Below are 57,671 nucleotides of genomic sequence, written 5' to 3'. Positions count from 1 at the left end.
CACTTCTTTCCGCTCGTTTCATAGCAATGATGTCATTATACTTTAAAGCCACGCTTGCCGAATCTTCTGTTTTCAGAACCTTATCCCTATAAGTACTTGCCGTAGACTGTCCATCTGCCAAAACCGTCAAAATATCGTTCCGAACCTCTACTGTCAGTTCTTTGTGCGGCAACAAAGCTGCCATACCAAACTTTGTAGTAGAAGGGAAGATACTCTGCATACTACTGATAGAAACCTTACTTTGCGTTTCTCGCTGAAGCTGATCTGCCATCGTAGCTGCCACTTCATAACGCATGGCATCTGAGATAATTACAAATACTTTCGTATCCGAGGTTTGGATACGGGAACGGTAAAAATCCTCCTGTTGAGGTACTTCCAGAACTTTACCGTAAGTTGCCAGTTCATCCGCACATACATCCGACCAGTTGTTGCCCAACTCACCTAAGAACCAGTGAGTATAAAGTCCTTCCACCTTATCGACAACATGCTTGAACAAATCATCCAGCAGAATATTGGAAGTCTCCAAGCTCTTTTGAAAACTAAGATGGAACAAACGGTAATATGTGTCCATCTGATAGTAGCTCTCAGTATATTCTTTCCAGATACTTTTCGCTTCTGCGGTATGGAATCCGGCTGAATGTTCCTTAAAGAAACTTTGCATATTCGCCACTTGTAAGATACCGTCATAAAAATTTTCAAATGGCTCATACCATACACAAGTTCTCCGTTTTTCAACAGTATACGTAATGGTATCCACATCAATGATATGGTCACTGATTTCTGTCATTAGCTTTGTCAGAATCACTTCATTAATACACGGGAAGCATTCTGTTCCTACCAAATCCTCTACCGTCAGCTTTTCAAAGCGCTGATACAGACGGGCTTCATCCTCAACATAACGTGCCACATCATATAATTGCGGAATGTTGTCACTATGAAGCCATTCAGAAATAAAATCATAGCAATATGCCTGATGTGGCATGGAAATAAAGCCGTCCAGTCCGGCAAGATATTCCTGCCGCATGGTGCGGGTCGTTGCAGTTAAAAGCAGATGAATTGCTAACCGCCCAAGGTCTGGTTCTTCCTCCACAAATCCGCATCCCTGACGAACCATCGCCCAAAATGCTGCGTCTGCATGATATTTTACAAAATCCTGATAAACCGTATTATTATTCAAATCAAGTCCCGCCTGGAACACACTACGGAGAATCATATTAGGCTGTGCATCTTTCAATCCACAGATTGCCGCCATAACAGCCATGTGTAACTGTGCCGGTGTTTCCGGAACTTTATTCTGTGTACTAACTTTCAAACGACGGTCTTTCGCATTGAAGTAAGCACGATAATTTTTAACCTGTTTCCTCATTGCCGGATTTGATATAAGTCCCATCTCATCCATCCAGATAGAAATCAGATCTGCCCGAAACTCTTCGCTGTAAAGCTCCACGTCCAGAAGCCAGTTATCATCCGGGCGATTATAAACACACGGACTGTAAACCAGATAATTTGTGGTCAAATCATCTACTGAAAGCAGTTTTTTTACAGAAAACGAATTATTTCCAGTCAGCGCAATCACCTTTGCATTTTCCAAAACCACTTCATCCAGTTTATCCTCAAATTCCTTATCTTCATCGTACCAGAAAATGATACGACGCTGATAAAACTCATCCAGAGGTGCAGCAAATCTGCGATTTAAATCTTGTATTATTTTATCTGTATCCATGCTGTCCTCCTACCTTATAATTTTCCAATTTGCTTTTCGTTTTGTTCCGTCCTGTACCAATCTACCTTTTTCCTGTAAAGAAGCGAACATTCGAGAAACCGTTCTTTTCGATATACCCATTTTTTCCGCATAATATGCCTGTGTTGCAGACGGATTCTTCTCTATAATCTGCAACAATTTTTCTATCTGCGTCTGTTCCTTATTAAGCGGCACTTCAGCACTATTAGTGCCATCATCAACGCCACATTTAACGCCATTAGCGCCATTTTTAGTGCCATTGGCGTTAATCATGGCGTTATTGGTCGCAACCTGACCTCGATAAATATTAATACGCAAATCAACTTCGCCACCAATAAACTCCGGCTCCCGCAGTCCGGCAGCTTTTACTTTATCAATAATTCTCGGAATACCGCTTCCCCAATGCTCGATCAGGTTCATATACGCAAACGCATGGGCAAGGGCTTCATTTCTAATTTTGGAATAGCCCTCTTTCATACGATCCATCGTTTGTCCCATTGGCAGCTTTCCCGGAGAAGTGATTTCCAATCGGTTGTCATATACCGCAACCTGTATCGTACCATGATCCAGATAACTACGATGTACCATAGCATTGATAATCAACTCACGAATGGCATCTGGTGGAATCTCATAAACATCCTGGCGATAAATTCCCACAATTGTAGCACCCAGATGAATATTTCTCAAAACAAACTGAAATGCTTCGTCTATCTGTTCCCAAAGCGGACCGGTATATTCTCTACGGTCAACAAATACCGCTTTCGTTGTCCCTTTGAACACGCCACATTGCGTTGCAACATGAAGTCCACCGTTGCCTGTTAAAATAGCAAAAGCATTGGACGGATAATCTTTTCCATCACGCTCAATCAAAATCCCCCAGGAGCGCAACTGCTGTCTGCCTACATCTTTAATCGATGCTTTCTGTTCCTCTGTACGGGCATTTTTGACAGCCTGCTCTTTCATAGCTTTGCAAAGGGCATCAATATCTTCATCTGTAACATTTAACCCAGTACATAAAGCCTGATCGTAGTAACGATTACTGCCCTCAAACAACAATTCTTTTATCATATACTCGTCGGCAAGGCGGGTAGTTCCGGCAACACGGACATATACACCGCCATCTCTACCAAGGGCTTTGATATAATACGGGCGCTGTCTGCCCTCAGAAACCTCTACCACAATGACAGTCTTACCATCAACCGTCTGTAAAGTGATATCCGGGATAATTGCTGGTTCACAGCTGTCTGATACAGCATTGGCAATGGCATCCATTTTCTTGAACACATCTTCCTTGTCAAAGCCAATAACCTCTCTGGTTTTATCGGCAATTCCGAAAATGATTTTTCCTCCGGTTCCATTTGCAAAGGCAACCACAGACTTCATATATTTGATGCTTTTCTCCGGCAGGTTCTCTTTAAACTCTACATTTTTTGATTCCCCTGCAAGAATTTCTTCTATGGTCATCGTAACACCTCGCTCTCTTTAACAGTCCTAACCGCCATATTTTTACTTGATTGATGAAGAAATTGAGCTCAGTGCTTTGCTTAAAGCATCTTCATCAGCCTTTTTTCTTCTCTCACTTTCCCACATACCGAGTATCTGATAAATACATTCTTTCACAACAGGAAAATATTTTTTGCATTCTTCTTCGCTTAATTCATGAATACCTTTGCTTAGGATTCCGTAAATAGTTGTATTTTTGATGAGTATCTCAGGCAAATATCCCTGTAACATCTTAATTCGTTCAGCCACCCTTGCCTGTTCAAATTCCTCATCATTAACTTTATCTCCCGCAGTTGCTTTTGCTTGATAAATAAGTCTTTCAAGAATTCGTCTCAAATAAACATATGAACCTGCACCAATACCACTTGCAAATAACCCTATGGCAGTTCCAAGCTCTTTTCGATCTTGTTTAGAAATCACATGCTTATAAGCATCTAATTCTGGAAATGTCATATCTGCAATAGATGGATACTGCCCAATTTTCATCATTGAATTGTCTGTTGTCAAAATAATATAATCCAGATGATGCTTCTCATCCATTGAACAAATATATTCCAATTTCATTAATCTCGTCGTATCAGCTATTTGCCAATTTATCCATTTCCATTCTTCAGCAGAACTCTTTTCTTGTCTGGCTTTGGTGCTAAATATCATATTTTGAAGTGATTCTATTTCCTCGCCAAGAGATGCACACCTAATTTCTTCATCCCCCTCTGGACCCGTTTCAAAATAATACTCAATAGGTTTCATGTGAAAAACTCGCTCTTGCTTGCACTCTTTACAATAAGCGCTAATTTTAACATTTCCCTTAAGTAACTCAATCAAGTCAGCAATATTATCTTCACAAATTTCTTTAGAATCATATAATCCCGCAGTTTGTAAAAACGTAGCAAATATATTTTCCATTTACGCAAGCCCTCCTTACTTTATTTTAGCCAAAACATCCTGGAAAATTGCATAATTCTTCTTTACACCATCGTCCAGATCAATGGAGATCATCTGGTCAGCAAGGTGATGAATCTTTTCCTCGTAGGTTCTGATTTCAGTATCCTGTGCCTGCAAGGTGGTCAGCTTTTTGTTCAGCTTCACACGCTCGCCAGTAGAAGCATTGGCAATACGTTGTTCCAGATCGGCAATGGCAGTGCGATAACGAGCCTGCTGTTCATGCACATAATCGGTACGAATACGGGCAATGGTGTCCGGCTGATAGCGGTGCATATAAATCAGAGCCTTAAAACCGTTTTTCTTGCCGCTGTCAAACAGCCAGTAGATTGGGCGTTTCTGATAAATCTTGCAATGGTCGGAGTAGAAGTCGCTCAGGAAGTAATTCCGAATCACATCCTTCGGCTGACCCTTGCCGCCGAGGGCATCCGCAATAAATTTCAGGTTTTCGTCTAGCGTATCTGCGCCATAGACGGTTTTCACGAACTTCACGAACAGACCGACAATATCATCCTCGAAGTATTCATCGTCGCAAATCGGGATAATGTTATCCTTATCCGCAGCAAAAGAAGCATACTTGCTGGCATCCCATTCGCCGCCTGCATAGGCAAGTCCGTCTACATCCAGAGAGTAACGACCAAACATACAGCCAACCGCATAGGAAATGAATGAGCGAATCTCTCTGCCAAGGTCAGCCTTGCGAACAGTGATATCCTTATCCTCAACTTCCGGTGTCAGTTCTTCTTGCAAACCGTAAATGTCAATGAAGATACGATTCAGTTCTTCCTCGTTGGCTTTCAGCTGATTAAAACGCTCATCGCATTCAGCCTGCCACTGTTCAAAGGCTTCTGCAATAGTAGGAACCCTGCGAATCAGTGAATGATGTCTGAAATCCCATGATGTTTCAAAAGAATCCCAGTCTTTTTTGCTTATCGCTATTGAAGAATCAACATATTCTTCAACATTACTCTTCTCTTTTTCTATAAACCAAATCGGAACTTTTGCTACATCTCCAACATTCATATTCAATGTAGGATTAAGCATTTTAGTTATTTTTCCTACCACTTTACTGTTTAAAATTCCGCACAAATATTTAAGTATATGTTTTTCTGGAAAACACGATATTCCCGCCACATTAAAAGCAAAATTTTCGTCATAATATCTAACTGAAAATTCTCCACTTGTTATTAAGGACCAACTTAGTGCTGGCTTAAAATTGTATTCAAGATTTTGTGGTCGCGATTTTAGTTTTCCCTTGGTATCCTTAAAATTCTTTATCTCCTGTCCATCATTTTCCCATAAAAGAATATATTCTCTATTACCATACCAACGTCTAAATTCTCCACCTTTATTAAATGGATACCATTTTTTCTTGCTATGTACGAATGCCACATTATTTGCTGATACCTCAAACCATAATCTTAAAAATCTATTATTATCCCCTGTGATTAACCCTTGCTTTGGTTCGCTTATAGATGCCAATGATGGCGCTTCTTTGAATGCCTTTAACAATTTATCACTTACTCCATATGCCAAAATTGCTCCAGGTATTTCTTTTATATTATTTGTATTAATCCTATAAACATATTGGCACGCTTTATCACTTATTGCTTCTAAAACTTTTATACTTTGAATCTCTGCGCCATAGAATCTGCTTAAACTCATATAGGTACCTGTGTAGTTATAGAAATTTTTCAAAAACACAAAAGTACAAATCGGTACATATGCAGATTCAAAAAAAGCATGATATTCTGGTTGAATTAATGAATGTATCGAATTTTTCTCTAACCATTTCTTTCTCGCATTTTCAAATGAAGACAAAAACATCCATGTATATGATGTCATCAATCCAATTTTGGCATATTGAGTTCCGAGATTTATACATTTATCAATAAAAACAGCATATAAATCTTGCTTTGTTTCGCCATAGTGCTTTTTAATATAGCTTAATAATATATCACTCATGCCATTTGATGCCATATACGGCGGGTTCGTCACAACCACATCATATTTATGTGCCAGTGCTTCCGCCACCTGTACCAACGGTAGTAATTCTCTCAATACCGTATCACGGAACATATTTATATCTTCCGTAATCTCTGCAAAACGGTCATACAGAGCAGACCAGTCCTGCTGCGTTACTGTCAAAATCGAGCCATATTCCTTTGCATCATGCAGCTCACTGATAATGGTATCCATAGCCGCCTTCAGCTTGGCATCGCCATCACAAAAATACTCCAGCGCAAACGAATCTACATGATTGCTCTCCACAATAGCATATACATGGGGCTGAATGCCACGGCTGAAAAAGCGGCGGTCATACCGACGGGCTTTCATCATCACCGCAAAGTAAGCCAGCTGTGCCGCACGGTCATCAATATCCAGACCATAAAGATTGTTCTCCACAATACTTGCCACTGCTTCACGGGTAGTATAGCCGTAGGATTCATAAATCTTCATCAGCACATCAAACAGATATGCAAGAATATGACCAGAGCCGGAGCATGGGTCAATGACTTTCAGCTGATCCGGCGTCAGTGCGGCGTATTCCATACGAATTTCTTCAAGCTGTGCCTGCACTTCTGGCTCCTGCTCAGCTTCTTCCAGATAGTAGTGCCATTTGGTATCTTCAGGGTCACGGTTTCCGGCAGCATAAGCAGACTGTTCTTCCTCGGTAGGAAGAAGCTGACTCTTAACATCTGGGTGTCCCTCCAGCCACAAACGACCAAGGCTGTTCTCTACCATGTAACGAACAATCCAGTCAGGTGTGAAAAGCTGGGTTGCTGCAGGGATGTTTTCTTTTGTGATTTTCACATTCTTTTTCAGTGCTGCGAAGACATCGTCTTTTTTCTCGCTGTTATAATATTGATACAGCCATCCGATGATCTGGACAGCATCCTTCCAGTCATCCTCCGGTATCAGTTCAATCATCTGCTGAATCACACTGCCTTCACGAAGCAGGTTGTCTGGCAGAAGAAGCTCCGTGTAATCCGCAATCTTCTGGAACATTCCCGGCAGAATCTTATTCAGAGCGTTACACTGCACGATCAGCAGATATTTATACAGTTCTTCGGTCTTTTCTGCATCTTTCAGCTCATAGACCTTTTCCATATCGAGTCCATCCAAATCCAGATGAATGGCTTCGGCTATAATCTGCGGCTTAAAGTTGTTTTCCTCATCCGTGAATACACGCACATGGGAAGGAAGATAACCGTTTACTTCCATGAATCGCAGAGCAGAGAAGCGGTTGAACCAAGTGTAGGCAACCTCCTCCATGACCTGCTTATATCCTTTATCGTTAATCTCGGCAATCAGAGCCTGACGCTGTTTCTTTTCATCGGCAGTGAGGACTTTTCCACCAACGCTGTCCACATTAGCTTCCTCAATGTTGCCCTCTGTGATACCGTATTCCACACTTTTCAGGGAAACGCGGGCGATCAGCTCTGTTCTTGCCCAGACGGCAAATTTTTTAATCGCATTCTTATCCATAATTTTCTCCATCTTCTATTCGAACAGACAATTTCTTAATACCTTTATCAATATTCTCCATTGATTTTCTCAAATTATCAACACTATTCTTAAACTCATCCACTTCTGAAATATAGTTTAAAAATCCACTGTACTCTGAAAAATCGATTGCAATTTTTTCAATATAAGATTTGTTTTTCCCATACTTACAATATTCGTAACCAATCCTTACTGTTTTTTCTTCAAAATCGTTTATGATATTAAAAACATTTGTATCAAATGAAATAACCCATTTCTGATTTGGAAAAATCACAATACTCGTCGATTCTTTCTTTTTTAATCGTTCCTGCGTTTTCGTTTGCAACTGTTTGGTAAAAGTTTCATTAAACGTCAAACTTTTAACTTCCAATGGAACAGTGCCAACATTTCTCAAAACAATGCACGCCAACGTTGAGCGAACAAGTTCAAACGATATTTGCATATAAGGGCGATTTTTCTCACTTCGTTCCTTGAGCAAAAAGAAAATTGTAACCCATGAAGCAATTAGTGCTAATATTGAAATTACACTATCCCAAGGAAAAGCTGAATTTTGCTGTTCAACTGCAATAACCAGTCTTTCAAGTAATTCTTCCATAGGTACACTCCTTAATTCAGCTTAATTTCGTCGCAATTCTTCAGCAACTGTTTCAGCTGAGAACGAATCTTCTCTACATAATCATCAATATCCGCATCCGTCTGTAAGGTCTTTGCCTGGAATACAACCTGACGGTTATAGGCTCGGACAACCTTTTTCTTTGCAGTTGCTTGCTCTTTTCCTTGCTGTGTCGGCTGTACCTGTGGCTTCGGTGCAGGCGGTTCCAAAACAGATTCAATATTGCTGACTGTATCATCCTTGTACTGACACGTTGGCAGAAACATGGCATCCAGAAGGGCAAGGCTCTTTAATTCTGCGATTTTTTCCTTGCATTGGCTGAAATACCGATCTGATTTTTCAATCAGATGGGATACCTTGGAATCACCGTTTGCGGCAGTATGGGTCGCTTCCATGCACTGACGAACCGTTTCCAGAACCTCGGCACGTTTTTCTTCCAGCATCTTATCATGAGCGCTACGAACCGTATCTATTAACGGATTCAATTCACGAATCCGGGTATAGTTGAACTTGCTTCCATTCTGAACCATCGTAATCAGACGAATGGTATTCAGTGCCTTATGTGCTTCCTCATTTTCTGCAATTCGGTCAAGGTCGTCGTGCAGAGATTTTTCAAACTGCACTGCCTGGTCGAATACTGTTACCTGGGTTTTGAAGAAGTTTTCAATGCCATTGCTCATGGCTTCCTTGTTATTGAAAAGAGCATCCTCTTTTTTCAGCACACGCTCAATCAGAGCAATATTGTCTTTTTTCTGAGAAAGTACATCGTCCATCAGATGAATGGCTTCCTGCACCAATGCACGATCCGGGTATTTATGTCCGTCATAACGAGCATCCAGAGAAGCATAGTAATCACGCTGCTCGGTAAACTTCTCCGTCACAAAGCGAATCAAACCATCTTCATCGTCCGGTACATCCATGATGTCGAAATACTCTCGGAGCATCGCTTTTACATCACGCATCATCGTAGCAGAAATGGTTTTACGCTTGCTGATGGAAGTCTTGCCTATCTCACTCTTTTTGCGGAGCATATCAGGCAGTTTCGAATCATCCGGCTGAATGGTATTGCCTGCATACTTGATGGTTACTTTCTGGGAATAAATCAGTTGTGCCGCAACCGCAGCAATGTCGATTTCTTTCCAGCCATACGGAATCGCACTGTATTTGCTCTGCACATCTGCCATAGATGTCGGCAGCTTTTTCGCATCCTGCATTTCCAGATATTCTTCCATGGCAGAAGCTGCATCACGGTTCGGTTCCATACCCGGAAGTGCTGTTACCGCACCTGTCAGAATCGCAATAATATCTGCATCACTGCCTGCATGATCTGTAATCAAATCGAGCTTGCTATATACATGAGCAACCAGATATTCAAGAGACTGGTCAATCTTACTCTTGGCATTTCCAGCTTTGATTTCCAGATGCTCACCGTCTACATAGAACTGCGCCCCTTCAATAGCATTTTGCAATTCGGTCATGGCACTCAGCTCATATTTTCCGGCTTCGTCCTGCTGATCACTGATAATTTTCTGCACAGTTTTTGGAAGCTGGCTTACATTTCTCTGCTTTACGTACTTGCGAATCTTCATAGCAGATTCCAGAGATTCATAGTAAGGTGTGTCAGCCAGAACCACGATTGCTTCGTTACCTTTGGATTCTGCCATCAGACGATAATCTGTTTTTTCAATAGCATCGGTAGCAACGGTCAGGAAACGCAGACGCATACCGCCTGTTGCCACACCGACTGTAATGCCATCTACCATTTGGTCGAAAGCAAAATCATATTTTCCATAACGAAACTTCTTGGTCGTGAAAATATCGCCGTAAATCATCTGAGCGATACGCTCCACGATAGAAGCGGTATCCACATTGGTATCCCGGATTTCACGCTGAATGTCCTGTTCTTCGTCAGTCAGAAAGTTATAAGTGTCGCCGGTTCTGCCGATATAGTTCTGGCTCATCAGACGGTCAAGGCATCCACGGACAGCTTCGCGCATGATAATCTTATCTACACGAATATCGTCTGCCATAAGGATAACTATATTGTCCAGATTAGAAGGAATGTCATCAATATATCGAATCAAGTACAGAAGTTTCAGTACATCCACATCCTGCTGTTCAATGCCATCGCCGTTGTCGGCAGCTTTCTGGCAACGCTCGATTACCCTGCGGATAGAACCGTCCAAGAAAGTATGTACGGTATCATAAAAACGGAAGAACGGAACAAGTGCGTATTCATCCTTCTCCTGAATTTTCTGTGCAGCTTCCTGGAAACCGGACAGCATGGAACGCTCACCACCGGACAGGTGCTTACCGGAATTTCCATGTTTCCGGATTTCAGCAAATACCTTCTGCATGATGATGAACTGATATGGCACGAACGGGAAGTTCTCTGTAAATTCCCTCGGACCAGAATAGCCTTTAATGTCCAGAATAGAGCCGCTGAAGCTGAATAGATTACGAAGGACAGAATCATTCTGTTCATAAACACCTTCCAGGTCTTTGGCTGCTTCTGTTTTCTTTTTCAGAATACGCTTCTGGATGACTTCATCCACGGAGGAGGAAGATAAGCTCAGTCTTGTTTTGAAACGAGCCTGGATACGGGAGAACTCATCGGCACGAACTTTGATGATTTCATCAATGGCTTCCTGTCCGGTACAGATCACCCAAATCTTACCTTCGCACTCACTTCCGATTTTCTCGGTCAGAGACTGGAGGTTCAAAAGCATATCGGTATCCGTACCAACATACTGACCAACCTCGTCAATCATAAACAGCAGACGGAAGTTTGCAGGTTTAGTATCTACATAGGCTTTCATATCTTCCACAAGCTGTGCAATAGAAATCTCTGTTGCAGTTTTATCATTGAACCACGCCTTGGCATCGTCCTCACTCATATCTAAAACTTCCATTAGTGTTGGGATGATGAACTTTCCATTGAAAGCAAAGGCACGGCGCATTTCAAGCCAGGACTTGCCTTTCTTTTCTTCAAAAACTCTACGGAACTCCTCGGTTTTTCCCTGCTGGTCGATATAACGCTCCATCATGGCAACTTTCAGATTTTCACCGTAAAATCCCAGATGGTTGTAGAACATTTTGGCAAATACACGAAGAACCGCAGTCTTATCTTTATTGCTGAATCCCTCAATATCAATATTGAACAGAATTGTCTCGGTCTGTCCCTTTGTGGCACGATCAATCAGCATAAAAGTTGCCGGGTCATCCTCAAACTTTTTACGGAAACACTCCACACTGCGAATGCCTTTTACCTCTTTATTTTCCAAAAGATAGGAAAGCATTTTCAAAAAGTGAGATTTACCACTTCCAAAGAAACCAGAAATCCAAACACCCATATCAGCGGTCGGCTGGTCAAAAGCATCACCGTAATAATTGAAGAACGTAATGAAGTGTTTCTTCAATTCTCTGGTAATGACATATTCATTTAACTCCTGCTCGATTACATCATCAGCAGCCTGATCTACTTTAATTACACCATTGATTTTGCGGTTAATGTCATCCGCAAACATATCTCGAATCATCATGGCTTTATCCCCCTTAATCTATGACATTGAATGCCCGGTAATAATCATTTGGTGTCAAACGATTGAACAGTTTTACATGACGGCCATCAAACTCACCCGGATACATAACCAAAATCGGAATATCCGAAAAATACGGTTGCAAGGCTTCCAGTAACGTATGGATTCTCATAAACGGGAATACCTCGCCTACACCTGTCAGCATCAGCACATCACCCAGTTCGTGTGGCTCATACTGGATTTTTTCAATAAACTCTCCATTGCCGATTGCAGAATTAAGCTGCTCCAAAAGATAAGCACTTCCGTCAGCTTCTTCCATATCGGGAATTGCATCTGTGATGTCCATATCATCGCAGATAGAGAGAAATGTTTTATATAAATTACAAACGATCAAATGGCAATCTAAGGACTGATCGGTTTCCAGCTGATTCACAAAATGGCGGACAACCATTTCATTCTCCGGTTCATAACAGAAGATTCTGATATTCACCTCATTGCTGAGTCCCTTGCCTTCCAGGAACTCCGGCTCCTGAATCAATGCCCGAACTTTGTCCAGGCGCTCTTTTATTTCACTCATCGGGTTACCTCCTACACAAAGCAATTAAACGCCGGCAGTACCGCCGTGTCGCCATTGCTTCTGATGGCATTCTCTAAAATAGGATGCAGCCATACTGGATTCAAATGATCTGCCTTGAGGTTGTCGAGATATTCTGTTTCGACAAGCACTCTGGCAATAATCTGTTTTAACTTTGTTATCGTACTATCGCTCCAGGAAGCTACGGTATCATTTTGTTCCTGTAAACGTATAAAAAATGTATTCAAATCTATCTTACCAAAAGACGTGTCCCTTAATCTGTACTTCTCGCCAATGACGGTCAGCATAAATTCCCAAACCAGTCGGCTCTGCTTCATCAATGAATAAAGACAAATCTGTTTTGCTACATCCGTTGGCTGTGACGCAATCGCAGCAACCAGTGAATCATCTTCCAGTGCATGAAGCCGTTTGATACAGGCTTTCGCCATGCGTGTAATAGATTTTTCAGTTGGATACTGAAAAAGATTCTGCTCTACAATTTCTTTAACAATTGCATCATCAGAATTTCCTTCTACCATTAGCTTTGCGGTAGAACGCATTTCGTAGAAAAGGAACGGCTCTCTGGTCAAAGACGCAATATAAGGATAAGAATGATCCATGTTCCCGTACCTCCTTACTGTTCCTCTTTTTTATCGGGAACAAATTCCATGATGTCTCCAACATCACAATTCAAAGCAGAACATATCTTTGACAGAATCTCTGTACTTACATTTTCATCTTTTGATAATCGAGACATCGTTGTTGTACTAACTCCTGTCATTGCACGCAAATCTTTCTTCATCATTTCTTTATCAATCAACAATTTCCACAATTTCTTGTAACTAACTACCATTTTTTCACCTCAATCTTATTTGCTTGAAATATCTGTTCACATGGTATTTATCATCATATCACAAAAATGCGTTTCAAACAATCTAATCTATCAAAAATCATAATTCAATTCTGAAATATCGCATTTAAAATCACAAGAAACACATCTTAACAAGACAAGCTGAAAGTACAAATGCCACTATATATCCAATTACACAGAAAAATTTTATCTCGTTTATTTTCTCTGATTGCAATTTTATTCTTTTTTTCAGTTTTTGCACTTCCTTCTCAGCCATCTTTCTATTCTGTTCCGCCTGATGCTTTAATGACCGTAATTGTTTTTCTGCTTCTTTTTGTTTTCTATATGCCTCATCAACAGCTTGCACAGATGATTTATTCACCTGTATCTGCAATTTAGAGTTCTGGTCCTGAACGTCTTTTATTTCTTCTTCGAGCTGCTCTTGCTCTCTCCTGCTCTTCAATCCGTTTCTGTTCCTCAAATCGTCGTTGTTCTTCTGAAGCGATTGATTCAGCTTCTGCGTTTCGGACAGTTCGGTTGTCAAACGATGAATTTCGTCGTTTAATTTCCGAATTTCGTCTTGCATTTCGTGATTCTCGAAGAATAGATTCTGTTTTTCCATTTTCAGCTTGTGTGTCCTTTCCTGAAATTTCTGGATAAACTCGTTCATCTTCTGATTTCTCACCTGTAATTCGTCCTTCTCCACCGTCACTTTCTCCAGCATTTCTGCCTGCTCCTTCGCAAGCAACTTCCACTTGTCGGTAGTATACAGCGAGTTCTTCGTCTGATCCGTTTGTTCGTTCTGCTTCGGCTCGTATCCTTTCGTAATTTCCATTAAATTCATTTTCCAATCCCTCCTTGCTGATATCCAGATGAAATGTTTTTGACAAATTGCTGTCTCGCACCTTCTTCCCGTCCTGGTTCTGAAAAGTGATGTGCTTCCGTTTCTCTGACCAGTTTACATTCCATCCAAACTGTTTCATTTTTTCTATAAACTTTTCTTTGCTGATACAATTTTCCATTGCCTTTAATACTGCCATTGCACAGTCCGCTACAAAGCTGTCCTTTACCTGCTGTCGGAACAGGTTATATTTGTCTTTGCTCCATGCAATGACTTCCCCTTTTTCAATCTGACTTCCATCAAAATGTTTTCCTTTTTCAGCAACGGACAAGCCACGTTCTCGGCACATCTGATTGGTAAGCTGTTTCATACGTTCCAGATTCTTTTTGGTGTTATGCAGTTTTCTTCCATCTTCATAACTCACTGAATTAGTAACCAGATGGCAGTGGATATGATCTTTATCCTTATGCACAGCCACTAAGGTCTGGAATCCACTGAACCAATTTTCTGCAAACTCCTTTCCAAATTCTAATGCCTGCTCCGGAGTAATCTGCTCGTCCTTATGCCAAGAAATAATGTTGTGAGCGTACATTCTCCCAGAATCTTTATCCCATACCTTCTTTTCCTCTAAAAATGTTCTGTACACCAGATCATAATTGATCTCGTCATGACAGTACGGGCCTGTTACACAGGTAAATAATTCGTTGGTCTTGTCCTGTCGCAAAACATATTCGATGCAGTTTCTCATTGCTCCATGTGTATTTGTCCGCTTATTAATCGTCTTATTAATAGCCATATCTTTTCACTCTCCTTCCGGTACTTAAGAATATTTTTATTGAGGAAATACAACGTACTGTCATTTGGAACTTCTCCATCTGTATGCAGCTTTCTTGCAATCTGATTAATATTTGTAGTAGCTCCACGAAGCTGACTGAGAATATCTGCAAACAGCTGGTTCAATCTTTTCAGTTCTTCCACTTCCTCTGTAGAAGCTATCTTCAAATCTGCGATTGCTTTTATTACAACTTCCTGCTGTGTTCTTCCGGATTCCTTTACTTTGCTTTGAAGTAGCTCATATTCCTCTTTATTCATCCGTATAGTTACTGTATGATTTCGTTTTCTCATAGGCTTTCTGCTCCTTTCTCTACTCGATTTTCATTCTTTATTAACAGACACAGCGTTCTGGTGCATATTGGCAGGAGATTTATAAGAGAGTGCAACGCTCTCTTATACAGGTGCAGGACAGAGTCCTAGTCAATCAGTAAGTGTTCCGCAGGAATGTCCGGTGGACATTTCGCAGGAATACTTACGCCATTGACGTGCCAGGGTTCCAGGGGCAGAGCCCTCTGGCAAGTTTAGGAACAGCCCAAAGGCTGGCTCCGGTGCAGAGTGGCTTGCCACTTTGCGAAACTTGCCTGTCATCCCCCCACCACTGAACCGACACCCACCAAGCCATATTTTCCACCCTACGTTATCAGATCAAAATGGAGATGACAGTGGTTTTGTGGTGCAGGGACAGACTGTGGAAGAAATAGAAAAGCTCCCATTTCCATAGATTTTCTCTTTCTAAAACAGACTGTTCCTGCATCACTCCGATGCGAAGTATCGGACAATCATGTGCCGTATCCGGCACTCTATCTCTTTTCTTCGCCTTGCTTGTTCAATCACCCATCTGCCAACGCTTTTCTGTTATATTTTCCTGTTATTTCTGTCTTTCTTTTTCTGGATCTCTTTCCATTTCTGCTAAAAGACATCAAAATAGCAGTCATAAACATTTCTCCAATTCATAATATCTGAAATGTCACCACTGCCATTGTCTTTTTCTGCTATTCTGTTTTTGTAAAGCTATTCCTTACTGTCAGTCTGTTTTCCTGTTACTGCTATTTCATAACTATCTAAAAACTGTCTGCAAAATCCAATGCTGCATCCATATTAGCTTCTTTCTCCCAGTCCAGATTATCTTCGGTAATCTCTCCATCCTTTTTTTCCATTGTTAGTATTCTGTCCGACAGCTTACTTTCTCCTACCGATTCTTTTACAAACGGTACAAGCATTTCCATCAGATTCTTCGCTATAGCCATCGGGGCAGATTCTTTTACTCCATCCCGGACAGCTGTTTCCACTCTTTCCAGAAAAGCATCTTCCTTTTCTCTGGTTTCCAGATACGGATCTGCTTCATTCCTGTACTCTCTGGAAAAATAATCGTTTAAAGCAACTACAACTGCTCTGGTGTACGATTTATATTTTTCCCTGTCCATCGTCTGCAAATATTCCCATGCCTGCCTGTCCTGTTCATCACAAAGATTCAAACGGATATTTGTATTGATGATTTTCCGTTCTTTTCTCATACAAGCATTCCTCCGTTTCTCTGAATTTTCCTTACGCTCATTGCTTCATAGCCTTTCGCTGTGGCACAGATGTCCCGTACAATCGTTACACGGCTCTTGTCATATTCCCCAAAATTCTGGATCATACAACCGCCACCGCCGACCACATACAGACGCATCAGTTCTGGATTATATTCCCGTTCTCTCAGCTTATGGAAAATTTCTTTCGTATAATCTCCGGCAGCTTTACAAATGACTGTCAGATATTTCTCACTAATATCTGCTGTCCCGGTACGGATCACCTGCTCAATCACCAGATCGTCCCCCACTGTTCCCAGTTCTTTCAATAAGGATTCCCTGACTGCAAGCACACACTGATGCGTTCCATATTTCTCTGTAAAGCATTTCTTCTCTAATGGACGGGAATTATTGATATACATGATATTCATAGTTCCATTTCCAATATCCACAAGCATGTTGATTCCTTTGAAATCCTGTAAACGGTAAAAAGCTGCTGCAAATCCCTGTGGGTAAATATCAGCTCCTGCAAACTCCACATGATATTCTTTATTGCGGAATATAAAATCCACACATTCATTCTGGAGAAGATATTTCTGGAAATCTTCTTTCTGTGTAGCTACCCAGGTAAGCGGAAGTCCAGCTGCAATGTGTACCTTTGCTTGATTCATTTTTTTCCCATCAAGTTCCTTTGCTATAGCCGCCAGTGTCAACACATAATAGTCCTCGTCCTGCGTTTTCTCTGCACAGAACTCTTTGTGTTCCTCTCCGATCTGGTAATACATACCATTGTAAACAAGAAGATTATTCTGGAAGATTGGCTCCTTGTCATATCTGGCTACACCGGATGGAAAGCATCTGGTGGCAGTTTTCATGTTTCCATACCCATGATCAATCCCGACCACCATAATTGTTTCATTTCTACTATTTTTCATCATTCTCATAATCATACCTCATTCTTTCTTTTCTTATCCAATCCTATTAATACTTACGTGAATTGATAAGATGGATATTTTATTTATTGGTTCTTTAATAATTCATATTTAATAACATGGATTATTAATAGCAACGGTTTGTCCAGTATGGGATTTACCATATCTGGTTTTCCTATTTTCTGATGTCCGGAGATAGAAATTTCCTATGACCTGATTGTCCAAAATTGGACTATCCACCCTTAGGCACTTCTCTTCTCCACTTAATTATTTTCTTCTCCTAATGGAACTTCCCGGATAATATATTCGGTATCGCCATAAAAGCCATACTCATTACGCAATCTATGACGTTCCACATATCCATGATGCTCTAATTCCTTAATTGCAGAACGAACAGAATCAATCCCATCTCTACTCAATGTTGCCAGTCCTTGCATATTGTAATTCCAGTCATCTGGCAAACTTAACATCAGCGATAATAGACCTTTCGCTTTCAATGTCAGATTCTTATTCTTGAAATGATGATTACTCATTACCGTAAAATTCTTAGTTCTCTCTACACGAAAAATCTGTGCCATGCTCCCATCCTCCTTTCCAGTTCAAAAGAAAAAGACGCAAGCCATATCTTATGACTCACGTCTTACTTCGCTCACAATATTCTATTTTTATCAGTTACCTGCCAGATTAGTTACTGGCAATCCTTATACATAAATCAATTCTTTCAGGATAATCTCTTCTGCAATCGCTCTGTGCTGATTGGCAGCTCTTACCCATGCCATCTGATCTTTCTCCTTATCCGGCAGTGGTTCTTTTTCTTCCAACTGTTTCAGAATCACTTCTTCCCGTTCCCTGGCTGCCTTGTCCACTTCCAGAAGATGCTCTCCAATCGTATCCTGCAGAAGCATCACCTGATAGGTTGAATTTCGATGGTTTTTCAGATAATCTCTGCGAAGAAAACCATACTTGCCAAGTTGCTCCATCTGTTCACCGGATTTATAGGTGAGATTTGAGATCAAATATCCATTTACATTCGTATACGTTAATTTCATTTTATTAGCACTCTCCATTTCTCATCATTTTTTGACCACAAATTTACGACATTTACGACAAATCTGACACTGCTTTACAATACCAGACAAAATGACTGATGCCCCGGAAAGCCTGTAAAACAGGCACTTCCGGGATACACAAGACAGGACAAAAATCAACTTCCATTATCAAGAGTTGAGTGCTAATTTTTTTGTGAATTAATTGTGTATTTCATTGAAGCATTGTAACTTTTCAGGCGCATCGTAGAACGCATTCTATAGGTAGTCGCCAAGCATCTCTCCCACACACCTCTCGATCTCATCAATAATTTCCATACACCGGTTCTTCTTCATTCCAGCCGTAATGCCAACAGCTAATAATTCTTTTCTTCCCGGATCTTTTCCATTTCCGTCAACGGTCGTTGTGTGTTCCCCATAGTACGTATTACTATAAGTAAGATCGTATGCAGGGCTCAGTCTCCACTGATCTTTTTCTTCATCATACAAATAGGTGAAATTTTTTGAGTGGTCATCTCTGTTATGCGCAAAAACATTAAAACACATTCTTCGAAACATACTTTCCACATCCGCATAATGATCCTTCGTCAATATCTTCGTAAGTTTCATCAGACTGTGGTAATCAAGACTCGGCTGTTCAAAGTCCAGTTCGAGAAGCGCTGCTGCTGTCAGCATATGGACTCGCTTTATTCCATTTTGATCAGGGACTCTGTCAAACCGCCTGGTTCCAAAATAGCCTTTACAGATTCCAGATGGGAACAACTTTGTCTCACTCATCGTAATTTCACATTTCCGGGCACAGCATGAATAATCATACTCCATTTTTCCCGCATCTTTTCCATCTACATGGGCCGGAAATTTTATGATCCACTCTTCATTTCCAATCGAAGTCATGATCTTCGGCCTTGCTCCTCCGCTCGTTCCTCCAAGCCGGTACAATTCGTCAAGTTTGTCTGTATATTCTGTGTTCAATATTTTCTGACACTCCCGCGCCAGTTCATCCAGGTCAGGATTATCCTGCTGCTCTGGAAATTTTCTTTCCGGATAATACGTCAACGCACCCATTCCTGATTTTCCAACTATTGCCAGTCGGTCTAAAACCGTCAGTTTATCCGGATCCTGTTTATGCTCACGAAGCAGACGATTTAGCAGCAATCTTCCCCAATTATCCGGAAGACTGTCCGCAAACACGCCATAAAGGCCGCCAAAATAATCCTTTGTGGGCACAAACACCTGCTTTTTTAATGGCAGCGAGAATGGGCTGATCGAAAATCCATGTTCCAGCCATTCATCGGTGTACTGAAATGCTGCTTTTCGATTTGCTGTCATGGCCAATGTCCCCACAAGTTTTTCATCATAATACACCTGCAGCGCATTATCTTGTTTCATTTATGACCTCCTTTATGTCTCTGTATGGTACCTGTGAAAAAATATTCCTGAGTTCATCCGCAATATCCAATGCCATTGCGATTTTCGTCAGAGACAACAAGGATATCTGACCGGTAGACTCGAATCTTTTAACAGAACCATAACTCACACCGCTCATCGACGCCAGCTTCTCCTGCGAGATTGAACGCCGTTTTCTAATATTGCGAACCCTCTGCGCCAACTTCAAATCCAGTTCTTCCGCTGTCTCCCATATAAAACCTTCCATAGTCTTTCCCACTTTCGATTTCGTTTTTCGTACATTTATTGGATAATATTTTATCTATTTTTACATGATTACATTCAAAATATATAATATATTATCTGTTATTATTTTACCATCAGTCAATATACAAATCAATAAAAATGTAACCCAACCCATTCTCACTATGACCTCTGCAATCTCCATTTGCCTGCAGACACATATCAATTTTTTCATTAAAAAAGACCACTGTTTCCACAAATCGCTCTGTGAAAACAGTAGTCTTTTCCTGAATGGTCAATGCTCCCCATTTGTCTCATATACATACAGAGAGAATCGATCCCCATTTATGATCTGAATTCCCGCATACAATGGCTCATTCTCCTGATCGTATGCTGTACTTCTAACGAACATCAGATAATCGCCCTTTCGGACTTCGAGTAATTTTGCTTCCTCCTGTGTTGCTCTGCAAAGCTCAATCAGTTTTTCCGAGCTTGTAACCTGCATTCCTGCTTTCTCTTTCAAATAATCAAAAAGGGAATTATCCTCAAACTGAGCTTCTAACAGGAATGCATATTTTAACGGAAAATAGTTTTTTTCAATTACAACCGGTTCTGAATCCGCGAATCTCAGACGTGATATAAAGATCACTTTACTGCCCGTCTCAATTCCAAGTCTCTCCGCAATCTTTCCATCAGCATCCACGATCTTATTTTCCAGCATATGTGCCCCCGGCACGACTCCCATCTGCTCACACATCTCACTGAAGCTCTGGAGACGTTTGATATTTCTGGAAAATTTTGGCTTTGTTACGAACGTTCCCTTTCCCTGTTTCCGAACAACAAGTCCTTTTTCCATGAGGGAACCGATTGCTTTTCTCACGGTGATCAGACTGACACCATACGTCTTTGCCATCTCTGATTCCGTCATGATCTTATCTCCCGGTTTATATCTTCCGCTTTTGATATCCTTTTCCACTGTATCCATAAGCTGAACATATAACGGAGTCATCGCATCCTGCTTTAACATTCATTTTCCCCCACTGTCTAAATTCTTTTCAATACTATTCTAATAACAGCTCAGACAAATAGCAAGGACAATTTCCTTTCCAGAGCAAGTTCCCTGTTCGATCCCAAAATTTTTACAGGCAGTCACCAGGCTCCGGATCCTCAAACGGAACGCCGTATCCAAAAGCGCCTCTCACCATGCATGTCTTTGCAGCGAATTCAGCTCCCTTTTCCATTGCTGTCTCGATTTTTTCTCCATCTAAAAGGGAAAGTAAAAAGGCAGTTGTAAAAGAATCTCCGGCTCCCAATGTATCGATTGCATCAACAGGCTTTGGGATCTGTCTGTAATACTTTTTTCCGTCAAAAGCGAGGGATCCGCGTTTTCCCATAGTTGCCACTGCAATTTTACAGCCTTCCGATACAAAGCGCTTACATGCTGCCTTTGCGGTCTCCTCATCAATTTCTCCGCAGGAGAAAAATGCGTAATCAACAACAGGCGCGATCTCTTTTAAATAATATTCCTCATTCCAGTGACCGGAAAAATCATAAGAAACCGGAATTCCAGTTTCTCTTACTTTTTTTAACTGTGAATCAAAGTGACCATTATTACTGGTATGAACAAGGGAAAATTCCCTGATATAGGAAATATCCTCTGGCTTTAGATCCAACGGATGCTCATTTACGATCCCTCCGCGGTTGCTCATGATAAACTGTCTGTCACCATTTTCAAGCCGGACTTTTGCGTATCCATTCTCGCCGGCATATTGCCTGCATCTGGAATGATCGACCCCGATCTCATCAAGAACAGAAATAATGTGTTCTGCCACTCTGTCCTTTCCAAAAACGCCGAGGTACGCAGACTGCGCCCCCAGCATTTTTGCATATACAGAAAAGTTCATGGCCTGACCACCCGGATACATGATCTTTGCAGGATAATACTGATCACATACATTATCTCCGATGCCAATTACCTTTATCATTAATACTCAACCTTCCACATATATCTTCTTTCATCCATTGAATGACCTGTTTTTTCTGCCAGCTGAGATACATAATACCGCTCAATCGGGATCATGACAACCGGATTGAAGAATTCTGCAACCGAAGGATCGATTTTTCCTCCATTCAGCTTTTCAAAATCAATGATAATAAAGTTCTCAGCATATGTATTCAGGAACTTCAGGCATCTCTCATCGAGCGCTCTTGTACGTCCCTCACTCATTAACAGGATCATCGGAAGCTTCTTATCGGTTGTCTCAAACGGTCCATGGAAGTACTCACCTGTGTGCAGGCATACCGCATGTCTCCACTGCATCTCCATAAAGTGACAGCAGCACATGGAATAAGCAACTCCATAGTTCGGACCGGATGCAAGGACATAGAAGACCGGCTCATGTTCGACTTTTTCTGCCCATGCCTGTGCAGCCGGAAGACAATTTTTCTTTCCCTCTGAAACGATCTCATCAATATACTGATACGCTTCCATTGCTTTGTCATATTTATCCCAGTTTTCAAACTGATGGAGAACCTCAAAGCCGATGCGGAGCGCATTCGCCTGATTGGAGTCGCTGTAATCCTGATGATCTCCGTTTGAATATGTCACAACATACTGACCGACCTTTGCCATACCGGTCTGCATATTTCCCGTCATGGCAATCGTGATTGCTCCCGCTGCATTTGCTGTTTCGACAGCTTTTACAGTCTCCGGTGTAGCCTTAAGAGAACAGATGACTGCGATACATCTCTCATCTAATTCTTTCGGGGTCGCATGTACGAACTCATTGCTGGTATAGGTTGTCGCACTGAAATTTTTTGCTTCCGACTGGATCAGGTAGAGTCCCGGGAAAATAGCTGCCTTTGATCCACCGCAGGCAACAAAATACATATGCTTTAATCCGCCTCGCTGATCCATCTTTTCCTTAATTTCCGCAATGATCTGTTTTACTTCCATAGTTGATTTCCTCCTCTGCGCATTTTTCGCATGTTATATTTTTACAATGTTTACTGATACAGAAAGCAGGCAACGCTTCTCTTTGTTCCATCGTCTCCCGTGATCTCTGTTAATTCCGGACGACTTTGTCTGCATTGGTCTGTTGCCATCGGACATCTTGTACTGAACAGACATCCTGTCGGCGGATTTAACGGACTCGGCAATTCTCCCTGAAGAATCACCTCATCCCGCTTCGCGTGGATATCCGGAACCGGAATTGCTGACAGCAATGCTTTTGTATACGGGTGAAGAGGTTTCCCATAGAGCTCCCTCTTTCCTGCATATTCCATGATGCGCCCCAAATACATGACCGCCACCTTGTCGCAGAGATACTCCACTACGCTCAAGTCATGAGAAATGAAAATGTACGTTAAATTTCTTTCTTTATGAAGGTCCTTTAACAGATTCAGCACCTGTGATCGAACTGACACATCCAGCGCCGATACCGGCTCATCACAAATGACAAGTTCCGGATCGTTGATCAGGGCTCTTGCGATCACGACTCTCTGTCTCTGTCCGCCAGACATTTCATGCGGATATTTTTCAAGATATTTATCACTGAGACCGACCTCCCGCAGGATCTTCCTGACCTTTTCCAGTTTTTCTTCTTTCGTATATTTTCCCGCCACATCCAGCGGTGCCATAACGGATTGAACAATTTTTTTCTTTGGATTTAAGGACGCATACGGATCCTGAAAAATAATCTGAATTTTTTCCCTCAGCGGACGCATCTGGCGTTCGTTATAATTTGTAATATCTTCTCCATGGAACAGGATCTGTCCCCCGGTTATCTCATGAAGCTTTAAAATGGACTTTCCTAACGTTGATTTTCCACAGCCCGATTCGCCTACAAGGCCTACGATTTCTCCCTGATTGATCTTCAGGTTAATGGAATCCACCGCTTTTACTGTAATTTCCTTTCCATGTACTTTTTTTACCGGAAAATATTTTTTTACATCCCGGATTTCCAATAAAGGGGCCTCCATTATTCCACCTCCCTGCTGTCCTGTATTTCGGGATCCATAGACCGGAAGCATCGTACAAAATGTCCTGCTTCTCCCTGCATTCCCGGATCTTCTTTTTTGCACTGTTCCGTTGCATATGGACATCGCGTAGAAAATCTGCAGCCGGCCGGCATCTCATCCAGCCCCGGAACCGTTCCCTCGATCGTAAACAGATGATCTTCCTGACCACTTCCAAGCTTTGGAATTGATTTCAGCAATCCCACCGTGTATGGATGCATCGGATGATCAAAGATATCTTCTGCGGTTCCATATTCCACTGATTTTCCTGCATACATGACCATGACATGATCTGCCATTTCTGCCACCACACCCATATCATGTGTGATCAAAATCACCGACGTGTCTGACTCCTCCGCAAGCTTCTTTAAAATTCTGAGGATCTGGGCCTGAATCGTCACATCCAGGGCCGTTGTCGGTTCATCTGCGATCAAAAGCTTTGGCTGGCAGAGCAATGCCATTGCAATCATTACCCTCTGTCTCATGCCACCGGACATCTGATGTGGAAATTCCCTGATCCGCTGCTCCGGAGAAGGGATCCCCACTCTGGCAAGCATTTCAATACACTGTTTTAATGCTTCCTTTTTCGGTATCTCACGATGATGGGTCCTGATCATCTCTAACATCTGATCTCCGATCCTGTATACCGGATTCAGAGACGACATTGGTTCCTGAAAGATCATGGAGATCTCATTTCCCCGCACCTTGCGCATTCTGGTTTCTGATGCCTTTGACAGATCTTCCCCTTCAAACAGGATCTGGCTGTTTTCATCAATTTCGCAGACAGAAGGAGATACCAGACGCATAATCGAAGTGGCCGTGACGCTTTTTCCGCATCCTGACTCTCCAACAATCCCGATCACCTTTCCCCGGTCCAGTGAAAAAGTAACATTATCCACTGCTGTCAGCTTCTTTTTTCCTACTTTAAAGGAAACCTTCAGATTTTTAACTTCCAGCAAATGTTCATCCATCTGCTCCCCTCCTGTCATCATCCTTCTAAATTTGTGACAAACCCGTCACCGGTTTCTGATCATTCTTTTACAGACCATTTCCAGACAGCCTGGTTATTGACTCCGCCTTCAAATGCGTTATATCCCTGGAATCTCTCCGACTGAACTCCGAAAGTATATCCGTTATAGAGCATTACTAACGGCATCTCATCCCAAAGAAGCTGCTGATATTCGTTTACCAGTTCTTTTTTCTTTGCTTCGTCTGTTTCAGCAGCAATCTTATCCTGAAGCTCTGCGTATGCGGTATCTGTGATCTGGCAGTATGTCGCATTCTTATTGTCATAATATCCGGACATCCAAAGCGGATAGGACATTGCTGTTGAACCGCAAATTCCAAGATCATAAGTGCCATCCTGAAGTCCTGAGAACATCGTTGCAAGCTCAACTGTCTGAACATCGATCGTAATTCCCGCCTCTGCAAGATTCTGCTGAATGATTGCTGCCATACTCTCTCTTGCGGAGGTTACTGCCATTTTAAGTTTTCTTGAAGAATCCCATCCGGCCTCTGCAAGAAGCTCTTTCGCCTTATCTACATCTCTGGACCAGGTGAGTCCGCAATCATATTCCGATCCCGGGATCACACAGGTTGCCGGTGCAATGCCTTTTCCCTGCAGATTCTGCTCGATCAGAAGATCCTTATCAATTGCATAGCTCATTGCCTGACGAATACGCTTATCTGATACATTCTGGTTATTGATCAGGAATACGCCTACAAAGGTCGGTTCACTTGATTCTGTCACCGTAAGTCCCATATCCTTTGCCGCAAGTGCATCATCAGTCGTTGGCTGCTGATAAAATCCATCCATCTCTCCTGCTGCAATGGATGTGATCGTATTCGTGGAAGCGATCACTTTCAGAATCAGTTTGCCAAACTGCGGCGCACCAAGCTGATAATCCGCAAAAGATCCCAGCTCCAGCTGGCTTCCGGAAAGCTCAGAGATAAAGGTGCAGGGACCGGAACCGATCGGTGCTTTCCAGAACTCATCATCTTTCATTTTTTCAGGTGCGATATCACCAAGAAGATGTTCCGGAAGTACATAGAAATACTTGTTATGAAGGATCAGCCAATCCTCGACCGGAGTAACATTCTTAAAAGAAATCTTCAATGTATAGTCATCCACAGCCTCAACTCCGACGGATTTTTCAGCCGTTTCAAGACCATTATCATCGGTTCCTGCCCATGTGTTGAACTCACTTCTGAGTCCGTAATCAAACTTCGGATTTGTGATCAGCTGTGCGGTAAATACCCAATCCTTTGCGGTTACCGGCTGACCATCGTGCCATTTTGCATTTTCATCTAAGTGAAAGATTGCAGCTTTTCCATCATCAGCAGATTCCCATGATTTGGCCGCTCTCGGTGATACCCCGGAACCGGCTTCCTCAATAAATGCAAGGCGGTCGTACAGCTTGTCGCAGACCAGATTCTGATAGATCGATCCGGATGTAGATCCGTAAGGATTAACGGTATCCCATGCAGTCGTCAAACCGTATGTAATGACCTTATCGGAATAATCTCCCGTCTTATCCGTCGCCGTTGACGCTGCTGTTGTTCCTTCCGCTGCAGATGCAGCCGCTGTTGTCTCATTTCCGGAGCTGCCTCCGCAGCCGGCGAGAAGTCCTGTTGCCATGGCTGCCGCAAGCATCCACGCTGCAATTTTTTTACCTGATCTCATAATGATCCTCCTTTAAATTTTTTGATATATACTGCCCTATTTTGTTTTTGGATCAAGGGCATCTCGTACACCTTCTCCGATAAAATTAAATCCTACAACAACGAGAATGATGCAGATTCCCGGTGGGAACCACACCCACGGACGTGCCGTCAATACAAGAAGATTCTGCGCTGCAAATATGATATTTCCCCAGGATGCCTGTGGTGTCTGGACACCCATTCCGAGAAAGCTTAACGAGGATTCTGTTAAAATTGCGCCTGCTACCCGGAATGAAATATTTGCCCATACCGGAGGGATCGCATTTGGCAGTACCTCTGAAAGCAGAATCTTTGGAGTACTCATTCCAATCGCTTTTGTTGCCTGAATATATTCACGTTCCCGGATCGATAACACATTTCCGTAAATCAGCTTTGCTATTGCAGTCCAGCCCAATACTCCGATCACCACCGTGACCGTAAGGATCGACGGTCCAAACACCGCAACGAGAACAAGGATCAGGACCATCGTCGGGAATGACATAAATGCATCTGCGACACGCATGATGACAGTTTCTGCAATTCCTCTGAAATAACCGGCGATCAGTCCTAACGGAATTCCGATTAAAACCGAAATGATCGTAGACATGATTCCGACAAACAGTGAGATTCTTCCTCCATATAAAAGCCTTGCGAACAGATCTCTTCCCACATCATCCGTGCCCAGAGGGTGACCGGAACATGGGGCTTTGTTGAATCCTACCGCCCGGTCAGTCGTATATGGGTCGAGCTTCATGAATATCGGGATCAGGATGACTGCCAAAACAAGAAAGCAGACAATGATAAGGCCTAAAACAGCTTTCCGGTTATGCATAAATTTTTTTACTGCTTGATTACTTAATATTTTTTTCATGCCCTGATGCCCTCCTATTTAAATTTAATTCGCGGATCCAACGCAGCATAGATCAGATCCAGAATCAGATTTACAACGAGAACAACGACACAGATCAAAACAGCGACTCCCATGATCACCGGATAATCACGACTTGTGATCGCAGTGATCATCAGGCTTCCGATCCCCGGCCAGGCAAATATCTGTTCTGTCACAACAGCACCTCCGATCAGAAACGGGACGGAAAGGCTTAGGGTTGTAACGATCGGAATCAGTGAATTGCGAAATGCATGTTTGATCACAATGACGACATTTCTAAGTCCTTTTGATCTTGCTGTTTTTATGTACTCCTCATTCAAAACCTCAAGAACACTCGATTTTGTCTGTTTGATATAATTTCCGATTGGCTGGATTCCACACACGAACGCCGGAAGTGCCAAATGATAGAGAAGATCCTTCCAATCACCACCAGTTCCTGCCGAATACATGCCGCTCGTCGGAAACAATTTCATTTTTACAGCCAATACATAGATCAGAAGAAGACTTAAAAAGAAGTTTGGCACAGATGCTCCGATAAAAGCAACAAATGTACTGATATGATCCCATATCGAATTCGGTTTACAGGCTGAAACCACTCCAAGCGGAATTCCTATGATGATCGCACCAATAATACCGGTTCCAGTAAGCAGTAATGATGGGATGATACGCTGTCCGATCATCATGCTGACTGTCTGGGAGGTACGGTATGATGTTCCAAGATTTCCATGCAGCAGGTCTGCCAGCCACAGAAAATACCGGACAAGAACCGGCTTATCAAGTCCCAGTGAAGCTTTCAACGCCTCCAGATCGCTGAGTGACATTTCTCCGGATGAAGCCAAAATTGAAAGCGGTCCTCCGGGAGCAAGATTGATCAGCAAATACACCGTAAATGTAATTCCAAGAAACACCGGTATTGCATAAAAAAGTCTTTTTATAACATATTTTATCAATCAGATTCTCTCCCTTCGGCTTATTGTTTATTTAACATATCGTTTAGAATTGCCAGATGGAGCTTTACACATGGTTCAACGGATCCGATATATCCGTACTCTTTCTCACTATGATCATTCGCTCCATGCGGTCCCATTCCATCCATAACGATCGCTTTTCCACATCTGGAAAGATGGTTCGCGTCAGAGAGTCCTCCACGGTCTTTTTCCTCAAATGGAATCCCATGTTCTTCAGCAACTTTTCTGACCCGTTCGATATACTTTTTCGCTTCCTCTGTTTTTATAAACGGCGGAGTTTCCTTCTGCATCGTGATCGTTGTTTTTACTCCGGGAACAAACGGTTGTCCTTCTGTTATTTTATTTACATATTCTTTCAAGCGGATTCTTTCGCTGTCATCCCTGAATCTCATTTCAACACTGATTTTTGCATGATCTGCAACTACATTTCTGGCTGTACCGCCATTTGCGATCCCGACATTTACCGTCGTATCTTTTTCTCTGTCCGCCAGACTCATTAATTCTACAATGTAATGTCCCATCTCAAGAACCGCAGACGCATTTTCTACTTCAAACATAAAGCCCGCATGGGCCGCCTGACCTTGAAACTCAATATCATACGTCAGGGAACCTTTTCTCGCAAAGCAATGGCGGGTTCCATTTTTTCCGGCAGATTCCATGACAAAAATGTGATCTGCTTTACAGCCGATTCGATCCGTGATCTCTTTTGAGTAGATCGACCCGATCTCTTCATCCGGATTATAGACCATTGCGATATTCAGGCATTTCTTCTCAGTTTCCGGTAAATTTGCCGCGATATGAAACATTGCAAGATCACCGTTTTTCATATCACCAACACCCGGACCGTAGTAATTTTCTCCTTCGATTCGAAATGGTCTTTTCTCTGCCGTCCCGTCCGGAAATACCGTATCCATATGACCGATATACATCGCATCATAATGTTCGGATACATGATTTGTAATAAGAAGAACCTGACGACCTCCATCGGCAGGAATTCGTTCTACGTTCCAGCCGATCTCCTGATACCAGCCAGCCAATTTATCTGCCACCCGGTTGATTCCGGCTACATTTCCAGAGCCGCTGTCAATGTTGACCAGCTCTTTCATCTGTTCCAAGTACAATTCCAGATTCATGTTTCCCCTCCCTTTCGCCTTCAAAATCTATTTCAAAATTCACATCTCTCATCTGAAATTCATTATATGTCATATTATAACCATTTGTCAATATGTATTATTATATATTGTATTATAATTAAATTTTGTGTATTATGTTCATCCGAATCCACCGCTTTACATTTTCGCCAGTTTTTGCTATAATAATGCTACATCGTGTGGCGTTTCTGCGTAAATCCAGTTGCAGAAGCGCCACACTTTTTTTATCTCCGTGGGAGTTAGGTCTCCGACCGAGATAAATGCTCCGCGAGGATGCGCAGTGATTCTGATAGGAATACCAGAATCAAGCGCCAAGTCTCACGGGTGTTCGATTTAAATTGAAAGAAGGTGGGAAGTGAACGATAAAGAACAATTTTATAGACAGATCGTGTTGCAGAAATGCGTAAGTCCGGATTTTAAGGAGCTTACGCATTTCTTATTTTTTTAGAAAAAGGAGATTATTAGATTATTATGGAAATTGGAAATCAGTTTTTGGGGACAGAGCGTATTGATAAGCTGATGCGTCAGTACGCGGTTCCCTGCATCATCTCACTGTTAGTAGGTGCATTGTACAATATTGTTGATCAGATCTTTATTGCAAACGCCAGCTACCTCGGCTCTTACGGAAACGCAGCTAATACCGTTGTTTTTCCGCTGACGGTTGTTGCACTGGCTATCGCTGTTATGGTCGGTGACGGCTGCTGTGCCTTTGTCAGCATGGCGCTTGGCCGGAATGAAACAGCCCGGGCAAAGCGCAGTGTCGGCAATGCGGTGGTTTTGATCATTGTAGGAAGTCTTATCCTGACCGCCGTATATCTGATCTTTGCAAACAGCATCATCGCCATGTTCGGCGGTACGGTCAATGAGGAAACTTACCGGCATTCACAGGAATATTTCTTCTATATTACTCTTGGGATTCCGTTTTATATGTTCGGCCAGGCTATGAATCCCATTATCCGTGCAGACGGGAACCCGAAATTTGCCATGATTTCCACACTGGCAGGCGCTGTTATCAACATCATTCTTGACCCGATTTTCATTTTCGGCCTTCAGTGGGGCATGATGGGTGCAGCTGTAGCCACAGTGATTGGTCAGGTGGTGACGGCAATTCTCGCTGTCTGGTATCTGGTGCACATGCGGATCATCAAGCCGGAAGCCGGTGACTATGCACTTTCTCCAAATATATTCGGACGGATGCTCACCCTTGGTATTACCAGCTTTCTCTCTCAGATCAGCCTTGTGGCCGCAATGGCAGCGATCAACAATATGCTCCGTAAATACGGTGCATTGGACGCTGTGTTCTCACAGGAGCAGTACGCACAGATCCCCATGGCAGTCGTCGGGATCGTAATGAAATTTTTCCAGATCGTCATTTCTATCGTAGTCGGCATGGCTGCCGGCTGTATTCCGATCGTTGGCTATAACATGGGTGCAGAAAAGACCATGCGTGTGAGGGAGCTGTTTACCCGGCTGCTTATTTCCGAGGCTTTGGTAGGTGCAGTCGCGCTCATACTGGCGGAAGGATTCCCGCATCAGCTTATCGCTATTTTCGGCGCTTCTAATGAGAGCAGCTACTATACCGATTTTGCTGTTAAGGCATTCCGTACCTATCTTTGCATGATGATCTTCGCGTGTGTCAACAAGGCATGTTTCATCTTTTTACAGGCCGTGGGCAAGGCATTGACATCTACCATGCTTTCCATGTTCCGTGAGGTAGTATTCGGAGTCGGCCTCGCATTGCTCCTTCCGGTTTTCTTCGGTCTGGACGGTGTTCTGTATTCCATGCCGGTTTCAGATATTCTGACCTTTATTATCTCAGCAGTGATTATCATAAAAACATATCATGAATTAAATGTGAAAGGAGCATAAGACGTATGAAAAACAGAGTGATTACGATCAGCCGTGAATTTGGCAGCGGCGGACGCACCATCGGAAAAAAAGTGGCAGAACAGCTGGGCATCCCCTGCTATGATGCAGAGATCATTCAGAAAATGGTAAAAGAAACCGGTTTTACACCGGAGTATGTAAAGGAAGCCGGTGAATATACGCCCGGCAGCTTCCTCTCATCTGCATTTTCAAACCGACTGTTTGGCCCCACAAATGAAGATATTCTGTGGGAGCATCAATATAAGGTCATCACGGAGCTTGCACAAAAAGGCCCCTGTGTAATTGTTGGACGCTGTGCTGATTACATTTTACAGGATAAGGCCGACTGCCTGAAGGTCTTTATCCACGCAGATATGGATTTCCGTGCCCTGCGCATCGTCGAGGTTTATGGAGAACGGGAACAGTCCCCGGAGGAGCGTCTGCGCGATAAGGATAAACGCCGTGCCGCATATCACCGGTTCTATACCGACATGAAATGGGGATATGCACAGAATTATCATCTGACACTCAACAGCGGTGTGCTTGGAATCGATCAATGTGTAAACATCATCACTTCTTTATATTAGAGATATCCTTCACACTGCATTTCTTTGCAGACAGGAGCAACATCTAATCTATTCCCTTCCCGGATCCGGAAAGGGAATTTTGTATCTATCCGCGCAGATAAGTGCTATAATATAATACTAAGATCATGCGGTCCGAAGTCCGACGCAGGCTTGTCCGGAGGAATACTTTTGCCCCTGGGCCCCCAAAAGATATGATTCAAGTCGGAGACCTGACTCCCACCGAGACAAATTTGCTGTTACTCACCACTAAAAAATGTGGAAGTCTTCTCGACTGAGATAAAAGGATCAATAAAAAAAGAAAGTGATGGATAAAAAATGCAGACGTATACTTATGTTTCCAAGGGAAAATTTGAATTAATGGAAAAACCGAAGCCGGTTCTTATGGATGAGCGAGATGCCATTGTAAAGGTAACACTTGCCAGCATTTGCTCAAGTGACCTGCACATTAAACACGGAAGCGTCCCCCGCGCTGTGCCGGGTATAACCGTCGGACATGAAATGGTCGGTATTGTTGAAGATATTGGCAGCGCTGTAACGAATGTGAAGCCCGGTGACAGAGTCACGGTAAACGTGGAAACCTTCTGCGGGGAATGTTTTTTCTGCAGGCATGGTTATGTAAACAACTGCATCGATCAGAATGGCGGCTGGGCTCTCGGATGCCGGATCGATGGCGGACAGGCAGAATATGTTCGCGTGCCGTTTGCAGATCAGGGGTTAAATAAAATCCCGGATCATGTTACAGACCGTCAGGCTTTGCTGGTCGGAGATGTTCTTGCCACCGGTTTCTGGGCAGCTCGTATTTCTGAGATCAAAGAGGAGGATACGGTATTGATCATCGGAGCAGGACCTACGGGCATCTGTACGCTGCTCTGTGTCATGCTGAAGAATCCGAAACGTATCATCGTCTGTGAAAAAGACGAAGGCCGTATCCGCTTTATCCATGAGCACTATCCGGAAATCCTTACCGTATCACCCGAAGCCTGTGCAGATTATGTTCGTGCCAACAGTGACCATGGCGGAGCAGATGTCGTTCTCGAAGTCGCAGGAGCCGAATCCACGTTTCGCCTTGCATGGGAATGTGCAAGACCAAATGCGGTCGTGACGGTCGTTGCTCTTTATGACAAGGCTCAGACACTGCCGCTGCCGGATATGTACGGCAAGAACCTCACGTTCAAGACCGGCGGTGTAGACGGCTGCAATTGTGAGGAAATACTGCGGCTGATCGCAGAGGGCAGACTGAATACGGAACCACTTATCACACATACATACCCGTTAGACAGGATCGAAGAAGCATACACACTCTTTGAAAATAAGATGGACGGTGTGATCAAGGTAGCCATCGAGTGTTAATACGGTTCCCAATCCCGGTTCCTGGACACTGTATTTAAATTGTCTTCCCGGCAACCGATTCCGTTTCTCTATAATAACACAGTCCGCTGCATCCATACGGAAACAACATTCGCTTCATATCCCTGATATATTCCTCTTCCGTATCCACATGCTCAAGGATATCCAGAGCTGTCTTCAGGTTCCGGATATCCTTTTCCATAAAATCTACATAATTTCCACGCCCCACAAGCTTCAAATGGGTGATTCCGGCCTGTCGCAGCCGATACAGTGCGCAGAGTCCACAGCCTGTCGCACCGCAGAGATAGCCGTCGGAATCATATCTTCGTTCCTCATACTCTTCGTTCGGTTTATCTGCGCTTCGTTCATCATTCGCATCTTTCACTGTGTTCTCCGTCCGTGAGACCAGCTTCTCCGTTTCTGAACCTTCTTCTTTTTTCTCTCTATTTCCTTTAACTTTTCCTATCTTATACGGGACCCGGCAGAGATGCCCCATCTCGTCGCAGTGCAGGGAATTACAGAACGCCCCCGAAAACTGACAGAGCTCGTTCAGTGCAAATGCCTCAAATTCACATACGCCCCTGCTGCCCTTTTCCCTCTCATGCCGGATCACCGACTCCATGTCTGCGAAGCTGTTCTTCCTGTGAAAGATAAGCCGACTGACATCCAAGCGGTCAAATACATCTATCATCCGACTGTTTACCTCTGCCGTCTCCCCACTCAGATGGATCTCACAGCGGATCCCATTATTTTTCAGGTAGATCAGCAGCGCCGGATCCGCGATAATAAAGCTTGAAAATCCAAGCTCCGTACACCGGTGAAGGACATCCGCGATCTCTGGGTACTGCTCCGGTGTATAATAAAGCGAATTAAATGTCAGATGTACCGGCTTCCCATACTTTCTCACCAGCGCCGCCAGAATCCTCAGCTCACTCTCCGCCCCGATCTGCACGTTAATGCCAAGAACCTCACGACGGTTTAGCGGCAGCACCGTCCCGTATTTTTTATTCCATTCATAAGGTACGTATCCGCAGAAAAACTCATCTGCCCCGGCCTCGACGTACCGCACATATTCATCGATGGATCCAAGTCCCGCCGTGATCTTCATTGTATTTCTCCTTAAATTCAGCTTCCCAACTTCTGAAAGTTCGCACCTGCAACATTTCGTTTCTTTTTTCACAAGTACAATTCTGACTATCTGCTATTTTTAATTGCATATTAGTTACAGTAAATTTACTACGATTCTATCAATTCTTTTCTCTTTCCAACCTTCTGTATCCGCCATTCCGGAAACTGAACTCCCATCCAGCGCAAAGAGCGAATTATACCGCCCCACCATCTTCAAATGCTTCGGATACAGAAAGACTTTCTCTCTGCAATATCCCGGACACGATTCCGGCAGTTCCTGCTTTCCACGTTCCCCATTTTTACACGCAGCATACAGTGTACAATACTGGGAGGTATTCGTCTGATAAAACGGAACGTGGATGCTGTTCTTTCCTTCCGGAAATTGCTGCCTGTATCCGCAGGACTCCCACTCGTACCGCCGGATCCCGAACGTGTCCCTCAGATACGTCCGGTAAAATTCCGCATTCAGGCTGTTCTCCCGAAAATATCCTGTCTCTCCCTGCTTGTATCCCATCCGTGGATCCTTTTTTCTTTTATTTAACAGAGTCCCCATACACGGCACAAGAACTTCTTTTTCTTCCTTCCATTCCTTCCGCTCTCTCAAAAGCTCCAGCAGACCCCAGTCGTTTGCCGCGATCTCCAGAAATGTCTCCCGGTTTCTGCACCATTCTTCCAGCTCATCCAACAGTTTTTCCACCGGTTTCAGCATAAATTCCCGCAGATATGAAAATGTAACTGTCACAGCCAGACCTTCCGACTCTGCCTTTTTAAAGATCTCAAACAACTGCCGTTTTTCAGGAAACAGCAGATGGCAGAAGGCATTTCCCACATAGATCCGCTCTGGAACCGGCATTCGTTTTCCCAGCTCTTTAGCCCCATTCACGTTCCAGTACCAGTCCATAAAATCGCGGAATTTCATGGATAAATACCGCTCATAAAGCTCCGGACGGTCCAATTCCACAGCAACTTCGATATTCTTCCGTTCCTGCTCTTTATATTCTTTGTATTCTTTATATTCTTTGTATTCTTTGAGTTCAAAATCTCCTGCTGCGATGCAATTTCCCCTTATACCTGACTGATTTTCGATTCGCGTTTCCTGCCTCGCCCTGTCTTCTCCTTCATCAAACCATTCTTTTTTCTGTTCAATGAAATTCTCCGCAAACTGTTCATCCTTTTTTGCCGGATACCCGGTAAGCGCCATTGCAAGCTCCCCGTCCTCGCACTCCAGCTTCAGCCGCACAAATCTATCATACCAAAGGATCAGTTTTCCAGCGCATTCCCGGTATTTCTCCTGCTCCACAAACACCGAATACTCATATACCGGAATCCCCAGTCCATCTTCCACACGCACTTCCATCTCAAAAGAACGGATCTCAACTTCCGTATACGGATCCCCGCTTTTCTTCTCCTGACTCCCTGCCTTCAGCCCGTTGAAACCATCATAAAAACAGATCCGGAATCCCTTTACTTCGCGGATCTCATGCAATGTCCGAAAACAAAATCCTTGTTTCGCAAGCTCCGTGATCCGGATCTCCTGCCCGTCTGCAAATCCCGTCACCAGTCCGAACGGGATCATAAAAACTCCGTTTATTTCTCTCTTCCCTGACACTTTTCGTTCCCCAATTCAAATCTTTTTGCAGCATCATAGCTCACGCCGCTCGTGAATTACCCACCACTTAATTTTGAAGAAATTTGAAGTGGGGGCTTCTGGGGAATCCTTGGACTCCCGTTTAAGAAGTTTGATCTTTGAGTTTCCGCCCGCTCTCAGGCGATCCTTATTCTTACAGGCGTATCCACATCGCCTCTATCATATAGAGCCCTTAGGCTCACAATGTTACATTTACGCATGATATTTAAAGCACCATTGACATCAGCGTTGATCCGCCTTCCAGAGCGGTCCTGATACAGGCCACGGCAGATCCGGCGGCCGGAAAAGACCGGTGGCACAAGTCCTGCTTCTCCATATACGGGCATTTCATCCAGATCCCAGAAGGATGCCATGGAAGTATAGCTTTCCTCCTGTTCCACGTAGCGGATCCCATTCATTTCACACAGATATTTCAGTTTCCTGCGGAGTATCCCGAACGGAATTCCCACAAAGACCTGGTTCATCTGCCTGCCAAGATCTGAGGAGCGCTGGAATGTGGTATTGTAGCCCACGATCAGGGTTCCGATATCGTTCCGGATGCAGTAGGTGACCACCTGTTTCGCTGCTTTACCCATGTAGTCACGGACCTGGTTGTTTCTCTTCCTCTGCAAAACGACCTGACGTCTGGTTGTTTTCTTTCCGTAGTGCTGCTTGTCTTTGACGCTCTGCAGGCAGGTGTTCCGCTTGTTGAACCACTGGTTGATGGATTTTAAGCGTTTCCCATCGATGAGGAAGCTTTCCCCTCTGTTGGAAACGGCCGTCATGAGATTGTCGATCCCGAAGTCGATCGCCAGTGCATGGGTTGGATTCAGATTTCTCTGAGCCGCTTCCACCTGATAGGTGTACTGGATCTCAAAGAACCTGGCGTCTGCTTTTGGGATGATACGGATCTCCTTAATGGTTTTATCTGCCAGGACCGGCGGGATGGTAATGGTGACCGGTTTATGATGCTTCTTATACGCTGCTGAGTACGGAAGGACAAACCGGTTCCCATTCAGTCTTACAAACCCGACGATCAGGGTTGCGTAGCCGTCTTTTGGAAGGTATTTGGGCAGCCTGCAGGATGAAAACGGATACTTCCCCTGCTTTGCCAGTTTCAACAGACCGAAGAAAGACTTAAAAGATCCATCCACTTCCTTAAGGATCTGCTGGGCCATGTTGGAATTCAGCAGCCGATAGTTTTCGGAAGTCTTTAAGATGGCGTAGTTTTTCTCATATGGAAGATACCGGCTATGTTCAAAGTAATGCTGCCGTACCTGGTAGATGGCCTGGTTGGTCAGGTTTTTGGCTGTGCGGCATAATTCCCGTAGAATGAGGAATTCATCTTTGGACAGATGCTTTAGCTGCTGGCATACGGTCAAATACAAAACGGTTCCTCCTTTCCTAATTGGTTCAGAACATATGTTCTGTGTTAATTATAGCACATGGTTTCACAAAAGGGAAGAGAAAGAATTGTAATTGCTTACCGTTTTACATCTGTCTGTGTATCGTTATAGTGGCATTCATCCCGCCACCTACGAGGAATGGGGGTATTCTGCCGATTTTATGATAAACCAATAACGTGCAGCTGTACCTTTTATATAAAAGAATGTGCCTTGGCACATTCTCGCACCTCGCGCAGGCGCTTGCGACAATCTGCATCTTCGCGCGAGTGCGCATTTTGGGCACGTCAGTGCCTTTTTATGTAACAGGAAATTCATAGGAAGTTCCTGTTACATAAAAAAGGACCGCTGCCCCACAGATCTCTCTGCAAAGGCAACGGTCCTTTTCAGCTACAGGTTATTTTCATTGATACCATACACCGCAGGCAGCTTTCACTGTCTGCCGCGCTTCCTTAACCTTCGATCGCAATACGCTTAGAAGTTTCAACCTTCTTCTGCTCAACCGGTTTCGGAACGGACAGGCTTAAGATACCATTTTCAAATTTAGCCTTGATATCTTCCTGCTTTACATCTTCGCCAACATAGAAGGTTCTGCTCATTGCTCCGGAATAACGCTCCTGACGGATATAATGACCTTTCTTATCTTCCTCATCCTTATCAAGACCCTTAGCAGCGCTGACGGTCAGATAACCATCCTTCAATTCTGCAGTGATCTCATCTTTCTTGAATCCCGGAAGATCGATGTCCAGTTCATAGGAACCTTCATTCTCCTTGATATCAGTTTTCATAACTCTCGAAGCATTCTTTCCATACAGCGGATTCTTCTTAGAAGTAAAGAAGCTGTCATCAAACGGGAACATATCATCAAATAAACTCTCTCCAAAAATACTCGGCATATACATAAATCATTCCTCCAATCAGAATATCTGAAATCTATTGTCTGGGAGATTCTGAAAATCTCCAGGACTTTTTGCATCCCTTTGATTTCTTTCTCTCTTCCTTTGTTCTGCATGTACTATAACACATATGATTAGCACTGTCAAGAGGTGAGTGCTAATTTTTTGTGAATTAATTGTGAACTTATTTTTCTTTTTAAAAGTCATTTTTGTTCAAAATCCGCTGGGACAGTGAAAAACTCTCCGGCATCCGATTGCCAATGCAAGACAGTATCCGTAACTCCTGATATCTTAGCGGTTTAAAAAGAACTCTGATACTTTTCGTCTTTGACAAACGTACCATACAGAGTTCTTTTTCTTATCTGTTCTGTCTGTATTCCCAGATTCTTATTTCTCTCACACTCCTCGTGCATAATCATGATCATACATGCATTGGTTTTCTGCAGTAGCACAATGTGATGTGCAATGGCAGGAAAATTTAAAGGACATAAATTAAGAACATCTTGAATTATTTTTCCAAACGCCTATAATATTGATAAGTTATCCATTTTGATGGCAAAACTCTACTATCAACCGTAACGCTTCTGGACAGTTTATTCTATCCTCTAACAGTTACCCCCACAATCTGACAGATATTGTTTATTCCGGATATTTGTCATCTCACAACAAGAAAGGCAGAAGCAAATGAGTTACAGTGTATATCTTCCTAATTATTCCATCGGTGAAAATTGTTACAAGGAACTTCCATACGTCGCAAGAAACTATGGAAAAAAGGCAGTCGTGATCGGCGGTAAAACAGCCATGGAAAAAACAAAAGATGCGCTCCTGGAAGGCATCAAGGGCTCCGATCTTGAGATCACGGATTTCATCTGGTACGGCGGTGATTCCAGCTACGAGAACGGCAATGCATTGATCGCGAATCCGGCTGTCCGCAACGCAGATATCATCTTTGGTGTCGGTGGAGGAAGAGCCTGCGACACCGCAAAATATGTAGCAAACGAACTTGACAAACCACTATTTACCTTCCCGACCGTTGCCAGCAACTGCGCGGCCGTGACTGCCATCTGTGTCATCTACAATGCCAACGGCACCTTCCGGGAATATTATTATCCGAAGCTTGCGGATCATACCTTCATCAATACCGCTGTTATTGCGGATTCTCCTTACGACCTCCTCTGGGCCGGAATCGGCGACGCACTCTCCAAAGAATGTGAGGCTGTTTTTTCCAGCAAAGGTAAGCACTTAAGCCATACTCCGTTAATGGGTGTCCAGCTCAGTAAAGTCTGCACACAACCGCTCCTGGATTATGGAAAAGAGGCACTCGCATCCTTAAAAGCGCACAAAGTCAGCGATGCCCTCATGCAGGTCACTTTGGATATCATCGTCTCCACCGGTATCGTTTCCAATATGACGACTCATATTCCGGATTATTACTACAATTCCTCCCTCGCGCACTGTGTCTATAACGGCTCCACGATCACGCGTCATGGTCACGAACACCTGCACGGCGAAGTCGTATCCCTCGGTGTTCTCTGCCTGCTCACCTATGAAGGCGCGAACGCTCTCCGTGATACGATCATGAAATTCAATGCCAGTATCGGTCTTCCGGTATGCTTCGATGATATCGATATCACCGAAGATGAATTTGATCTCATGGCAGATAGAATTCTTACTTCCACCGAATGGCAGTACCGCCCGCAAGATGTGACCCGTGAGAAATTTATTGCATGCATGAAAGAACAGAATAAGATCGGACAGGAATTTAAAAAACAGACTATGCTCTTATAAATGTACCGTGGAATATCTACATGCTATTCCGTCAGGAAAGTCATTAGAAGCTTTGCACAAGACATTCATGAAGACGAACATATTTGCAGAATTCCGTAAACTCAGAGGTAAAATTAATGAAAAAGTTAGGATTAATTGGTGGAATAGGGCCAGAATCCACCATTGAATATTATCGCAGCATAGAATATGGCGTACAGAAAAAAAGTGGTCAAAATTTCTTTCCCAATATCACCATAGAAAGTCTTAATGTATTTGACGTACTCAATTTATGCAAAAATCAGGATTATGATGGGTTGACAGATTATCTTCTCAACGGTATCAATCAACTTTCTGCAGCAGGAGTACAATACGCTGCTCTAACCGGAATCACAACACATATTGTTTTTGATGCATTATCGAAAGTATCTCCTGTACCGCTTGTTAGTATGGTAGATACCGCAAGTGAATTTGCCAAAGCACACAGATACAGAAAAGTTTGCCTGTTAGGAACTCTTCCAACCATGAACGGAACCTTTTTTCAGCAATCCTTCGAATCTAAAGGGATCGAAGTCATTACACCGGATGCGGCAGAGAAAGAGTATATTGGTAGAAAAATTGAAACAGAACTGGAACTTGGGAAAGTTGTATCTGATACTCAAAACAACTTTCGAACAATTGCAGAACGAATCATTCAAGATGAGAACGTTGACACAATCATACTTGGATGCACAGAACTCCCATTGATTTTCAAAGGATTTGATTTATCAGTTCCATGCCTTAATGTGATGCAAGTTCATATTGATTCACTCATTGATTTAATTATGTCGGAATAGATACTTTCACCAATGCCGCTGTTATTGTGGATTCGCCTTACGACCTCTTCGCGCGAGTGCGCATCTTTGGCACGTCAATGCCTTTTAATGTAACAGGGAATTCTTCGGAATTTCCTGTTACATTAAAAATAGGCTTCGCCTATTCAACTCATTACAATCACCAGCGCGTTTCCCTCGAAGAAATGTACGAAAATGCAATGTCCAAGTTTCGCGAAAAGCGGGCTTTTTTCAATTCAAGAAAGCGCCACAAGCGATCTTTCCTATGTTATCTGAATGCGCCTCAAAAAACAGTTTTTACATCTGTATTGTAATTCCAGCAAGAAAGGATTCCTCACCGGGAACAAGATCGAGATCACCGCCATGGCTTTCAATGATTTTTCGGACAGATGAAAGCCCGATTCCATGATCATCAGATGTACCCTTTCTGGAGAGGAATGTTTTTCCCTCCTGCAAGGCCAGACCGTCGTAAGTGTTTTCAATCTTCAAAAAGTACATATTGCCTCTGGTTTCGCCTGCAATGAAAACGCGGCGCACCCCTTGCTTTTGGCGGCTGCACGCCTCAACGGCATTGTCCAAAAGATTGCCCAGCACCGTACACAGTTCCACATCGGTAAGCGGCATCTGATCAGGAAGATCGAGCCGCACCTGAAATTCTGTCCCTTGTGTCTGCGCCATGCCGTAGTAGTATTCAATCAGCGCATTTACGACGGGATTTTTGCAGAACGCAACATGGGAGTGACCCGATGATGCCGCAACCTGTTCCTCTACCTGTAACAGGAAGGAGCAGATCTCCGTCTGTCCATGTTCAGAGGCCATGCGGTCTATGGTACGCAGATGGTGTTTGATGTCGTGGATCAGCCTTCTGTTTTCTTCCGCTGCTTCAGAAACCTGACGGCTGTATTCGGTCTGCATAGAAAGCTGACGGATGACCTGCTTGCGTTCTTCCTGAAAAATCAGGCTGTTTCCATATCCTTCTATCACATCGCGCCAGAGGGAATAACCGATGGCGGCTGCTATGAAAAAGCTGCCCCATTCCAAAAACCAACCGCCGATAACCGGCTCATAAACCGGCAGAAGGCGATCCCATATAAAGGCGCAGGTTGCGGCTGACGCAGCATAGAAGATCGGCCGGCTCCGTTTTTCTCCTCTGTGAATGGCAAGCACAGCGATGATAAGCAGATAGAGCGCAGATGCCGCCTTATAACAAAAGACCGATGCAGAGAAGAAACGAATAGCTCCAAGGGAGAGATGGGAAGCCATCATGCCATACACAAACGCATATACCAGGAAGGCAGCGCCCACTCCATTACTGATGGCCGCAGGCAGGAAGCCCGGCCTGCATATCCGGTTTTGCAGAACTACGATCAGCCAGGTAACCAGATAGATACAGAACAGTTCCATCGTGTACCAGGGGAATACGGGAACCGCAGCCAGCATATGAAGCACAGGATAGGATGACAGGCCGCACATGGCAAGGCAGATCAGTCCGAACAGGAATGTATTTTTCTGTTTCATCCGGCGGCTGAAATAAAAGGAAAGCAGCGCACAGACAAAGGTAACTGTACAGCTGAACAGGCAGAATGCAAACCGGATTCCTCTGGTTGTATTGACCGCCAGCATCGTTCCGAAAGCAGGCGGATAAACAATCCCTCCGTAAAAGTGGTCATAGTTGCTGACCGCTATGGTGAGTGTCACCGGTTTTCCGCCATGAAAAGTGACCATGCGGTTTTGAACCAATGGTGTCCCCTGTGCAGGTTCCCCCATTTGCAGGATCAGGTCATGATCCAGATAAAGGCTGTAAGCAGAAAACACTTCCGGGATTTCCAGCGCATATGTTTCCTTCCGTTCCGGCAGGAAGAATGTCATCTTGTAAGTCCCGCAGCCATAGGGAGAAGGGTTTGCAGGGCTGGAGAAATTGGTCTGCTCTCCAATGGAAAGGTAGCGCATATAATGGCTTTCATCTTGTATTTCTTCCGGGGTCAAAAGCGCGTCAGGATAAAATGCCCAGCCGGATACCAGAAAGCGCACCGGTGACTTTTGAAGTTCTTCCTCAGAAAGCGCCAGAATCCCATTTGCCGCTTGGGTTGTGTTCTGGCTATATTTATTATTGAACTGATACAGGCCAAGAAAAAACAGGGATGAGCACAGGCAGACCATACATAAGGCAGCATATTTTTTTACCACAGAAGATACCATCTTATTTTCGCCTCCTCCTTAGGAAAAACACACCGGCAGACAGAAGAACCAGACAGGCCGGAATGAAAAAGAATATGGACGACCAGCTGTGCTCTGTGTCGGCAGTCTGTGCCAGGGAAGCGGTATCTTCCTTTCCCACAATGGTGTATGCCCCTGTATGGCTGATCTGAAAGGAAGCGGCTTTCGCCGTATCGTCATAGCCGGTCATGGGAACTTCCACGCCGTTTTCATCACAAAGGAACAATGTGCCGGCTGCCGGGTCATTTGGATAGGGCAGCATGACAGAAACATCTGGCAGGGAGTTTAGCGCAGTTCCATTGATGGAAAACGAAAAAGAAAAACCGCCGTCCGTATCCTTTTGGATGATGACTTCAATCTGATCTTCGTTTTGGATGCCCTCTGGCAAGGCGTCTTTGGGTATGCTGATGGTGATTCCCTGTTTGGAAAAGACGGCTCTTTGCGCCCCTGTTTGCAGCATCATCAAAAAGCGCGTGCCGGAAATCCGGTCAGTGGTTTCATCGAAGAACTCTGAAAAAGCAGAGTTTTGGGAATCTGCGACTTCCTGGGGAACGGTCATAGCGCTTTGCACCGGCTCTTTCCTGTTTTCCGAAAGCTTCCAGGCAGGATCGGGTACGGTAAGCTCTGAAGTGCCGGCAATCGTCTGCACTTCAGGGGGCGGCTGCAAAGCGGTATCTTCCTCTGTATCACCGTTTGCCTGTTTCGATGGGAAATCGTCTTTATCTATATCTATGGAATCATCGGAATCCATTCCACCGTCATTTGTTACAGGCGGTTTTGGAGGCTTTGTGGAGGGCCTGTCTGAGAAACCGTCATCCTGATCGTCGGTATCTTCAGGAGGCGGCTGAATGATGGTATCGGGTGGATTTCCGCCTGCATCCCCTCCATCCCGGTCGCCATCGTGATACCCTTCAAGGACAATTTCATCTGCGTAGGTAAAGGACAGGATGCCGGTCTGTCCGCCGTCATAATCAACCTGAAGGCGGTAACTGCTGCCCGGTGCCAGCAGACGAGTGGCAATCGAGAGCATTTCCTGACCCACATAAACGCCACTTTCCAGACGGTTCCATGAACCGTTATTTTCGGACAGCCATACGCTGATCTCATCCAGTTCCCCTGGCGGTGTGACCCAGGGAAAATAAAGGCTTCCTCTGGCGGCCAGAAAGCAGTTAATGTCCGGGCTGCCCGGGGCCTGAACAGAAACAGGAATTGAGATTTCAGGGAAAGCAATTCCCTCTGCAAACGCAGTATTTGCTGGTGCGGTCAGCCTTCCTGTTGCATAGTACAGTCCCACAGTATTCAGATCAATACCGGAAAAGTCCCATTCCACCACAGCGGTGTAGCTGGTTCCATTTTCCGCATAGCATTCCAGATAGTAAGGGGAAAAGGCAAACAAATTTTCCAGTGTTTCGGTTTCGCTGCCCTGTTGAACCGCAAACGCGTCCGTATAAGGATACCATTGCTCTATGGAAGTGATGACAGCAGGCGGCATTTCTTCCACCCGGACGGAAATCTGAAGCTCCTGCAAGACAGCTTCACCAAAGGCATACCCCTCCGGCAGTTCAATCCGGCCTGCTGCGGTATATTCGCCTGGAGTGGTCTGGTCAATGGCCGAAAAATCCCATACGACAGGAAATGTTTCCTGCCGGATTTCTTCACCTACTGTTACAGTGGCGCAGACGGTTTGATACTGAAGGGCCAGCTGATAAATTTCCTCCAGGTCATCATCAGACGGTGTGGTTCTAAGGGGCAAGGTGAAAGCCGGCAGGGAGAGCAGTTTACCTTCATTTTGTATTTCTGTGACAAGGACGAGGGATGCTTCTTCTGATGCTTCCGGGGTTTTACTATCCAGTGTCCCCGGAGCCTTGCTTTCTAACCCCGGCGGATTCTCCCTTCTTTCATCGGCATTGGCTGGGGTTGCAGTTTCAGCGGCAAATGCGGGGATACTGCCGGTGAAGCAGAGGAGGCAGACCAGACAGCCCCCCAGAATACGCCTGTGTATTTCCTTTATTCTCATACGATACCCCCCATTCCAGAGAAAACATATTGACGGTAGGTTTCCCGCAGCTGTTTTCCATTGCGGAGGGCAATCGGAAGTTCCTCCCCGTTTATCAAACGGAAGGCCTGGCTGTCAACATGGCTGATATAATCCATGTTGATTAGAACGCCCCGGTAGCAGGGCAAAAAACGCTTGTCCTTCTGCAATGCGGCAGTGACTTCCTGAAAACCTCCGCTTACCGGTATCACGCGTTCCGCCGTATGAATCCGTGTCATACGGTTTTGATAATCTATGTATAGAATCTTCTCAGTGGGAAGTTCCAGCTTTTGACGATCAGCCATAACCGAAAGTGTCATCACTTCATAGGGTGGTTTTAGCTGGCACAGCTCCATCGCTTCTTCAAAATCTGCCTGATGGAGCGAAAGCGGCTTCAGCAGATAATAGCTGGCGGACAGGCTGTACCCCATCCGGGCATAATCTTCTGTAATGGTCAGAAAAACGATCTTACAAAGCCTGTTTTTTTGGCGCAGCCTTCTGGCGGCCTCCATTCCATCCATGTTCTCCATATAGATGTCCATAAAGACAAGTTGAAAATTGACCTGGGCGGCAGCTTTCAAAAAATTCTCTCCGTCCTCAAATTCTGTCAGCGTATAGTCCAGCTGATGCTTTTTCATATAATTTTCCAGGCAGACAGACAGTTCTTCTCTGTCCTCTGCTCTGTCATCCACAATCGCAATCTGCATCGTGCCATCTCCTTTGCACAATAATCCAATATTAGTATAACATAAAACCGCAGGAAAAAACTTGCGTCTTAAACAGGAAACCTGCGTCTTAAACAAAGTCGGTTGCATTTCCCTTGACAAGATGCTATCCTAATTATACTACCAGACTTTCCGATGAGAAGGTCTGGTTTTTTTATTTTTAGGAAAGGAGGCTCAGCATGAAAATCGCACTTTGTACGGAGCAGAGAAATGTGGAATGGTTTGAAAGCAGGCTGCGCTCCCTTTTTGATGGGGATGGGCAGCTTGCGATTGACGAATTGTGGAATGAGAACCAGCTTGCCCAGGCGCTGCGGCGGAGCCGCTACCATGCGGTTGTCATCGCCATGACCGGAGCAAAGGGACTGGAGGCGGCCATACAGGCGAAGCGGCTGGCACCGGAAACACCGCTTGTCTGGTGGAGCGATGATAAAAACTTCGCCCTGATCGCATATCACCTGCGTATCCCTGTGTTTCTTTCGGCAGACTGCTCCGATCAGGAGCTATATGAGGCGATAAAACCCATCACAAAATGGAGGTGCGAAAATGCGAATTGCGCTGTGCAGTTATAGCCAGAAAGAAAAAGAAACCGCTTTGCTGATGAAGCTGGGCAAAGTAGACCGCTTTGATAATGGTGTGTTTTGTACCTATGCCATGCAGCGGGATGGACCTTATGATGCTGTGGTGGTCATGGAGGACGGAGCCAGGGGGATGAATTTCTGCATGAGCATACGAGGGTACAGCAAGGATGTCCCGCTCCTTTGGATCAGCGATCAGGCAGAATTTGAACCCCAAAGCCGCAGGCTGCAGGCGGACACCTTTTTGGTAAAGCCTGTGACAGAATATCAGCTGCGGGAGGCGGTATCCCAGCTGCTTCAGAAAACAACGAGAAGGAACGAACCGCGTGAGGAGGATGAATAAAATGATGTGGAAATGGAAACGGCCGGCCGCATTTTTACTGGCGGCGGCAATGATTTTTACGATGCCGGGAGTTCCGGCATCTGCGGTGGAAGCGGGTGCGTCCGCCGTCCATACGGGGTTGTGCGAGCATCACCCGGAACATACAGAGGACTGCGGATATACGAAAGGAACCGAAGGGTCAGCCTGTGAACATGAGCATAAGGTGAATGGCGGCGAAGCCGACAGAGAAGATCCCCTGGGGGATACTGAGGATTGCTACACCCCTGTGAAGAAGTGTATCCATGAACATGACGAAAGCTGTTACCCTGTTTTGGAAGGCAGCGTATCAGAAAATACGGCGACCTCATCTGAAGTAGAGGAGGCCCAGCCGACCGAGTGTACCCATGAATGCAGTGAGGAAAGCGGCTGTATCACAAAAGAATTAAGCTGTCCTCATGAACGCGGCGAGCATGACGAAAGCTGCGGCTACATTCCGGCCACAGAGGGGACGCCCTGCGGGTATACCTGCGAGCAGTGCAATTCCCAGGACAGTGGGCTTGTTCCCGGTGTGTCCGGGAATACTCCGGCGGAGTGCAGCTGCGAAACCCACTGTAAGCAGGGGGCGATCAATCCCGACTGTCCGGTCTGTTCTGCGGAAGATGCAGATCTCTCTGCCTGCAAAGGCACAGAGGAAACCGTCTGTATCTGCACCGACCGATGCAGTGAGGAGATGGTGAATCTGGACTGTCCCATCTGCTCTGCGGAGAATGCAGACTTCTCTGCCTGTCTTGGAAAAGAGGCGGCGGCGCTGGCTGCGTTTGCGCTGCCGCAGGCCGATCATACCCACTGCGTCTGCGGCGGGAATGGAGATGTCAACGGGCACGAACATGACACTGCTGGCACAGAATGGACAAAAACCGATGCCCTGCCTGTTTCTGCTGGCAACTATTATCTGACGCAGTCTGTGTCGGGGAGCTGGACTGTGCCAAAAGGCAAGGTCAACCTCTGCCTGAACGGGCAGACGATCAACGGCAAAATCACCATCGGCAGCGGCGCGACGCTGACGCTGACCGACTGCATCGGCAGCGGCAGGGTTCAAGGCGAAGTGACCGTCAACGGCGGCAAATTTGAACTGTACAGCGGCACGATCACCGGCGGCGTGCAGGTCGGTATAAAGGGCAGCGCCTATCAGACCGGCTCGTCCTTTACCATGTATGGTGGAGAGATTACCGGTAATAAAGCAGGCAGCGGCTCCGGCGGCGGTGTGTTCCTTGTCGGCACGACGAATCAGACCGACCCGCCAAGATTCACCATGCATGGCGGAACCATTTCCGATAACACTGCGGGTGCGTCTGACGGCGGTGGCGGCGGCGTATATGTGGGTGAGAAGTGCAGCTTCACCATGGACGGCGGAGCCATCACCGGCAACAAGGCGACCGCCGGCAACGGCGGCGGGATCTATATCCACTTTAACGCCGGCACAGTTTCGATCTCCAACGCCACGATCACCGGCAACAAGGCGTCCGCCACGGGGAATACAAGTTATGGCCACGGGGGCGGCATTTATTCGGAGAGAGGGGTAACCGTCGAGAATGTGACGATCACCGGAAACAACAGTACCTTTGAGGGCGGCGGCATCTATGGAAAGGGCGCTATTACCCTCACCGATGCTACCGTTACCGACAACTCTCAATATGACGTTTACTACGACGGAAGGGAAAGCAACACTCCTGAGCTCACTATTTCCGGCTCGGTGAAGGCCGGTTATTACGCCAATGAAGCTTGGAAGCTGCCCATTCTTGTATCAGGCGCATTGAGAGAGGATTCGGTCATCCGTGTGGGCGTGCGTGAAGGCATAAATCTTGGGGCCATCGCCGAACCGGCAAGCGGCGTGACGCTCAGCGCCGAGAACTTCAAGGCGGACGCCGCCGGCTGCGTGACCAGCCTGGGCGATGACGGCAAGGTCTATCTTGTGCCCTGCACGCACGAGATGGACGATACCGGCTACACCTGCAAGAAGTGCCATACGCAATTCGACGCGCGCGTGGGCGATAGCGCCTATTATCAGACGCTGACGAAGGCGTTTGATGCAGCCAGAGGCAACACCGTGACGCTGCTGCGGGATGTGACACTCGCAGGAAATTGCTCTTCTTCTTACACCTACTCAGCGACGCTGGATCTGAATGGCAAAACTGTCAGCAGCGAGCGTTATTACATTAGCGTCGGAGGTGGGAACAAACCCAGGACTCTGACGGTCAAGGATTCCGGAACAGGCGGCGGAACGCAGGCGCTCGATGTCACGTTTTACGTTTCCTCCAACGGAACGCTTGCAGTCGGCGACTCCTACACCGGCAAGATTTCGCGCGTGGAGCTGCAGGCCGGCGGCGCATTGGAGCGCTTTGGCGGCGAAATCGGCGAGTTGGTTTTAAGAGATGCTGCGATTGGCTCCACAAGTACGGGCTACGGCCTGAAGCTGTGGAATGGCAATACAAACGCCTGCACCATCGGCAAGTTCACGGATAACATGACGAGCAAGAGCCTCACCGTTAAAGACCTGCTGGGAACCGACTACGCAAAGTGCGAGCTGCACGGCGAAAAGGGCGGTACATGGAGCAGCGTTGATAAGAGCACCAAAATTGCAGAGTTGACCGGCTATACAGCGTACAAGGTGCAGTTCCCGGAGTGCGTCCATCAGTGCGCCGATGACAGCAACCCCGTATGCTCTGTGTGCCACAAGAACCTGTACACGAAAATTACCGCCAAGAGCACCGACGGCACGACCAAGACTGCCTATTTCACGGAAGACAGTGCGCTGGAACACGGCTATGCAGAGGCCATCCAGACCTTGAACGGCTGGAGCAATGAGGGCTGCACCGAGCCGACGCTGACCCTGCTGCGGGATATGTATGCTTTCGGCACCTCCATGCCGCTGACCGGCACGCTGACGCTGGAGGGCGGAACGCACACCGCCAAGAATGTGACGGTCGCTGAAAACGCGAATGTGACCTTTGCCAGCGGCAGCTATCGAGGTGCGACCATCGACGGCACGGCGACGGTGAAGGAGGGCGTCACATTTGCCGACGACGCCACCGTCACGGTGAACGGTACGCTGAACGCCAAGGGCGGTACCTTCACTGGTAATGTCAAATTCAACGGCAGCAGCATCGCGAACATCAGCGGCGGCAACTTTACCAATGATAAGTTGCATGGCGGCGTTGAGTTCTTCAATTCTTCTGTCACGGGCACGATCTCCGGCGGCACGTTTGTCTTCGCGGATTTTTACACCACCAAAGTCAAGCTCTCCGGCGGCACATTTAAGGAGATCAGAAGCTACAGCGACCACAAACTTGCCGACCTACTGGCGGAGGGCGCAGCGTATTACAGAACAGTCGATGATCAGGCTGTGACCAATGATAGAGTGAATACGCTGGAAAATGTCAAGGTCGTGTCGCATACGCACAACGGCGGCACGGACGGCAAGGGCATTTGCAGCATCTGCAACAAGCAGATGACGGCGTCGCTGACCGTCGGCGGCAAGACGAGCTGGTACGCGGCCTTTGCCACTGCCATCGAGGCGGCGAACGCGGCGGACGGTGCAAAGACCATCACGCTGTATCAGAATGTGGATGACACTGTCTACGGGAAGCGGACCGCCTATGAGCTGACCCGCGGGCCGGTGACGCTGGCGACCGGCGGGAAAAGGGTCGATGGTGTGGACCTCATCGCCAAGGGCATTTCTCTGACGGTCACGGGCAGCAACGGAAGCTTCTATGTGACGGTGGACGGCAAAGACGCGGAATTGACCGTCAACGACAAGGATACGAAGCTCGCCATTGTTACGGCGAAGAACGGCGGAAAGCTTTTGCTGAGCAACGGCACCTTCAGCCGTGTGGCTGTCATGAACGACGGCAGCAGCGCCAGCCTCAGCGGCGGCAGCTACGGCGGGATTACGAGCGATACCGGCTATGTCAAGCCCTACGCGCTGCTGGCGAAGGGGTACGCTTACAAAAAAACAAAGGATAACCAATGGCTCCCCAACGCCAATTCAATCCCGTCAGAAGTCACCGTTGAAAAAGCGCCCTTCGCGGTCGAAAAGATCTATCCGAATAGCGATACGAACTACACCGGAAACTCGGCGTTTGCGACGGACGGCAGCATCACGCTGACTGCGGTAATCGCGCCAGAAACGGAGGGCGTCACCTACTACTACTGGTGGGAGCTGTTTGACGAATCAAAGAACGACTGGACCACGACATTCCGCAATGTTAATTCTGCGACGCATACCGGCGGGCAGAGCAAGACGCTCACGATCTCCGGGCTGCCCGTAGACAAGAGCTATCAGTACCACATTTTCGTCCAGTGCAGCAATGGCTACAATTGCTACAGCGAGCCGTTCACCGTGACCCGGCATCAGCATAGCTGGACGTACACGGCAAGCGGCGCGACCATCACCGCAAGCTGCACAGACACGACTTGCACCAGCCCGAACGGCGGCAGCGTGACCATCAAGGCCCCCGCCGAGCTGACCTACAGCGGGGAAGGCAAACCCGCCACGGTGACTGCAAGCAGCGATTGGCAGGGTCTGGCGGCGAGTGGGATCACCATCAGCTACATAAAGACGGGCATGTATGATTCAGAGAAATTGGAAAACGGCGCGCTCCCCACGTATGCCGGTACCTACACCGCCAGCATCACCCTGGGCGAGGCGACCGCCAGCGTGACCTATACCATTGGCAAAGCTACCCCCAAGGCGGAGGACTTCACCTTCACCGCCCCGACAAGCCTGACCTATGACGGCAATGTCAAGAGCGCGACGGTTTCTCCCGCAAAGGCCGGTACGGGCGATGTCATCGTAAAATACTACGATAAAGACGGTAAGGAAGCCACACCTAAGAACGCGGGCGAATACACCGTCAAGATCGATGTAGTCGAGAGCACGAACTATGCTGCGGCCAACGGCCTGACGGCGGATGGCTGGAAGTTTAGCATCACCAAGGCTGTCGCACCCACGATGCAGCCCATAGAGCTGACCGTTATCAACGGGCTGGCAAAGACTTACTTGGTCAATCTTCCCGCGCTGCCGACGCTGGGCGATAATTGTAAGTACGGCTCCATCAAATATGAGGCCTGCAACTTCGATCTGATTGGAGAGGGCGGCTACGCAAATTCGACGGCAATGATCACATCAAACGATGAGTTCCAGTTGACTGTCCCGGCTGTCGAATCTCAGACCGAAGGTTCCGTCGGAACCGTAGGCGTCAAGATCACCACGGACAACTATCAGGACATGCTCCTGACCGTTAAAGTCATCGCGAAGAACAAGATCGTTCCCGTGCTGGACGGCGAGATCACCGCAACGCCAATCACCTTTGGCCAGATCCTGCGCGTCAGCACCATTACTGGCACGATGAAAGACGACGGCAAGCCGGTCGAAGGCACCTTCGAGTGGACGGATCCTAGTACCAAGCCCGACAAAGCCGGCAACTATCAGGCTGAGTGGACATTCACCCCGGCGGAGGGCTATGAGGAATACGCGACCGCGACCGGAACTGTGACCATCAAGGTGAACAAGGCTACCCCCACCTTCAACGCTCCCACGGCGCAGGAAAATCTGACCTATACCGGACAGGAGCAGGCGCTGATTACTGCGGGCAGTGTGACCAGCGGTGGCACCATGCAGTACAGCCTGACCGAGAACGGCACATACAGCCAGGACATCCCTACCGGCACCGATGCCGGAGCATATACCGTGTGGTATCAGGTGATTGGCGATGAAAACCACAACGATACCGCACCCGCCAGCGTGGCGGTCCGCATTGGGCAGAAGCCGCTGACGATCACCGGGGTAACGGCTGCGTCCAAGCTTTATGATGGCACGAAAAACGCGGGCATCACCAGCGTGACCTTCGACAACGTGATCTTGAACCGAGACACAGACTACAACGTGACCGCCAGCTTTGACGATGCCAGTGTGGGCAACGGCAAGAACGTCACTGCCACAGTGACCCTGATCGGACCGGCAGCGAAGAATTACGCCCTGGAGCAGAGCAGCTTCCCCACCACTGCCAGCATCACCAAGGCCGCTGCGCCTGACTTCACCAAGGGAACTGGGCTCGTCATTGTAAACGGCCACGAAAAGACCTACACCGTGACGCTCCCCGCCCTGCCCACGCTGGAAACGCCCAAAGAGTACGGTGCACCCACCTATGAGCTCGGCGGAATCACACTGGATGGCAGCTACTACACCGGCGGCGCGAAGGTGGAAAACGGCAAGCTGATCCTGCCGATTCAGAAAAATGACGTGAAAACCACCGGCTCTGTGGGTACAGTGACCGTAGTAATCAAGAGCACAAACTATGAGGACATCACGCTGACCGTCAATGTCAATGCGACCAACAAGCTTGTCCCCACTGTTACGGCACCTACGGCAAACGCCCTGACCTACAACGGTGCAGAACAGGCGCTGGTTACAGCAGGCAAGACCACTGGCGGCACGATGCTCTACCGGCTTGACAATTCTGAGTGGAGCGAGCAGCTCCCCACAGCGAAAAACGCCGGGGAATACACTGTTTGGTATAAGGTTCAGGGAAATGCAGAGTACGCAGATGTGGCAGAACAGAACGTGACTGTGACCGTAGCGAAAAAGTCAGTTACCGTTACGGCGCTTGATCAGAGCGCCTACACCGGCAGCACCGCGCCCGACCTTGGCAGCCCGGAAGCAGATAAGGACTACAAGGTGGAGGGGCTGGTTGGTGCAGATACCCTGAGCGGCACGGTAACACTGGACTACGCACAGACGCCGGATATGAGCAAAACCGGAAAAACCGCGATCAACATCACTGGTACGCTGTCAAATGACAACTATGAGATCACCTATGTTTCTGGAACGTTGACCGTTTCCAAGCAATCTTCCAGCAACGACGGTTCCTCCTCTGGTGGTTCGGGCAGCGGTGGAGGTTCCTCCTCCGGCGATTCTGACGATTCCGACAACAATGATAACACCAACCAGCCGGAGTACAAGCCTCAAGCCCCTGTAACCGGTGAAACCAAACCCATACAGCCGGATAAAAACGGCAATGCGGCAGTGGACAACAGCTCTGTCCAGTCCGCCATCGACAAGGCCAAACAGGATGCGAAAAAGAACGGCACCACAGAGAACGGGATTGCCGTTACCGTTCCCATCACCTCGGCGGCAGGCCAGACCTCTTTTAACGTGACCATCAAGGCGCAGACACTGGATCTGCTGGTCAAAGAAAATGTCCGGCAGTTTACCGTTGCAACAGATCATCTGGTTTCAGTCAATATCGGCCTGGATACTCTGAAGCAGCTGGATAGCGTCTCCGCTGGTGGGGACATCATTCTCCGGGTAGATAAGGTAGATGCCCTGCGCTCCACCGAGGCCAAAGCCGCTATTGGCACAAGACCGGCCTACGATCTGTCGCTGGTGCACCTCTCCAGCGGCAAGGAGACGCCGATTACCAGCCTGAATGGACATACCATCTCGGTGCGTTTGCCCTACACACCGGCAAAGGGTGAGCAGACGGGTAATCTCTATGCAGTCTATGTGGACGACGCGGGAAAGGTGGAATGGATCACCAAATCCAGCTACGATGCCAGCCAGAAAACGGTTGTCTTTGAAACCGGTCATTTCAGCATCTACGGCATCGGCTACAAGAACCCTGCCCCGGCCTTTACCGACATTACCGGCCACTGGGCAGCAGATAACATCCTCTTTGCAGCCAGCCGGGGACTGCTCTCCGGCACAAGTGACACCACCTTTAGCCCGGGCACCGGCATGACCAGAGGAATGTTTGTGACAGCTCTGGGGCGGCTGGCGGGCATCAACCCGGACAGCTACAAAACCGGGAAATTCACTGATGTGAAAGCCGACGCTTACTATGCGCCCTATGTGAACTGGGCAGCACAGACCGGAATTGTGACGGGTGTTACCGCCACCACCTTTGCGCCGGATACCAACATCAACCGGGAACAGATGGCGGTGATTATGAAAAATTACGCTGCAAAGCTGGGCTATGATCTGCCCCAGACCTTAAAGGCTGTGACCTTTGCGGACAACGCAAACATCAGCAGCTGGGCGAAGGATGCGGTCAGAGCCATGCAGCAGGCGGGCATCCTGGCCGGGAAGAATGGAAATAAGTTTGACCCCAAGGGAACCGCTACCCGCGCCGAAGTCGCCACCGTACTGCGGCGGTTTGTGGAGATCGTCATTGACTCGCAGACCGCAAACGGCTGGCAGCAGAATGACAGCGGCCAGTGGAGCTATTACAGAAATGGGAAGCCGGTGAAAGGCTGGCTCTCCGACGACCAGAAGTGGTACTGGCTGGTCAAGGCTACCGGAATGATGTTTGCCGGCGGCTGGAAGCAGATTGACGGAAAGTGGTACTACTTCTACACAGATGGAACGATGGCGGTGAATACCACCATTGACGGATATACCATCGGCTCGGATGGTGCAAGAAAGTAACCTACAATAAAAAACGATTTGCCGGTATATCAGCGGACAAAGATAAACGCGGTCGGGTATCAAGAAACCCCGCCGCGTTTATTTTTTCTCTTGTTTTTCTCTGGTGTCCAGCATTTTATCATAAAATCGGCAGAATACCCCCCATCCCTCTTAGGTGGCGGGATGAATGCCGCTATAATGATACATAGACAGATGTAAAATGGTAAGCAATTACAATTCTTTCCCTTCCCTTTTGTGAAATCATGTGCTATAATTGATGTAGAACGTATGTTCTGTCCTGATTGGGAAAGGAGGACCTGTTTTGTATTTGTATTTGACCGTATGCCATCAGCTAAAGCATCTGTCCAAAGATGAATTTCTCATTCTACGGGAATTATGCCGCACAGCAAAAAAACTGACCAACCAGGCCATCTACCAGATACGGCAGCATTACTTTGAACATAGCCAGTATCTCCCATATGAGAAAAACTACGCCATCTTAAAGACTTCCGAAAACTATCGGCTGCTGAATTCCAACATGGCCCAGCAGATCCTTAAGGAAGTGGGCGGAGCTTTTAAGTCCTTCTTCAGCCTGTTAAAACTGGCAAAACAGGGGAAGTATCCATTTTCATCCTTTTCTCTGGCATAGCGGATTGAGCTGCCAAAATTCCTGAATTGACTCCATGTATCTTGCATGAGTTTGTCGAGAAGATCTTTGTCCATACTGCCAGCGATCCGAAGGGCAAGAACCGCACCCAGGAAATTGACATCTACTATAAGGGCATCGGAGCCCTGGAAGTATCCAAAGTCACTTCATCAAGGCGAGAATGAGACGTTCGACTGCGACGACCGGAGCAGCGCGGAGACATTCGAACCGTTCGAGCCCGGCAGGGCTTGAACATAGAAAAAAGAGCCATCCATCGGATGACTCTTTTTTCTATCTCTTTGAGAGCACGAGACGGGATTCGAACCCGCGACCCTCGCCTTGGCAAGGCGATACTCCACCACTGAGCCACTCGTGCAAACATACCTTCAAAACCACATATTGAAAATCATCTTTACCGTTTCATCAACCAAACAGACCTTCCTGGATAAGCCCTCGACCGATTAGTAACAGTCAGCTCCATGCATTACTGCACTTCCACCTCTGCCCTATCTACCTCGTCGTCTTCAAGGGGTCTTACTTCTTTCGAATGGGATATCTCATCTTGAGGGGGGCTTCACGCTTAGATGCCTTCAGCGTTTATCCCTGCCAGACTTGGCTACCCGGCCATGAGCTTAGCAGCTCAACCGGTACACCAGCGGTCCGTCCATCCCGGTCCTCTCGTACTAAGGACAGCTCCTCTCAAATATCCTCCGCCTGCGCCGGATAGGGACCGAACTGTCTCACGACGTTCTGAACCCAGCTCGCGTACCGCTTTAATGGGCGAACAGCCCAACCCTTGGGACCTACTTCAGCCCCAGGATGCGATGAGCCGACATCGAGGTGCCAAACCACTCCGTCGATGTGAACTCTTGGGAGTGATAAGCCTGTTATCCCCAGGGTAGCTTTTATCCGTTGAGCGATGGCAATCCCACTTTCATACCACCGGATCACTAAGTCCTAGTTTCCTACCTGCTCGACCCGTCGGTCTCGCAGTCAAGCTCCCTTCTGCCTTTGCACTCTTCGAATGGTTTCCAACCATTCTGAGGGAACCTTTGAGCGCCTCCGATACCCTTTCGGAGGCGACCGCCCCAGTCAAACTCCCCACCTGACATTGTCCCCGATCCAGATCATGGACCATGGTTAGAAACCCAGTAACGCAAGGGTGGTATCCCAACAGCGGCTCATATGAAACCGGAGTTCCATACTCATAGCCTCCCACCTATCCTGTGCATGCATTACCGAATCCCAGTATCAAGCTGGAGTAAAGCTCCATGGGGTCTTTCCGTCCTGGCGCAGGTAACCAGCATCTTCACTGGTATTTCAATTTCACCGGGTGCATTGTCGAGACAGCGCTCAAATCATTACGCCTTTCGTGCGGGTCGGAACTTACCCGACAAGGAATTTCGCTACCTTAGGACCGTTATAGTTACGGCCGCCGTTTACTGGGGC

At 46.1% G+C, this 57,671-nt stretch carries 44 protein-coding genes, 1 tRNA gene and 1 rRNA gene (2 of these 46 cut by a window edge); 10 read left to right on the top strand and 36 right to left on the bottom strand.

What is annotated here, in order from left to right:
* From pglZ to ACI3EW_RS04580, 27 genes are all read right to left on the bottom strand, one after another.
* Positions 1 to 1,723 carry the 5' portion of a BREX-1 system phosphatase PglZ type A gene (gene pglZ / locus ACI3EW_RS04710; RefSeq protein ID WP_308452696.1) on the bottom strand. 920 nt of this gene lie to the left of the window's left edge, so the window shows 1,723 of its 2,643 coding nt (coding positions 1-1,723); the start codon lies at positions 1,721 to 1,723; the stop codon falls past the left edge of the window.
* 9 nt (positions 1,724 to 1,732) lie between these two features.
* Complete coding sequence (locus tag ACI3EW_RS04705) at positions 1,733 to 3,205, bottom strand: RNA-binding domain-containing protein (protein ID WP_119247637.1); 1,473 nt, start codon at positions 3,203 to 3,205, stop codon at positions 1,733 to 1,735.
* 42 nt (positions 3,206 to 3,247) lie between these two features.
* Positions 3,248 to 4,150 (bottom strand): hypothetical protein, encoded by a 903-nt coding sequence (locus ACI3EW_RS04700; protein WP_002578401.1) that lies wholly within the window; start codon positions 4,148 to 4,150, stop codon positions 3,248 to 3,250.
* Positions 4,151 to 4,165: 15 nt separating this feature from the next.
* Positions 4,166 to 7,675, bottom strand: a complete 3,510-nt coding sequence (pglX, locus tag ACI3EW_RS04695) for a BREX-1 system adenine-specific DNA-methyltransferase PglX (RefSeq protein WP_119247636.1) — start codon at positions 7,673 to 7,675, stop codon at positions 4,166 to 4,168.
* Positions 7,668 to 8,288, bottom strand: coding sequence for a hypothetical protein (locus tag ACI3EW_RS04690; RefSeq protein ID WP_002578403.1), 621 nt, complete (start codon positions 8,286 to 8,288; stop codon positions 7,668 to 7,670). The genes pglX and ACI3EW_RS04690 overlap by 8 nt, the downstream gene beginning before the upstream one ends.
* An 11-nt stretch (positions 8,289 to 8,299) precedes the next feature.
* Positions 8,300 to 11,848, bottom strand: a complete 3,549-nt coding sequence (gene brxC / locus ACI3EW_RS04685; protein WP_405581386.1) for a BREX system P-loop protein BrxC — start codon at positions 11,846 to 11,848, stop codon at positions 8,300 to 8,302.
* A gap of 13 nt (positions 11,849 to 11,861) precedes the next feature.
* Positions 11,862 to 12,422 carry a DUF1788 domain-containing protein gene (locus tag ACI3EW_RS04680; RefSeq protein WP_002578405.1) on the bottom strand — a complete coding sequence of 187 codons (561 nt, stop codon included), beginning with the start codon at positions 12,420 to 12,422 and terminating at the stop codon, positions 11,862 to 11,864.
* 11 nt (positions 12,423 to 12,433) lie between these two features.
* Positions 12,434 to 13,039 carry a DUF1819 family protein gene (locus ACI3EW_RS04675; protein ID WP_002578406.1) on the bottom strand — a complete coding sequence of 202 codons (606 nt, stop codon included), beginning with the start codon at positions 13,037 to 13,039 and terminating at the stop codon, positions 12,434 to 12,436.
* A 14-nt stretch (positions 13,040 to 13,053) separates the two neighbouring features.
* The gene (locus tag ACI3EW_RS04670) at positions 13,054 to 13,272 is read right to left on the bottom strand and encodes a helix-turn-helix domain-containing protein (protein WP_308452692.1); all 219 of its coding nucleotides are present in this window, start codon (positions 13,270 to 13,272) and stop codon (positions 13,054 to 13,056) included.
* A 130-nt stretch (positions 13,273 to 13,402) separates the two neighbouring features.
* The gene (locus tag ACI3EW_RS04665; RefSeq protein WP_405581391.1) at positions 13,403 to 13,651 is read right to left on the bottom strand and encodes a hypothetical protein; all 249 of its coding nucleotides are present in this window, start codon (positions 13,649 to 13,651) and stop codon (positions 13,403 to 13,405) included.
* Positions 13,652 to 13,664: 13 nt separating this feature from the next.
* A complete protein-coding gene (locus ACI3EW_RS04660) occupies positions 13,665 to 14,906 on the bottom strand; it encodes a relaxase/mobilization nuclease domain-containing protein (RefSeq protein ID WP_207638220.1) in 1,242 nt (413 codons plus the stop codon).
* Entirely contained in the window at positions 14,855 to 15,235 is a 381-nt protein-coding gene (locus ACI3EW_RS04655) for a plasmid mobilization protein (protein ID WP_002578409.1), read from the bottom strand. Before ACI3EW_RS04655 ends, ACI3EW_RS04660 begins: the two co-directional genes overlap by 52 nt.
* Positions 15,236 to 16,005: 770 nt before the next feature.
* Positions 16,006 to 16,368 carry a hypothetical protein gene (locus ACI3EW_RS04650; protein WP_405581395.1) on the bottom strand — a complete coding sequence of 121 codons (363 nt, stop codon included), beginning with the start codon at positions 16,366 to 16,368 and terminating at the stop codon, positions 16,006 to 16,008.
* A gap of 86 nt (positions 16,369 to 16,454) precedes the next feature.
* On the bottom strand, positions 16,455 to 17,399 hold the full coding sequence (locus ACI3EW_RS04645; RefSeq protein WP_002578411.1) for a ParM/StbA family protein: 945 nt from the start codon (positions 17,397 to 17,399) through the stop codon (positions 16,455 to 16,457).
* Positions 17,400 to 17,650: 251 nt separating this feature from the next.
* Positions 17,651 to 17,965 (bottom strand): helix-turn-helix domain-containing protein, encoded by a 315-nt coding sequence (locus ACI3EW_RS04640; protein WP_002578412.1) that lies wholly within the window; start codon positions 17,963 to 17,965, stop codon positions 17,651 to 17,653.
* A 123-nt stretch (positions 17,966 to 18,088) separates the two neighbouring features.
* Entirely contained in the window at positions 18,089 to 18,436 is a 348-nt protein-coding gene (locus ACI3EW_RS04635) for a TnpV protein (RefSeq protein ID WP_405581399.1), read from the bottom strand.
* 255 nt (positions 18,437 to 18,691) lie between these two features.
* A complete protein-coding gene (locus ACI3EW_RS04630) occupies positions 18,692 to 19,822 on the bottom strand; it encodes a type II toxin-antitoxin system HipA family toxin (protein WP_405581402.1) in 1,131 nt (376 codons plus the stop codon).
* Positions 19,809 to 20,087: a helix-turn-helix domain-containing protein gene (locus ACI3EW_RS04625; protein WP_117515492.1), complete on the bottom strand. Its 279-nt coding sequence runs from the start codon at positions 20,085 to 20,087 to the stop codon at positions 19,809 to 19,811. Before ACI3EW_RS04625 ends, ACI3EW_RS04630 begins: the two co-directional genes overlap by 14 nt.
* A gap of 270 nt (positions 20,088 to 20,357) precedes the next feature.
* Positions 20,358 to 21,089, bottom strand: a complete 732-nt coding sequence (locus ACI3EW_RS04620) for a GntR family transcriptional regulator (protein ID WP_405581405.1) — start codon at positions 21,087 to 21,089, stop codon at positions 20,358 to 20,360.
* 112 nt (positions 21,090 to 21,201) lie between these two features.
* Positions 21,202 to 22,047: a fructoselysine 6-kinase gene (locus tag ACI3EW_RS04615; protein WP_118529330.1), complete on the bottom strand. Its 846-nt coding sequence runs from the start codon at positions 22,045 to 22,047 to the stop codon at positions 21,202 to 21,204.
* Positions 22,047 to 23,018, bottom strand: coding sequence for a phosphoheptose isomerase family protein (locus ACI3EW_RS04610; RefSeq protein WP_117566320.1), 972 nt, complete (start codon positions 23,016 to 23,018; stop codon positions 22,047 to 22,049). The genes ACI3EW_RS04615 and ACI3EW_RS04610 overlap by 1 nt, the downstream gene beginning before the upstream one ends.
* A gap of 50 nt (positions 23,019 to 23,068) precedes the next feature.
* Positions 23,069 to 24,043, bottom strand: coding sequence for an ABC transporter ATP-binding protein (locus tag ACI3EW_RS04605; RefSeq protein ID WP_015555134.1), 975 nt, complete (start codon positions 24,041 to 24,043; stop codon positions 23,069 to 23,071).
* The gene (locus tag ACI3EW_RS04600) at positions 24,043 to 25,050 is read right to left on the bottom strand and encodes an ABC transporter ATP-binding protein (protein WP_405581409.1); all 1,008 of its coding nucleotides are present in this window, start codon (positions 25,048 to 25,050) and stop codon (positions 24,043 to 24,045) included. The genes ACI3EW_RS04605 and ACI3EW_RS04600 overlap by 1 nt, the downstream gene beginning before the upstream one ends.
* Before the next feature lie 59 nt (positions 25,051 to 25,109).
* Entirely contained in the window at positions 25,110 to 26,762 is a 1,653-nt protein-coding gene (locus tag ACI3EW_RS04595; protein ID WP_405581412.1) for an ABC transporter substrate-binding protein, read from the bottom strand.
* A 36-nt stretch (positions 26,763 to 26,798) separates the two neighbouring features.
* A complete protein-coding gene (locus ACI3EW_RS04590; protein ID WP_015555137.1) occupies positions 26,799 to 27,650 on the bottom strand; it encodes an ABC transporter permease in 852 nt (283 codons plus the stop codon).
* Between the two features lie 14 nt (positions 27,651 to 27,664).
* The gene (locus ACI3EW_RS04585; protein ID WP_117515481.1) at positions 27,665 to 28,618 is read right to left on the bottom strand and encodes an ABC transporter permease; all 954 of its coding nucleotides are present in this window, start codon (positions 28,616 to 28,618) and stop codon (positions 27,665 to 27,667) included.
* 20 nt (positions 28,619 to 28,638) lie between these two features.
* On the bottom strand, positions 28,639 to 29,769 hold the full coding sequence (locus ACI3EW_RS04580) for a M20 family metallopeptidase (protein WP_405581416.1): 1,131 nt from the start codon (positions 29,767 to 29,769) through the stop codon (positions 28,639 to 28,641).
* 489 nt (positions 29,770 to 30,258) lie between these two features.
* Between ACI3EW_RS04580 and ACI3EW_RS04575 the strand changes: the two genes are divergently transcribed.
* From ACI3EW_RS04575 to ACI3EW_RS04565, 3 genes are all read left to right on the top strand, one after another.
* Entirely contained in the window at positions 30,259 to 31,656 is a 1,398-nt protein-coding gene (locus ACI3EW_RS04575) for an MATE family efflux transporter (RefSeq protein ID WP_405581419.1), read from the top strand.
* Positions 31,657 to 31,661: 5 nt separating this feature from the next.
* A complete protein-coding gene (locus ACI3EW_RS04570) occupies positions 31,662 to 32,240 on the top strand; it encodes a cytidylate kinase-like family protein (RefSeq protein WP_405581422.1) in 579 nt (192 codons plus the stop codon).
* Positions 32,241 to 32,555: 315 nt separating this feature from the next.
* Positions 32,556 to 33,590, top strand: a complete 1,035-nt coding sequence (locus ACI3EW_RS04565) for an alcohol dehydrogenase (protein ID WP_405581425.1) — start codon at positions 32,556 to 32,558, stop codon at positions 33,588 to 33,590.
* 34 nt (positions 33,591 to 33,624) lie between these two features.
* Here the strand turns inward: ACI3EW_RS04565 and ACI3EW_RS04560 are convergent, their stop codons facing one another.
* The 4 genes from ACI3EW_RS04560 to ACI3EW_RS04545 all read right to left on the bottom strand — a co-directional run bounded on the left by ACI3EW_RS04560 (position 33,625) and on the right by ACI3EW_RS04545 (position 38,647).
* Positions 33,625 to 34,695: a U32 family peptidase gene (locus ACI3EW_RS04560; RefSeq protein ID WP_405581428.1), complete on the bottom strand. Its 1,071-nt coding sequence runs from the start codon at positions 34,693 to 34,695 to the stop codon at positions 33,625 to 33,627.
* A 114-nt stretch (positions 34,696 to 34,809) separates the two neighbouring features.
* The gene (locus ACI3EW_RS04555) at positions 34,810 to 36,324 is read right to left on the bottom strand and encodes a hypothetical protein (RefSeq protein ID WP_485663308.1); all 1,515 of its coding nucleotides are present in this window, start codon (positions 36,322 to 36,324) and stop codon (positions 34,810 to 34,812) included.
* A gap of 155 nt (positions 36,325 to 36,479) precedes the next feature.
* Positions 36,480 to 37,730 carry an RNA-guided endonuclease InsQ/TnpB family protein gene (locus ACI3EW_RS04550; RefSeq protein WP_485663307.1) on the bottom strand — a complete coding sequence of 417 codons (1,251 nt, stop codon included), beginning with the start codon at positions 37,728 to 37,730 and terminating at the stop codon, positions 36,480 to 36,482.
* 467 nt (positions 37,731 to 38,197) lie between these two features.
* Entirely contained in the window at positions 38,198 to 38,647 is a 450-nt protein-coding gene (locus tag ACI3EW_RS04545; protein WP_117553222.1) for an Hsp20/alpha crystallin family protein, read from the bottom strand.
* Between the two features lie 678 nt (positions 38,648 to 39,325).
* Here ACI3EW_RS04545 and ACI3EW_RS04540 point away from each other — a divergent pair.
* Both ACI3EW_RS04540 and ACI3EW_RS04535 read left to right on the top strand, forming a co-directional pair.
* Complete coding sequence (locus ACI3EW_RS04540) at positions 39,326 to 40,429, top strand: iron-containing alcohol dehydrogenase family protein (RefSeq protein ID WP_117566330.1); 1,104 nt, start codon at positions 39,326 to 39,328, stop codon at positions 40,427 to 40,429.
* A gap of 116 nt (positions 40,430 to 40,545) precedes the next feature.
* The gene (locus ACI3EW_RS04535; protein ID WP_405580198.1) at positions 40,546 to 41,241 is read left to right on the top strand and encodes an aspartate/glutamate racemase family protein; all 696 of its coding nucleotides are present in this window, start codon (positions 40,546 to 40,548) and stop codon (positions 41,239 to 41,241) included.
* A 294-nt stretch (positions 41,242 to 41,535) separates the two neighbouring features.
* Here the strand turns inward: ACI3EW_RS04535 and ACI3EW_RS04530 are convergent, their stop codons facing one another.
* The 3 genes from ACI3EW_RS04530 to ACI3EW_RS04520 are packed head-to-tail and all read right to left on the bottom strand — an operon-like array spanning position 41,536 to position 46,197.
* Positions 41,536 to 43,437 (bottom strand): sensor histidine kinase, encoded by a 1,902-nt coding sequence (locus tag ACI3EW_RS04530; RefSeq protein ID WP_405580195.1) that lies wholly within the window; start codon positions 43,435 to 43,437, stop codon positions 41,536 to 41,538.
* 1 nt (position 43,438) lies between these two features.
* Positions 43,439 to 45,472 (bottom strand): LPXTG cell wall anchor domain-containing protein, encoded by a 2,034-nt coding sequence (locus tag ACI3EW_RS04525; RefSeq protein ID WP_118533546.1) that lies wholly within the window; start codon positions 45,470 to 45,472, stop codon positions 43,439 to 43,441.
* Positions 45,469 to 46,197: a LytR/AlgR family response regulator transcription factor gene (locus ACI3EW_RS04520; RefSeq protein WP_215703673.1), complete on the bottom strand. Its 729-nt coding sequence runs from the start codon at positions 46,195 to 46,197 to the stop codon at positions 45,469 to 45,471. The genes ACI3EW_RS04525 and ACI3EW_RS04520 overlap by 4 nt, the downstream gene beginning before the upstream one ends.
* 197 nt (positions 46,198 to 46,394) lie before the next feature.
* Between ACI3EW_RS04520 and ACI3EW_RS04515 the strand changes: the two genes are divergently transcribed.
* The 5 genes from ACI3EW_RS04515 to ACI3EW_RS04495 all read left to right on the top strand — a co-directional run bounded on the left by ACI3EW_RS04515 (position 46,395) and on the right by ACI3EW_RS04495 (position 56,407).
* Positions 46,395 to 46,784, top strand: coding sequence for a hypothetical protein (locus tag ACI3EW_RS04515; RefSeq protein ID WP_118533542.1), 390 nt, complete (start codon positions 46,395 to 46,397; stop codon positions 46,782 to 46,784).
* Positions 46,759 to 47,133, top strand: coding sequence for a DNA-binding transcriptional response regulator (locus ACI3EW_RS04510; RefSeq protein ID WP_118533540.1), 375 nt, complete (start codon positions 46,759 to 46,761; stop codon positions 47,131 to 47,133). Before ACI3EW_RS04515 ends, ACI3EW_RS04510 begins: the two co-directional genes overlap by 26 nt.
* A gap of 1 nt (position 47,134) precedes the next feature.
* Entirely contained in the window at positions 47,135 to 55,597 is an 8,463-nt protein-coding gene (locus ACI3EW_RS04505) for an S-layer homology domain-containing protein (protein WP_405580189.1), read from the top strand.
* Between the two features lie 301 nt (positions 55,598 to 55,898).
* Entirely contained in the window at positions 55,899 to 56,225 is a 327-nt protein-coding gene (locus ACI3EW_RS04500) for a hypothetical protein (protein ID WP_243022390.1), read from the top strand.
* 26 nt (positions 56,226 to 56,251) lie between these two features.
* On the top strand, positions 56,252 to 56,407 hold the full coding sequence (locus ACI3EW_RS04495) for a DUF4368 domain-containing protein (protein ID WP_279220241.1): 156 nt from the start codon (positions 56,252 to 56,254) through the stop codon (positions 56,405 to 56,407).
* Between the two features lie 119 nt (positions 56,408 to 56,526).
* Here the strand turns inward: ACI3EW_RS04495 and ACI3EW_RS04490 are convergent.
* Positions 56,527 to 56,598 (bottom strand) — tRNA-Gly (locus tag ACI3EW_RS04490).
* A 65-nt stretch (positions 56,599 to 56,663) separates the two neighbouring features.
* Positions 56,664 to 57,671, bottom strand: a 23S ribosomal RNA gene (locus tag ACI3EW_RS04485) (it continues 1,879 nt past the right edge of the window).

The organism is Pilosibacter rotomagensis (assembly GCF_045062245.2).
Taxonomy (GTDB): domain Bacteria; phylum Bacillota; class Clostridia; order Lachnospirales; family Lachnospiraceae; genus Pilosibacter.
The sequence above is the reverse complement of the archived record's forward strand: the minus strand, read 5'-3'. Positions and strand labels throughout refer to the sequence as shown.

What these genes read in the sequence shown, in the direction of transcription:
- ACI3EW_RS04705 (WP_119247637.1), bottom strand. Translation starts at nt 3,205, where the DNA reads ATGACCATAGAAGAAATTCTTGCAGGGGAATCAAAAAATGTAGAGTTT.
- ACI3EW_RS04700 (WP_002578401.1), bottom strand. Translation starts at nt 4,150, where the DNA reads ATGGAAAATATATTTGCTACGTTTTTACAAACTGCGGGATTATATGAT.
- pglX (WP_119247636.1), bottom strand. Translation starts at nt 7,675, where the DNA reads ATGGATAAGAATGCGATTAAAAAATTTGCCGTCTGGGCAAGAACAGAG.
- ACI3EW_RS04690 (WP_002578403.1), bottom strand. Translation starts at nt 8,288, where the DNA reads ATGGAAGAATTACTTGAAAGACTGGTTATTGCAGTTGAACAGCAAAAT.
- brxC (WP_405581386.1), bottom strand. Translation starts at nt 11,848, where the DNA reads ATGATGATTCGAGATATGTTTGCGGATGACATTAACCGCAAAATCAAT.
- ACI3EW_RS04680 (WP_002578405.1), bottom strand. Translation starts at nt 12,422, where the DNA reads ATGAGTGAAATAAAAGAGCGCCTGGACAAAGTTCGGGCATTGATTCAG.
- ACI3EW_RS04675 (WP_002578406.1), bottom strand. Translation starts at nt 13,039, where the DNA reads ATGGATCATTCTTATCCTTATATTGCGTCTTTGACCAGAGAGCCGTTC.
- ACI3EW_RS04670 (WP_308452692.1), bottom strand. Translation starts at nt 13,272, where the DNA reads ATGGTAGTTAGTTACAAGAAATTGTGGAAATTGTTGATTGATAAAGAA.
- ACI3EW_RS04660 (WP_207638220.1), bottom strand. Translation starts at nt 14,906, where the DNA reads ATGGCTATTAATAAGACGATTAATAAGCGGACAAATACACATGGAGCA.
- ACI3EW_RS04655 (WP_002578409.1), bottom strand. Translation starts at nt 15,235, where the DNA reads ATGAGAAAACGAAATCATACAGTAACTATACGGATGAATAAAGAGGAA.
- ACI3EW_RS04650 (WP_405581395.1), bottom strand. Translation starts at nt 16,368, where the DNA reads ATGGACAGGGAAAAATATAAATCGTACACCAGAGCAGTTGTAGTTGCT.
- ACI3EW_RS04645 (WP_002578411.1), bottom strand. Translation starts at nt 17,399, where the DNA reads ATGAGAATGATGAAAAATAGTAGAAATGAAACAATTATGGTGGTCGGG.
- ACI3EW_RS04640 (WP_002578412.1), bottom strand. Translation starts at nt 17,965, where the DNA reads ATGGCACAGATTTTTCGTGTAGAGAGAACTAAGAATTTTACGGTAATG.
- ACI3EW_RS04635 (WP_405581399.1), bottom strand. Translation starts at nt 18,436, where the DNA reads ATGAAATTAACGTATACGAATGTAAATGGATATTTGATCTCAAATCTC.
- ACI3EW_RS04630 (WP_405581402.1), bottom strand. Translation starts at nt 19,822, where the DNA reads ATGAAACAAGATAATGCGCTGCAGGTGTATTATGATGAAAAACTTGTG.
- ACI3EW_RS04625 (WP_117515492.1), bottom strand. Translation starts at nt 20,087, where the DNA reads ATGGAAGGTTTTATATGGGAGACAGCGGAAGAACTGGATTTGAAGTTG.
- ACI3EW_RS04620 (WP_405581405.1), bottom strand. Translation starts at nt 21,089, where the DNA reads ATGTTAAAGCAGGATGCGATGACTCCGTTATATGTTCAGCTTATGGAT.
- ACI3EW_RS04615 (WP_118529330.1), bottom strand. Translation starts at nt 22,047, where the DNA reads ATGATAAAGGTAATTGGCATCGGAGATAATGTATGTGATCAGTATTAT.
- ACI3EW_RS04610 (WP_117566320.1), bottom strand. Translation starts at nt 23,018, where the DNA reads ATGGAAGTAAAACAGATCATTGCGGAAATTAAGGAAAAGATGGATCAG.
- ACI3EW_RS04605 (WP_015555134.1), bottom strand. Translation starts at nt 24,043, where the DNA reads ATGGAGGCCCCTTTATTGGAAATCCGGGATGTAAAAAAATATTTTCCG.
- ACI3EW_RS04600 (WP_405581409.1), bottom strand. Translation starts at nt 25,050, where the DNA reads ATGGATGAACATTTGCTGGAAGTTAAAAATCTGAAGGTTTCCTTTAAA.
- ACI3EW_RS04595 (WP_405581412.1), bottom strand. Translation starts at nt 26,762, where the DNA reads ATGAGATCAGGTAAAAAAATTGCAGCGTGGATGCTTGCGGCAGCCATG.
- ACI3EW_RS04590 (WP_015555137.1), bottom strand. Translation starts at nt 27,650, where the DNA reads ATGAAAAAAATATTAAGTAATCAAGCAGTAAAAAAATTTATGCATAAC.
- ACI3EW_RS04580 (WP_405581416.1), bottom strand. Translation starts at nt 29,769, where the DNA reads ATGAATCTGGAATTGTACTTGGAACAGATGAAAGAGCTGGTCAACATT.
- ACI3EW_RS04575 (WP_405581419.1), top strand. Translation starts at nt 30,259, where the DNA reads ATGGAAATTGGAAATCAGTTTTTGGGGACAGAGCGTATTGATAAGCTG.
- ACI3EW_RS04570 (WP_405581422.1), top strand. Translation starts at nt 31,662, where the DNA reads ATGAAAAACAGAGTGATTACGATCAGCCGTGAATTTGGCAGCGGCGGA.
- ACI3EW_RS04565 (WP_405581425.1), top strand. Translation starts at nt 32,556, where the DNA reads ATGCAGACGTATACTTATGTTTCCAAGGGAAAATTTGAATTAATGGAA.
- ACI3EW_RS04560 (WP_405581428.1), bottom strand. Translation starts at nt 34,695, where the DNA reads ATGAAGATCACGGCGGGACTTGGATCCATCGATGAATATGTGCGGTAC.
- ACI3EW_RS04545 (WP_117553222.1), bottom strand. Translation starts at nt 38,647, where the DNA reads ATGTATATGCCGAGTATTTTTGGAGAGAGTTTATTTGATGATATGTTC.
- ACI3EW_RS04540 (WP_117566330.1), top strand. Translation starts at nt 39,326, where the DNA reads ATGAGTTACAGTGTATATCTTCCTAATTATTCCATCGGTGAAAATTGT.
- ACI3EW_RS04535 (WP_405580198.1), top strand. Translation starts at nt 40,546, where the DNA reads ATGAAAAAGTTAGGATTAATTGGTGGAATAGGGCCAGAATCCACCATT.
- ACI3EW_RS04530 (WP_405580195.1), bottom strand. Translation starts at nt 43,437, where the DNA reads ATGGTATCTTCTGTGGTAAAAAAATATGCTGCCTTATGTATGGTCTGC.
- ACI3EW_RS04525 (WP_118533546.1), bottom strand. Translation starts at nt 45,472, where the DNA reads ATGAGAATAAAGGAAATACACAGGCGTATTCTGGGGGGCTGTCTGGTC.
- ACI3EW_RS04520 (WP_215703673.1), bottom strand. Translation starts at nt 46,197, where the DNA reads ATGCAGATTGCGATTGTGGATGACAGAGCAGAGGACAGAGAAGAACTG.
- ACI3EW_RS04515 (WP_118533542.1), top strand. Translation starts at nt 46,395, where the DNA reads ATGAAAATCGCACTTTGTACGGAGCAGAGAAATGTGGAATGGTTTGAA.
- ACI3EW_RS04510 (WP_118533540.1), top strand. Translation starts at nt 46,759, where the DNA reads ATGCGAATTGCGCTGTGCAGTTATAGCCAGAAAGAAAAAGAAACCGCT.
- ACI3EW_RS04505 (WP_405580189.1), top strand. Translation starts at nt 47,135, where the DNA reads ATGATGTGGAAATGGAAACGGCCGGCCGCATTTTTACTGGCGGCGGCA.